At 70.5% G+C, this 56,695-nt stretch carries 52 protein-coding genes (2 of these 52 running past the window's edge); 14 read left to right on the top strand and 38 right to left on the bottom strand.

The annotated features are described in order from the left end of the window. The 4 genes in view from ACIBH1_RS18515 to ACIBH1_RS18500 are tightly spaced (at most 14 nt apart) and all read right to left on the bottom strand, a layout consistent with a single transcriptional unit that may run on beyond the window. On the bottom strand, positions 1-686 hold the 5' portion of the coding sequence (locus ACIBH1_RS18515) for an ABC transporter permease (protein ID WP_397314982.1). Its footprint begins 424 nt before the window's first position; 686 of the gene's 1,110 nt are visible here — the first part of the coding sequence; the start codon lies at positions 684-686; its stop codon lies beyond the left edge, outside the window. Beyond that, positions 683-1,561: an ABC transporter ATP-binding protein gene (locus ACIBH1_RS18510; RefSeq protein ID WP_397314981.1), complete on the bottom strand. Its 879-nt coding sequence runs from the start codon at positions 1,559-1,561 to the stop codon at positions 683-685. The genes ACIBH1_RS18515 and ACIBH1_RS18510 overlap by 4 nt, the downstream gene beginning before the upstream one ends. Before the next feature lie 14 nt (positions 1,562-1,575). Continuing rightward, positions 1,576-2,307, bottom strand: coding sequence for an ABC transporter permease (locus tag ACIBH1_RS18505; RefSeq protein WP_397314980.1), 732 nt, complete (start codon positions 2,305-2,307; stop codon positions 1,576-1,578). Further along, positions 2,304-3,218, bottom strand: coding sequence for an ABC transporter ATP-binding protein (locus tag ACIBH1_RS18500; RefSeq protein WP_397314979.1), 915 nt, complete (start codon positions 3,216-3,218; stop codon positions 2,304-2,306). Before ACIBH1_RS18500 ends, ACIBH1_RS18505 begins: the two co-directional genes overlap by 4 nt. Positions 3,219-3,320: 102 nt before the next feature. Here ACIBH1_RS18500 and ACIBH1_RS18495 point away from each other — a divergent pair, with 102 nt between their 5' ends. Beyond that, on the top strand, positions 3,321-3,911 hold the full coding sequence (locus ACIBH1_RS18495; protein WP_397314978.1) for a cob(I)yrinic acid a,c-diamide adenosyltransferase: 591 nt from the start codon (positions 3,321-3,323) through the stop codon (positions 3,909-3,911). On the opposite strand, the gene ACIBH1_RS18490 is transcribed toward ACIBH1_RS18495, so the two are convergent. The 19 genes from ACIBH1_RS18490 to rpmE form a co-directional block, all read right to left on the bottom strand. Continuing rightward, complete coding sequence (locus ACIBH1_RS18490; protein WP_397314977.1) at positions 3,908-4,291, bottom strand: DUF2550 domain-containing protein; 384 nt, start codon at positions 4,289-4,291, stop codon at positions 3,908-3,910. The genes ACIBH1_RS18495 and ACIBH1_RS18490 overlap by 4 nt on opposite strands. A 60-nt stretch (positions 4,292-4,351) precedes the next feature. Further along, on the bottom strand, positions 4,352-4,753 hold the full coding sequence (locus tag ACIBH1_RS18485) for a F0F1 ATP synthase subunit epsilon (protein ID WP_397314976.1): 402 nt from the start codon (positions 4,751-4,753) through the stop codon (positions 4,352-4,354). 60 nt (positions 4,754-4,813) lie between these two features. Continuing rightward, positions 4,814-6,247, bottom strand: coding sequence for a F0F1 ATP synthase subunit beta (gene atpD, locus ACIBH1_RS18480; RefSeq protein ID WP_397314975.1), 1,434 nt, complete (start codon positions 6,245-6,247; stop codon positions 4,814-4,816). A 2-nt stretch (positions 6,248-6,249) separates the two neighbouring features. Further along, entirely contained in the window at positions 6,250-7,152 is a 903-nt protein-coding gene (locus ACIBH1_RS18475; protein WP_397314974.1) for a F0F1 ATP synthase subunit gamma, read from the bottom strand. Positions 7,153-7,156: 4 nt separating this feature from the next. Further along, positions 7,157-8,803: a F0F1 ATP synthase subunit alpha gene (gene atpA / locus ACIBH1_RS18470; RefSeq protein ID WP_397314973.1), complete on the bottom strand. Its 1,647-nt coding sequence runs from the start codon at positions 8,801-8,803 to the stop codon at positions 7,157-7,159. Positions 8,804-8,827: 24 nt separating this feature from the next. Beyond that, positions 8,828-9,637, bottom strand: coding sequence for a F0F1 ATP synthase subunit delta (locus ACIBH1_RS18465; RefSeq protein ID WP_397314972.1), 810 nt, complete (start codon positions 9,635-9,637; stop codon positions 8,828-8,830). Further along, entirely contained in the window at positions 9,637-10,188 is a 552-nt protein-coding gene (locus tag ACIBH1_RS18460; RefSeq protein ID WP_397314971.1) for a F0F1 ATP synthase subunit B, read from the bottom strand. Before ACIBH1_RS18460 ends, ACIBH1_RS18465 begins: the two co-directional genes overlap by 1 nt. Before the next feature lie 35 nt (positions 10,189-10,223). After that, entirely contained in the window at positions 10,224-10,454 is a 231-nt protein-coding gene (gene atpE / locus ACIBH1_RS18455) for an ATP synthase F0 subunit C (RefSeq protein WP_181611748.1), read from the bottom strand. A gap of 69 nt (positions 10,455-10,523) precedes the next feature. Continuing rightward, positions 10,524-11,318, bottom strand: a complete 795-nt coding sequence (gene atpB, locus ACIBH1_RS18450; protein ID WP_397314970.1) for a F0F1 ATP synthase subunit A — start codon at positions 11,316-11,318, stop codon at positions 10,524-10,526. A gap of 49 nt (positions 11,319-11,367) precedes the next feature. Beyond that, entirely contained in the window at positions 11,368-11,583 is a 216-nt protein-coding gene (locus tag ACIBH1_RS18445; RefSeq protein WP_181611746.1) for an AtpZ/AtpI family protein, read from the bottom strand. A 66-nt stretch (positions 11,584-11,649) separates the two neighbouring features. Continuing rightward, positions 11,650-12,057: a hypothetical protein gene (locus ACIBH1_RS18440; RefSeq protein ID WP_397314969.1), complete on the bottom strand. Its 408-nt coding sequence runs from the start codon at positions 12,055-12,057 to the stop codon at positions 11,650-11,652. A gap of 133 nt (positions 12,058-12,190) precedes the next feature. Beyond that, on the bottom strand, positions 12,191-13,411 hold the full coding sequence (locus tag ACIBH1_RS18435; RefSeq protein WP_397314968.1) for a glycosyltransferase family 4 protein: 1,221 nt from the start codon (positions 13,409-13,411) through the stop codon (positions 12,191-12,193). Between the two features lie 59 nt (positions 13,412-13,470). After that, positions 13,471-14,736: a serine hydroxymethyltransferase gene (glyA, locus tag ACIBH1_RS18430; RefSeq protein WP_397314967.1), complete on the bottom strand. Its 1,266-nt coding sequence runs from the start codon at positions 14,734-14,736 to the stop codon at positions 13,471-13,473. Positions 14,737-14,762: 26 nt separating this feature from the next. Beyond that, entirely contained in the window at positions 14,763-15,140 is a 378-nt protein-coding gene (locus ACIBH1_RS18425; RefSeq protein ID WP_181611742.1) for a hypothetical protein, read from the bottom strand. Between the two features lie 250 nt (positions 15,141-15,390). After that, the gene (locus ACIBH1_RS18420) at positions 15,391-17,025 is read right to left on the bottom strand and encodes a hypothetical protein (RefSeq protein WP_397314966.1); all 1,635 of its coding nucleotides are present in this window, start codon (positions 17,023-17,025) and stop codon (positions 15,391-15,393) included. A 60-nt stretch (positions 17,026-17,085) separates the two neighbouring features. Next, entirely contained in the window at positions 17,086-17,730 is a 645-nt protein-coding gene (locus tag ACIBH1_RS18415; RefSeq protein ID WP_397314965.1) for an L-threonylcarbamoyladenylate synthase, read from the bottom strand. Between the two features lie 11 nt (positions 17,731-17,741). Continuing rightward, positions 17,742-18,596: a peptide chain release factor N(5)-glutamine methyltransferase gene (gene prmC / locus ACIBH1_RS18410; protein WP_181611739.1), complete on the bottom strand. Its 855-nt coding sequence runs from the start codon at positions 18,594-18,596 to the stop codon at positions 17,742-17,744. Then, a complete protein-coding gene (gene prfA, locus ACIBH1_RS18405; protein ID WP_397314964.1) occupies positions 18,593-19,645 on the bottom strand; it encodes a peptide chain release factor 1 in 1,053 nt (350 codons plus the stop codon). Before prfA ends, prmC begins: the two co-directional genes overlap by 4 nt. A 93-nt stretch (positions 19,646-19,738) precedes the next feature. Further along, the gene (gene rpmE / locus ACIBH1_RS18400; protein ID WP_181611737.1) at positions 19,739-19,948 is read right to left on the bottom strand and encodes a 50S ribosomal protein L31; all 210 of its coding nucleotides are present in this window, start codon (positions 19,946-19,948) and stop codon (positions 19,739-19,741) included. A gap of 267 nt (positions 19,949-20,215) precedes the next feature. Between rpmE and ACIBH1_RS18395 the strand changes: the two genes are divergently transcribed. Beyond that, positions 20,216-21,439: a hypothetical protein gene (locus ACIBH1_RS18395; RefSeq protein ID WP_397314963.1), complete on the top strand. Its 1,224-nt coding sequence runs from the start codon at positions 20,216-20,218 to the stop codon at positions 21,437-21,439. 77 nt (positions 21,440-21,516) lie between these two features. Here the strand turns inward: ACIBH1_RS18395 and ACIBH1_RS18390 are convergent, their stop codons facing one another. Both ACIBH1_RS18390 and ACIBH1_RS18385 read right to left on the bottom strand, forming a co-directional pair. Further along, the gene (locus tag ACIBH1_RS18390; RefSeq protein ID WP_397314962.1) at positions 21,517-22,176 is read right to left on the bottom strand and encodes a response regulator; all 660 of its coding nucleotides are present in this window, start codon (positions 22,174-22,176) and stop codon (positions 21,517-21,519) included. Then, the gene (locus ACIBH1_RS18385) at positions 22,164-23,408 is read right to left on the bottom strand and encodes a sensor histidine kinase (protein WP_397314961.1); all 1,245 of its coding nucleotides are present in this window, start codon (positions 23,406-23,408) and stop codon (positions 22,164-22,166) included. Before ACIBH1_RS18385 ends, ACIBH1_RS18390 begins: the two co-directional genes overlap by 13 nt. A 141-nt stretch (positions 23,409-23,549) precedes the next feature. On the opposite strand from ACIBH1_RS18385, the gene ACIBH1_RS18380 reads away from it, so the two are divergent. Beyond that, positions 23,550-24,788, top strand: coding sequence for an MFS transporter (locus tag ACIBH1_RS18380; RefSeq protein WP_397314960.1), 1,239 nt, complete (start codon positions 23,550-23,552; stop codon positions 24,786-24,788). A gap of 27 nt (positions 24,789-24,815) precedes the next feature. Here the strand turns inward: ACIBH1_RS18380 and rho are convergent, their stop codons facing one another. The 3 genes from rho to thrC all read right to left on the bottom strand — a co-directional run bounded on the left by rho (position 24,816) and on the right by thrC (position 29,369). Then, positions 24,816-26,861 carry a transcription termination factor Rho gene (rho, locus tag ACIBH1_RS18375; RefSeq protein ID WP_397314959.1) on the bottom strand — a complete coding sequence of 682 codons (2,046 nt, stop codon included), beginning with the start codon at positions 26,859-26,861 and terminating at the stop codon, positions 24,816-24,818. Between the two features lie 421 nt (positions 26,862-27,282). Further along, the gene (locus ACIBH1_RS18370; protein ID WP_397314958.1) at positions 27,283-28,260 is read right to left on the bottom strand and encodes a homoserine kinase; all 978 of its coding nucleotides are present in this window, start codon (positions 28,258-28,260) and stop codon (positions 27,283-27,285) included. A 50-nt stretch (positions 28,261-28,310) separates the two neighbouring features. Then, complete coding sequence (gene thrC / locus ACIBH1_RS18365) at positions 28,311-29,369, bottom strand: threonine synthase (RefSeq protein WP_397314957.1); 1,059 nt, start codon at positions 29,367-29,369, stop codon at positions 28,311-28,313. Between the two features lie 154 nt (positions 29,370-29,523). Between thrC and ACIBH1_RS18360 the strand changes: the two genes are divergently transcribed. Further along, positions 29,524-30,999: a glycosyltransferase gene (locus tag ACIBH1_RS18360; protein ID WP_397314956.1), complete on the top strand. Its 1,476-nt coding sequence runs from the start codon at positions 29,524-29,526 to the stop codon at positions 30,997-30,999. An 11-nt stretch (positions 31,000-31,010) separates the two neighbouring features. Here the strand turns inward: ACIBH1_RS18360 and ACIBH1_RS18355 are convergent, their stop codons facing one another. Both ACIBH1_RS18355 and ACIBH1_RS18350 read right to left on the bottom strand, forming a co-directional pair. Continuing rightward, positions 31,011-32,621: a glycosyltransferase gene (locus tag ACIBH1_RS18355; protein WP_397314955.1), complete on the bottom strand. Its 1,611-nt coding sequence runs from the start codon at positions 32,619-32,621 to the stop codon at positions 31,011-31,013. Further along, a complete protein-coding gene (locus ACIBH1_RS18350) occupies positions 32,612-33,667 on the bottom strand; it encodes a glycosyltransferase family 2 protein (protein ID WP_397314954.1) in 1,056 nt (351 codons plus the stop codon). Before ACIBH1_RS18350 ends, ACIBH1_RS18355 begins: the two co-directional genes overlap by 10 nt. 181 nt (positions 33,668-33,848) lie before the next feature. Between ACIBH1_RS18350 and ACIBH1_RS18345 the strand changes: the two genes are divergently transcribed. From ACIBH1_RS18345 to ACIBH1_RS18325, 5 genes are read left to right on the top strand one after another with little or no spacing between them, the layout of a single operon-like run. Further along, entirely contained in the window at positions 33,849-34,211 is a 363-nt protein-coding gene (locus tag ACIBH1_RS18345) for a hypothetical protein (RefSeq protein ID WP_397314953.1), read from the top strand. Further along, entirely contained in the window at positions 34,208-35,623 is a 1,416-nt protein-coding gene (locus ACIBH1_RS18340) for a glycosyltransferase (protein ID WP_397314952.1), read from the top strand. Before ACIBH1_RS18345 ends, ACIBH1_RS18340 begins: the two co-directional genes overlap by 4 nt. 37 nt (positions 35,624-35,660) lie before the next feature. Then, positions 35,661-37,622 carry a glycosyltransferase gene (locus ACIBH1_RS18335; protein ID WP_397314951.1) on the top strand — a complete coding sequence of 654 codons (1,962 nt, stop codon included), beginning with the start codon at positions 35,661-35,663 and terminating at the stop codon, positions 37,620-37,622. Next, positions 37,619-39,214, top strand: coding sequence for a glycosyltransferase (locus ACIBH1_RS18330; protein ID WP_397314950.1), 1,596 nt, complete (start codon positions 37,619-37,621; stop codon positions 39,212-39,214). The genes ACIBH1_RS18335 and ACIBH1_RS18330 overlap by 4 nt, the downstream gene beginning before the upstream one ends. Before the next feature lie 5 nt (positions 39,215-39,219). After that, entirely contained in the window at positions 39,220-41,568 is a 2,349-nt protein-coding gene (locus tag ACIBH1_RS18325; protein ID WP_397314949.1) for an FHA domain-containing protein, read from the top strand. Here the strand turns inward: ACIBH1_RS18325 and ACIBH1_RS18320 are convergent. After that, the gene (locus ACIBH1_RS18320; RefSeq protein ID WP_397314948.1) at positions 41,565-42,122 is read right to left on the bottom strand and encodes a hypothetical protein; all 558 of its coding nucleotides are present in this window, start codon (positions 42,120-42,122) and stop codon (positions 41,565-41,567) included. The genes ACIBH1_RS18325 and ACIBH1_RS18320 overlap by 4 nt on opposite strands. 32 nt (positions 42,123-42,154) lie before the next feature. Between ACIBH1_RS18320 and ACIBH1_RS18315 the strand changes: the two genes are divergently transcribed. From ACIBH1_RS18315 to ACIBH1_RS18305, 3 genes are read left to right on the top strand one after another with little or no spacing between them, the layout of a single operon-like run. Then, positions 42,155-42,835, top strand: a complete 681-nt coding sequence (locus ACIBH1_RS18315; RefSeq protein ID WP_397314947.1) for a response regulator transcription factor — start codon at positions 42,155-42,157, stop codon at positions 42,833-42,835. Next, a complete protein-coding gene (locus tag ACIBH1_RS18310) occupies positions 42,832-44,145 on the top strand; it encodes a sensor histidine kinase (protein WP_397314946.1) in 1,314 nt (437 codons plus the stop codon). The genes ACIBH1_RS18315 and ACIBH1_RS18310 overlap by 4 nt, the downstream gene beginning before the upstream one ends. A gap of 52 nt (positions 44,146-44,197) precedes the next feature. Then, positions 44,198-45,229, top strand: a complete 1,032-nt coding sequence (locus ACIBH1_RS18305) for a lytic polysaccharide monooxygenase (RefSeq protein WP_397314945.1) — start codon at positions 44,198-44,200, stop codon at positions 45,227-45,229. 112 nt (positions 45,230-45,341) lie between these two features. On the opposite strand, the gene ACIBH1_RS18300 is transcribed toward ACIBH1_RS18305, so the two are convergent. The 5 genes from ACIBH1_RS18300 to ACIBH1_RS18280 form a co-directional block, all read right to left on the bottom strand. Continuing rightward, on the bottom strand, positions 45,342-46,613 hold the full coding sequence (locus tag ACIBH1_RS18300) for a homoserine dehydrogenase (protein ID WP_397315330.1): 1,272 nt from the start codon (positions 46,611-46,613) through the stop codon (positions 45,342-45,344). A gap of 17 nt (positions 46,614-46,630) precedes the next feature. Continuing rightward, complete coding sequence (lysA, locus tag ACIBH1_RS18295; protein ID WP_397314944.1) at positions 46,631-48,013, bottom strand: diaminopimelate decarboxylase; 1,383 nt, start codon at positions 48,011-48,013, stop codon at positions 46,631-46,633. 70 nt (positions 48,014-48,083) lie between these two features. Next, a complete protein-coding gene (locus ACIBH1_RS18290; protein ID WP_397314943.1) occupies positions 48,084-48,674 on the bottom strand; it encodes an anticodon-binding protein in 591 nt (196 codons plus the stop codon). A 5-nt stretch (positions 48,675-48,679) separates the two neighbouring features. Then, positions 48,680-50,281, bottom strand: coding sequence for a tetratricopeptide repeat protein (locus ACIBH1_RS18285; protein WP_397314942.1), 1,602 nt, complete (start codon positions 50,279-50,281; stop codon positions 48,680-48,682). 167 nt (positions 50,282-50,448) lie between these two features. Continuing rightward, positions 50,449-52,284, bottom strand: coding sequence for a hypothetical protein (locus ACIBH1_RS18280; protein WP_397314941.1), 1,836 nt, complete (start codon positions 52,282-52,284; stop codon positions 50,449-50,451). A 51-nt stretch (positions 52,285-52,335) separates the two neighbouring features. Between ACIBH1_RS18280 and ACIBH1_RS18275 the strand changes: the two genes are divergently transcribed. Further along, entirely contained in the window at positions 52,336-53,970 is a 1,635-nt protein-coding gene (locus ACIBH1_RS18275) for an asparagine synthetase B family protein (RefSeq protein WP_397314940.1), read from the top strand. A gap of 237 nt (positions 53,971-54,207) precedes the next feature. Next, on the top strand, positions 54,208-55,884 hold the full coding sequence (gene treS, locus ACIBH1_RS18270) for a maltose alpha-D-glucosyltransferase (protein ID WP_397314939.1): 1,677 nt from the start codon (positions 54,208-54,210) through the stop codon (positions 55,882-55,884). On the opposite strand, the gene ACIBH1_RS18265 is transcribed toward treS, so the two are convergent. Then, on the bottom strand, positions 55,881-56,471 hold the full coding sequence (locus ACIBH1_RS18265; protein ID WP_397314937.1) for a DNA-binding response regulator: 591 nt from the start codon (positions 56,469-56,471) through the stop codon (positions 55,881-55,883). The two genes, treS and ACIBH1_RS18265, sit on opposite strands and share 4 nt — an antisense overlap. Then, positions 56,468-56,695, bottom strand: partial view of a sensor histidine kinase gene (locus ACIBH1_RS18260; protein WP_397314936.1) — the 3' portion only. The gene runs 840 nt beyond the window's last position; the window shows 228 of its 1,068 coding nt (coding positions 841-1,068); its start codon lies off the right edge, out of view; the stop codon is at positions 56,468-56,470. The genes ACIBH1_RS18265 and ACIBH1_RS18260 overlap by 4 nt, the downstream gene beginning before the upstream one ends.

Here is a 56,695-nt window from a genome sequence, read left to right as displayed (position 1 = left end):
TTCTCGGCGAAGCCTGAGGCCACCGCCGCGCCGATGCCGACGACCAGGACCACGGCCAAGTTGATCAGCCCGATCACGCCGAGCCCGACCACCTTCCCGACGAGCAGCTGCCAGGGCCGGAGCGAGGCGAGCAGGATCTCGACGATCCGGCTGCCCTTCTCCTCGACGACGCCCATCGCCACCATCGAGACCGACTGGATGACCAGGCCGAACAGCACGATGACCAGCAGGAACGCGATGCCTCTGCGCGCGTCCTCGTAGCGGGTGTCGGCGCCGACCGACTCCATGGCCAGCGGCGGCACGTTCACCCCGGCCGCGCCCAGCTTCACCTCCCGGTTGACGCTCTGCATCAGCACGCCGAGCTCGGTCTCGATCTGACCGTCCGTGAGCACCGTCGTGCCGTCGACCAGCGCGGCGTCCAGGTCGCCGTCGAGCACGGCCTTGGTGGCGGCGGCGCGGTCCTGGAAGGTCTTGAAGGTGAACTCCGCCTCGGGCAGCGCCTGCTTCAGCGGCAGCTCCTGGGAGTTGACCAGGCCGATCGTGTACTTGTCCGGTCCGTCGAAGAACTTGGGCAGGAAGGCCACCACGCCGACCACGACGGCGGTGACGATCAGGCCGATGATGAAGGACCTGGTCCTGACCGTCGTGACGATCTCGCGCCGCGCTACCAACCACACCGCGCTCATGCCACGGCCTCCTTGAAGATCTCGGTGAGAGAGGCCCGCTCGAAGCCGAAGTGCTCGACGTGGCCCGACTTGACGGCCCGGCGAAGGATCTCCTGGTCGTCGCCCCCGCTGGTGACCAGGACGTGCCGGTCGTCCTGCACGGTCAGCTCGCCGGGCAGGCCGTCGGCCCAGCCCGGCGCGGCGCCCCGCACGACGACCTTCAGGGCCCGGCCGGCCGCGGCCTGCAGGGTCTCGACGCTCCCGGTGGCGACCATGCGCCCGGCCGAGATGATGCCGACCGCGTCGCACAGCCGCTCGACGAGCTCCAGCTGGTGGCTGGAGAACAGCACGGGCACGCCGCCCCTGGCCCGCTCCTGCAGCACCGTCGAGAGGGCCTCGACCGCGATCGGGTCGAGCCCGGAGAAGGGCTCGTCGAGGATGAGCAGCTCGGGGTCGTGCACCAGGGCCACGGCGAGCTGCACGCGCTGCTGGTTGCCCAGCGACAGCGCCTCGACCGCGTCGTTCCTGCGCTCGGTCAGGGTCAGGCGCTCCAGCAGGTCGTCGGTGGCCGTGCGGGCGGCCGTGGAGCTCATTCCGTGCAGCTGGCCGAAGTACTCGATCTGCTCGGCGACGCGCATCTTCTGGTAGAGGCCGCGCTCCTCGGGCATGTAGCCGATCCGCTTGCGCGTGTCGGCGTCGAGCGGCCGGCCCTGCCAGCTCACCTGGCCGGCGTCCGAGAGCAGCACGCCCATGACGATCCGCATCGTGGTGGTCTTGCCGGCTCCGTTGGCTCCGACGAAGCCGTACAGCTCGCCGGGCCGTACCTCGAAGCCCACGCCGTCGAGCGCGACCTTGCCACCAGGGAACTGCTTGCGCAGTCCGGTTATCTCCAGCATCAGGGGAATCCTTCTCAGTTGTGCCGGGGGTCCCAGCGGAAGAACAGCTTGACGAGCAGCGCGCCGACGGCCACCCAGCCGAGCAGCGTGGCGACGTAAACCGACATTTCGCCCAAGGATGCACCGTAGTAGCCCGCCCGCATCAACTCCATCACCGGGGTGACCGGCAGGACGCGGGCGACGATCTCCAGTGCGGTGGGCATCTGCTCCAGGGGCCAGGCCAGCGGCGCGGCGAACATCAGGACGATCAGCACCGGCATCGGGGTCAGCTGCGCCATCTCGGCGCTCGGCGTGATGCCCGAGAAGGCCGCGGCCAGCAGGGCGAAGACGGCCACTCCGAGCAGGCCGCCGACGATCATCGGGACCGGATTGCTGGGCAGGGTGCCCGCGTAGCGGTCGGTCAGCACGATCAGCAGCGCGACCTGGAGGACGAAGACCGCCAGGGCGCCGAGACCGGCCCCGCCGAAGATGGCCGCCGCCGAGCTCTGGCCGCCGCGCAGCCGCTTGAGAACCAGCTCCTCACGGCGGGCGGTGAAGGTGTTGACCAGGTTCAGGAAGGCCGTGAAGATCAGCAGGATGCCCGGCATCCCGGACAGCACGAACGTCGGGTCCTCCGTCATCTGCAGATACAGGAAGCCGAACAGCAGCGGCAGGACCATCACGTTGAACAGCGCGACGTAGTTGCGGCCCAGCAGCTTCAGATCGGTCCTGGCCAGCCGTACGGCGTGCAGAGCGTCGGTCTTCACTTCGCCTCCTTGGCGACACGCAGGAAAACATCGTCGAGAGTGCCGGGGCGCACTTCCAGGCGCTCCAGGTCCACCTGGTGCTTGTCGGCCCAGTCGAGCAGCTCGCGCATCGCGGCGTGGGCGCTGCCGTACACCTTGTAGGCCGCCCTGCCGCCGGCGATCGACGGCTCCTGGCCCTCGATGGCCGGCAGCAGCTCGTGCCGGTCGGGCAGGCGGAAGCTGAGCTGGTCGCCGCTGGTGGCCACGACCTCGTCGACCGTGCCGTCGATGCGGATCACGCCTTCGTGCATGATCGCCAGCCGGTCGGCCAGGCGCTCGGCCTCCTCCAGGTAGTGGGTGGTCAGCAGGATCGTCGTCCCGGCCTCCCGCAACGAGCGCACGATCTCCCAGGTCCGCTGCCGCGCCTCGGGGTCCATACCGGTGGTCGGCTCGTCGAGGAAGAGCACCTCGGGCAGGCTCAGGATGGCCAGCGCCAGGTCCAGGCGGCGCTTCTGGCCGCCCGACAGCTGCTTCACCCTGACCTTGGCCTTGCTCGTCAGCTCCACCAGCTCGATCGGGTTGCCCGTCAGCGGCTCGCGGCCGGCGTCCTTGGCCATGCCGCGCCACAGCTCGATCGTCTCGGCCACGGTCAGGTCGCCGAGGAAACCCGCCTCCTGGAGCATGATCGACATGCGGGGGCGCAGCTGCTTGCGCTCCTTGACCGGATCGAGGCCGAGCACCCGCACGCTCCCGCCGGAGGGCTTGGAGTAGCCCGCGAGCACCTCCATCGTGGTGGTCTTGCCCGCGCCGTTGGTGCCCAGCAACGCGAACAGCTCGCCCTGCCGTACGTCGAAGGTGATGCCGCGCACGGCCTCGAAGTCGCCGTACGACTGCCGCAGGCCCGTCACGTCGATCGCTGTCGTCATGTCCATCATGCTCCTGCAGGACGGGTTGCCCCAGGTAGTCGCCGGAATCACCGGCCGGGCATGGATCTTGCGTCCGACTCGGATGACATTTGTCATTAGGGTGGGCTCATGACCCGAGCCGACAAGGACAAGCCCGTCGTCCTCTCCCGCATCTACACCCGCACCGGCGACGACGGCACCACGGGCCTGAGCGACATGAGCCGCGTGTCGAAGAACGACGTACGGCTCGCGGCCTACGCCGACGTCGAGGAGGCCAACGCGCACATCGGCATCGCCCTGGCCTTCGGCACCCTGTCCCCCGCGATCGCCGAAGTGCTCGAACGGGTGCAGAACGAACTGTTCGACGTGGGCGCCGACCTGGCCACACCGGTCGTGGAGAATCCGGAGTTCGCCCCGCTGCGGGTGGAGCCGTCCTACATCGAGTGGATCGAGGGCCGGTGCGATGCCTTCAACGCCGATCTGAAGCCGCTGCGCAGCTTCATCCTGCCCGGCGGCGACGCCGCCACCGCGCAGCTGCACCTGGCCAGGGTGACCGTACGACGGGCCGAACGCACCACCTGGGCGGCGCTGCAGACCCACGACGACGTCAACCCGCTGACCGCGAAATACCTCAACCGGCTGTCGGACCTGCTGTTCATCCTGTGCCGCGTCGCCCACGACGGCACGGAGATCCTCTGGAAGCCCGGCGGCACCCGCTAGGACACGTCGAGATAGGCGCCGGGAGGGGCCGACTCCAGCCAGGCCAGGAAGCCGGTGAGCGCGTCGTGGCTCATGGCCAGTGAGACCTCGCCCCGGTCCGACACGCAGTCGATCGCCCACAGGCCGTCGTCGAGCTGGCGGCGGCCGGAAACGACGAGGCCGCGCCTCGCGATCGCGTGACGCGGCCTCAGTCGTACACCCAGGAGCGGGGTCCAGTGGAGCTCACCGGCGACGTAGCGGGCTACTCCCCTGCGCCAGCCGTGCCCCTTGACCTGCAGGCGGCAGGGCAGCGTGCCCCTGGCCAGCATGATGGCGCGAAAGACCAGAAAGGCGGCGAGCAGCAGCACACACGAAATCGTGATCGTCAGTGCCGCCGTCATCGCCGCCCTCTCGGTTGAGTCGTCAGACCTCTTCAGTTGTCCGGCCCGGCCGAGCGAAGGTCAGCTGTCCTCGCCCGCGGCCCGGAGCCGGGCCTGGGCACGCTTGACCTCGATCGCCGCGTCGGCGTCGTCCTGGTTGGCCTCGATCGAGGCCTGGGCCCGCGTCAAGGCGTCACGCGCGGCCGCCACGTCGACCTCGGAGCCGAGCTCGGCGACCTCGGCCAGAACGGAGACCTCGTTGTCGGCCACGGAGATGAATCCACCGTGGACCGCCGCCACCAGATCGGCCTCACCCTCGCGCTTGACCTTGAGGATGCCGCCCTCGACCAGCACGCCGAGAACGGGTGCGTGTCGAGGAAGGATACCGATCTCGCCCTCGACGGTCTTGGCAATCACCATGTCGGCCTCGCCCGACCAGATCTCACGCTCCGGTGAGACGACACCTACTCGTAGCTTCGCCACTGTCGTAGGTTCCTTTCCTGATCATTGAGGTGCCGGACGGATCCGGCACCTCAGCGCAGCCTACTTGGACAGCTCGCGAGCCTTGGCCTCGGCCTGCTCGATGCCGCCGACCATGAAGAACGCCTGCTCGGGCAGGTGGTCGTACTTGCCCTCGCACAGGCCCTTGAACGAGGCGATCGTCTCGTCCAGCGGCACGAACTCACCCGGCTGGCCGGTGAACGCCTCGGCGGCGTACATCGGGTGCGACAGGAAGCGCTCGATGCGGCGGGCCCGGTTGACGGTGACCTTGTCCTCTTCGGACAGTTCGTCGATACCGAGGATCGCGATGATGTCCTGGAGCTCGCGGTACTTCTGGAGGATCCGCTTGGTCTCCTGGGCCACCGCGTAGTGCTCCTCGCCGACGATGGTCGGGTCGAGGATACGCGAGGAGGAGTCGAGCGGGTCCACCGCCGGGTAGATGCCCTTCTCGGAGATCGGACGGGACAGAACCGTCTGAGCGTCGAGGTGGGCGAAGGCGTTGTGCGGCGCCGGGTCGGTGATGTCGTCCGCGGGCACGTAGATCGCCTGCATCGAGGTGATCGAGTGGCCACGCGTCGAGGTGATGCGCTCCTGGAGCACACCCATCTCGTCGGCCAGCGTGGGCTGGTAACCCACGGCGGACGGCATACGGCCGAGGAGGGTGGAGACCTCGGAACCGGCCTGGGTGAAGCGGAAGATGTTGTCGATGAAGAGGAGCACGTCCTGCTTCTGCACATCGCGGAAGTACTCCGCCATGGTCAGGGCGGACAGCGCCACGCGCAGACGGGTGCCCGGCGGCTCGTCCATCTGGCCGAAGACGAGGGCGGTGTCCTTGAGAACGCCGGCCTCCTCCATCTCCAGCCAGAGGTCGTTGCCCTCACGGGTACGCTCGCCGACGCCCGCGAAGCACGAGGTTCCGGAGAACTTCAGCGCGACTCGGCGGATCATCTCCTGGATCAGAACGGTCTTGCCGACACCGGCGCCACCGAACAGACCGATCTTGCCACCCTTCACGTACGGGGTGAGCAGGTCGATGACCTTGATGCCGGTGGGCAGCATCTCGGTGCGCGACTCGAGCTGGTCGAAGGCCGGGCTCGGGCGGTGGATGCCCCACTTCTCGGTGACCTGGAGGGAGGCGGTCGGCACGTCGAGCGACTCGCCGAGCGCGTTCCACACGTGGCCCTTGACGACGTCGCCGACGGGCACCGAGATCGGCGCGCCGGAGTCGGTCACGGCGGCGCCGCGGACCAGGCCGTCGGTGGGCTGCATCGAGATGGCGCGGACCAGGTTGTCACCCAGGTGCTGCGCGACCTCGAGGGTCAGCTTCTTGGTCTCGTCGCCGAGGACGACTTCGACGTTCAGGGCGTTGTAGATGTCGGGCATCGCCTCGACGGGGAATTCCACGTCGACGACGGGGCCCGTGACACGCGCGACGCGGCCGGTGCCGGTCGTGGTCTCTACGGTCTCAGCAGTCATTTTCACTCTTTCCCCGCTGCGGCGTCAGCCAGCGCGTTCGCGCCACCGACGATCTCGCTGATTTCCTGGGTGATCTCGGCCTGGCGAGCCTTGTTCATCTCCTGGGTGAAGACCCGGACGAGCTCGTTGGCGTTGTCGGTCGCCGACTTCATGGCCCGGCGACGAGCGGCGTGCTCGGATGCGGCCGACTGGAGCAGCGCGCTGAAGATGCGCGACTCCACGTAGCGCGGCAGCAGCGTGTTGAGCACCTCGTCGGCCGTCGGCTCGAACTCGTAGTACGGCGGAATCGCGACGGACTCCGACGGCTCGGTCTCCTCGATCTCCAGCGGAAGCACGCGCTTGATGACGACGTTCTGCGTCAGCATCGAGACGAACTCCGTCGAGACGATGTGGATCTCGTCGATGCCGTTGTCGTCCTTGAAGGACTCGATCAGCGTTTCGGCGATCTCCTTGGCGTTGCGGTAGGAGGGGTTGTCGGAGAACCCGTCCCACTGCCCGCCCATCTCCCGCCCGCGGAAGGAGTGCCAGGTGATGCCCTTGCGGCCCACCACGAACGGCACCGTCTCCAGCCCGCGCTCGTTGAGGTGACCCCGGAGGGCCTCCGCCTCGCGCAGCAGGTTGGCGTTGAAGCCGCCGCAGAAACCGCGGTCGCTGGTGATGATGAGCACGCCGGCCTTGGAGGGGTTCTCCTTGGCCACGGTCAGCGGATGGTCGACGCTCACGGTGTTGCTGACGACGCCGGTGACGGCGCGAGTGATCTCACGCTCGTACGGCAGCGCCGCCGCCATCCGCTGCTGCGCCTTCACGATCCGCGAAGAGGCGATGAGCTCCTGGGCCTTGGTGATCTTGGCGGTCGACTTGACCGACTTGATCCGCCGCCTCAGCAGTCTGAGTTGGGCTCCCATCGGCCTAGCTCTCCGCCTTGCGGACGACCTTCTGGATCTTCTCCTGGCCGACCTCGTCCTTGTCGAGCGGAGCAACCGGCTCGTCCTGGACCAGCAGCTCACCCGACGAGGTGGTGAAGCCCTTCTTGAACTCGGTGATGGCGCCCTTGAGCGCGGTCACCGTGTCGTCGGAGAGCTCACGGGTCTCACGGATGGTGTCGAAGATGCCCTTGTGACCGCTGTTGACGTAGTCGAGGAACTCCGACTCGAAGCGACGGATGTCGCTGACCGGAACCTCGTCCAGCTCACCGGTCGTGCCCGCCCACACCGAGACGACCTCGCGCTCCAGGGAGAACGGGGAGTACTGCGGCTGCTTGAGCAGCTCGACCAGACGCTGTCCACGCTCCAGCTGAGCCTTGGAGGCGGCGTCGAGGTCGGAGGCGAAGGAGGCGAAGGCCTCCAGGTCGCGGTACTGCGACAGGGCCAGACGGAGCGTGCCCGCCACCTTGCGCATCGCCTTGGCCTGCGCGGAACCACCGACTCGGGAGACGGAGATACCGACGTTGATGGCGGGGCGCACACCGGCGTTGAACAGGTCGGTCTCGAGGAAGACCTGGCCGTCGGTGATGGAGATGACGTTGGTCGGGATGAACGCCGAGACGTCGTTGCCCTTGGTCTCGATGATCGGCAGACCCGTCATCGAACCGGCGCCCATGTCGTCGGAGAGCTTCGCGCAACGCTCCAGGAGGCGGGAGTGCAAGTAGAAGACGTCGCCGGGGAAGGCCTCACGGCCCGGCGGGCGACGCAGCAGCAGGGACACGGCGCGGTAGGCGTCGGCCTGCTTGGTCAGGTCGTCGAAGACGATCAGGACGTGCTTGCCCTGGTACATCCAGTGCTGGCCGATGGCCGAGCCGGTGTAGGGGGCGAGGTACTTGTAACCCGCGGCGTCGGAGGCCGGAGCGGCGACGATGGTGGTGTACTCCATCGCGCCCGCCTCCTCCAGGCGGCCACGGACCTGCGCGATCGTCGAGCCCTTCTGGCCGACGGCGACGTAGACGCAGCGAACCTGCTTGCTCGGGTCGCCCGACAGCCAGTTCTCGCGCTGGTTGAGGATCGTGTCCACGGCGATGGCGGTCTTGCCCGTGCCACGGTCGCCGATGATCAGCTGGCGCTGACCACGGCCGATCGCGGTCATGGCGTCGATCGCCTTGATGCCGGTGGCGAGGGACTCCTTCACCGGCTGGCGCTGCACGACCGAGGGGGCCTGCAGCTCGAGCGCGCGAAGGCCCTCGGACTCGATCGCACCCTTGCCGTCGAGCGGGTTGCCGAGGGGGTCGACCACGCGGCCGAGGAAGTTGTCGCCGACGGGCACGGACAGGACCTCGCCCGTCCGGCGGACCGTCTGGCCCTCCTCGATCTTGCTGAAGTCGCCCAGGATAACGACACCGATCTCGCGCGTGTCGAGGTTCAGCGCCAGACCACGCGTGCCGTCCTCGAACTCGAGCAGCTCGTTGGCCATCGCCGAGGGAAGGCCGGAGACGTGGGCGATACCGTCGCCACAGTCGACGACGGTCCCGATCTCCTCGCGCGCGGCGCCTTCCGGTTCGTACGCCTGGACGAAGCGCTCAAGCGCGTCCCGGATCTCATCCGGCCGGATCGTAAGCTCCGCCATCTCTCTTTCGTCTCCTCAATCGCCTTAGCCGGCCAACCGGCGGCGGACTTCTTCGATACGACCCACGATCGTGGTGTCGATGATCTCGTCGCCTACGCGGACCGAGAATCCACCGATCACTCGCGGGTCCACCTCAACGTTCAGGTGCACGTCACGACCGTAGGAGTTGCGCAGCCACGCAGCGAGACGCTGCTTCTGCGCATCGGTGAGCTCGACCGCGCTGCGCACCACCGCGACGAGTCGCTGGCGCTGCTGGGCCACGAGCTGACCGATCTCCTCCAGCCCTGTTTCCAGGCTACGCCCGCGCGGGTGCACGGCGGCCTGGGTGATGAGCCGCAGGCTGGACGGGGCGACCTTGCCGCCGAGCAGGTTCTGCAGGAGCTCCTGCTTGCCCTGGACGGGAGCGGCCTGGTCGGCCAGCGCCCGACGCAGCTCGGGGTTGGCGGCCACGATGCGGCTGAAGCGGAAGAGCTCGTCCTCCACCTCGTCGATGCGGCCCGTCGACTCGGCCTCAGCGGCCGAGGCCACCACGCTGTAACGCTCGAGCGCGGCGGTCATGTCGCTCGCCTTCGACCACTTGGCCTCGGCGGCTGCCACGGTGGTCTCCACCGCGGCGTCGCTGACCTTGCCGCCGAGCAGGGCGCGGACGGTCTGAGCCTTCTGCTCGGCCGGGCGCGCCGGGTCCGACAGCGCACGGCGCAGGCCGTGCTCGCGGTCCAGCAGGTCCACGACCGCGTCGAGGTCGTCGGCCAGCCGGCCGAGGTCGGCCGAGCCGGCGACGGCGTTGAAGCGCTCTTCGACCGTGGCCAGGGAAGCTCTGCTCAGACCGCGCATCAGCGCACCGCCGGGGCCGAGCCCTCGAGCTCGTCGAGGAAGCGGTCGATGGTGCGGCGCTGACGGGCCTCGTCCTCGAGGGACTCGCCCACGATGCGGCCGGCCAGGTCGGTCGACAGGCGGCCGATCTCGGTGCGCAGCTGGGAGAACGCCTGCTGGCGGTCCGCCTCGATCTGCGCGTGCGCCGCGTCGATGATGCGACGGGCCTCGGTCTGCGCCTCCTCACGGAGCTCGGCCTTCAGCTGCGCGGCCTGCTCGCGAGCCTCCTCACGCAGGCGCGCGGCCTCCGTGCGGGCCTCGTTCAGCTGCTCGCGGTACTGCTGCTGCAGAGCCGCGGCCTCGGCCTGTGCCTTCTCGGCCTTGAGGATGCCGCCCTCGATGGCCTCGGTGCGCTCCTGAAGGGTCTTCTGGATGCGCGGGGTGAGGACCTTGATGAGGAAGAAGGCGACGACGGCGAACGCGAAGCTGCCGATGACGAGCTCGTAGGTGTGCGGCATGAGGGGGTTGTAGGCCCCCTCCTCCGCGGCGAGGAGCTTAGCTGCCAGTGTCATGAATGCAGCCTTTCGTCAGGTTCGTCGGTGATCGGTCAGACGCCGGCGAGAATGAAGGGCGCGACCAGACCGATCAGGGCAAGGGCCTCGGTGAGAACGAAGCCGAGGAGCATGTTCTGACGGATCAGACCGTAGGCCTCGGGGTTGCGGGCGATGGCCTGCACACCCTGACCGAAGATGATGCCGACGCCGATGCCGGGGCCGATGGCGGCAAGGCCGTAACCGATGGCGGTGACGTTGCCGGAGACCTCAGCGAGAACGCTCATTGCGGTGATTCCTTTTCTGGTAGGCCGGTCGATCGTCTTTCAACCGGTCTGGACACTTATTCGGGTGGTCTAGTGCTCGGCGTGCAGTGCGCCGCCGATGTACATGGCGGCGAGCATCGCGAACAGGTACGCCTGCAGGAACTGGATCAGCAGTTCCAGGGCGGTGAACACGATCGTCATGACGACGCCGAGCACGCCCACGGCTGCGCCGAGGGGCGTGAGCTTCTCGAACAGGAACCAGAAGCCCACCATGCTGAAGAAGGCCAGGAGCATGTGGCCGGCGAACATGTTCGCGAACAGTCGCACCATGTGCGTGAACGGCGCGAGAATCATGTTCGAAGCGAACTCAAGCGGAGCAAGCAGGACGTACATGCCCTTCGGGATGCCCGGAGGGAACATCATGTTCTTGAAGTAGCCGATGCCACCCTGGTGCTTGACACCCAGGAAGATCTTGATCACGTAGACCGTGAGGGCCAGCACCGCCGGGAAGGCGATGTGGGAGGCGACCGGGAACTGGATGAAGGGGATGACTCCCATGAGGTTCCAGACCCAGATCATGAAGAACATGCTGAGCAGCAGGCCCATCCAGCGGTCGGCGTCCTTGCCCAGGAAGGGCCGGGCCACCTGGTCGCGAACGAACATGTAGCCGATCTCGCCGACGTTCTGGATGCCGCGCGGAACCAGCTTCGGCTTGGCGAAAGCGCTCCAGCAGAACACGATCACGATGATGGACGTGAGCACCGCCAGGATGACCGGCTTGGTGAGCCAGTAAATGCCGCCGATGGGAGGCAGCTCGAACAGCTCTTGCGGTGTCGGAGGCGTGAACTTGTCCGGGTCGGAGGCGAGGAGCGTCAGCGCATTCACGCGGCGTTCCCTTCGAGGTGGTAGGTGGTCACAAGGGTGTAGCCCTGAGCTAGCGACCGTACTTCCGGTAGAACAGATACACGGAGAGGACGACCCCCAGAACAACGCCTATGGGGAAGAGCGCGGACGTGCCCAGCCAACGGTCCAGCAACCAGCCGAGTCCGCCGTAGATCGCTATTCCAGAGAGAACGTAGCTGGGAGCTGACCACGCGGCGTCGGCGAAGTCGCGACCGTCGTCTTCCGGTCTGCGTTCCTGTTCGCTCATCGCGCGCCCGACGATAGCAGGGAGGAGAAGGACTAGTCATATCGGGCCCCGTCACTTTACCCGCGCTCATGACTTTCCCGCGTCGGGATCGACGTAGAGCGTCTTCGTCTTGACGAAGGCACGGACTTCCGCCGCCGTCCACACGACGGTGCAGACCACGACGGCCCAGGCGAAGGCCTTGGGGTTCCAGGCGGTGGTGTCGCCGAACGCTCGTAGCACGATCATCAGGACGACGACCTTGACCAGGTAGCTCCCCATCGCCGCCATGGCCATGACCTGCGGCGAGATGCGCGAGGCGAAGGACACGGCTACCACGCTGATGCTGAAGAAGACCCCGACCAGCAGGGTGCCGAGGATCGCGCCGAGCGCGCCCTTGCCCCCCGCCATCAGGAAGGCCACTACGACCGCGACCGCTCCCACTGCGAGAGTGGGCAGCGCGGCGCTTTTCAGAACGCGCACGTCGTTGGCCTGCATGTGGTCTCCAGAAACAGTTGTCAAGCGAGCGGTTGCTTCCCTATGGGCTTGGGAACCCCTGCTCGTGAAAGATATCACAAGCTCTGGGATGACCGCTTTTACCTGCCGTTTCTAGTTTTCGATCAAGGCCGGATCACCGCAGCGCGGTGGACTCTGCCCTGATGGGAGGCATCGGACCCGTCGGCGGGCCCCCGTCGTCCTCCTCCGGGGAGACCCGGCGTCGCCAGCGCGGACCGCGGGGCGCGTGGTGCGAACCCTTGCTCCGCCATCGGGGCGCGGCCATGAGGATGAGCACCCCCACCGCGAGCACGATGATCAGCGGGAAGAAGATGACCGGGACGCCCAGGACCGACATGCCCGTCAGGCCGAACGCGAACAGGAAGGTCCAGGCGTAGAGGATCAGCACCGAGCGGCGGTGCGAGTGGCCCAGGTCCATCAGCAGGTGATGCAGGTGGCCGCGGTCGGGCGCGAACGGCGACATGCCGCGCGAGGTGCGCCGCACGACCGCGGTGACCAGGTCGATCAGCGGCAGCACCAGCACCGACAGCGGGATCAGCAGCGGGATCAGCGCGCCGAACTTGTTGACGTCGACGATCAGCTCGGGATCGGCGGCCGACGTGACCGTGATCAGCGACGAACCCAGCACCAGGCCGAGCAGCATCGCCCCGGTGTCGCCCATGAAGATGCGCGCCGGATGGAAGTTGTGCGGCAGGAAGCCGAGACACACGCCGATGAGGATGGCCATGACGGCGGCCGTCACGTTGATGCGGTTGTCCTCGAGCACCTGGTCGAGCCGGATGGAGTAGGCCCAGGTGGCCATGGCCGAGATGCAGACGATGCCGGAGGCCAGGCCGTCGAGCCCGTCGACGAAGTTGACCGCGTTGATGATCACCACGATCACCAGGATCGTGATCACCGCGCTGGACAGGTCGTCGAGGAAGAGCGGAGGTCCCCAGTCACGCGGCAGCGGGATGTAGGTCAGCCGCATGCCGTTGTAGACCAGCACGCCGGCCGCCGCGATCTGCCCGCCCATCTTGATGAACGGGTCCATCCCCCACCAGTCGTCGAGGAACCCGGTGAAGGTGATGATGCCGCCCGCCACGATCAGCGCCACCACGGTGTTGCTGGAGGCCAGCACCGGGCCGGTGTGGGGCAGTTCGTGGGTGGTGAGCAGGGCGGCGACCAGCCCGCCGTACATCGCCAGGCCCCCGAGCCGCGGGGTCGGCGTGGTGTGGACGTCGCGGTCGCGAACCTCCGGCATGGCGCCGATGCGGATGGCGAACCTGCGGACCAACGGGACCAACAGGAAGGTCACCACCGCCGCGACAAGCGCCATGTAGAGGTATTCGCGCACGAACCCAAGTCTCCCGGATGCTCCGGCCTGCTGTGACCGGAAAAGGACACAGACTCAGCTTATAAATCGCTGGGATACGGCTGGTGGATGGCTACGATACTGGAAACCCTCGCACGTGTGACATTAGTGCTTTCCCGATTACGGACGGCCCGCGCGACGAGCGAGCCCACCTCTTTGAGCTCTTCAGGACCCATACCCTGCGTCGTCGCACAGGGCGTGCCGACCCGGATGCCCGAGGTGATCGTCGGGGGTTCCGGATCGTACGGAATCACGTTCCTGTTGAGGGTTATACCCACCTCCGCGCACCGCCGCTCAGCCTCCGCCCCGGTCACTCCCGACCCTCGCAGGTCGATCAACGCCAGATGGGTGTCGGTACCCCCGGCGACCGGTCGCATGCCTTCGGCTGCCAATGTGTCGCACAACGCCTGGGCGTTCACCACGACTTTCCTGGCATAACTCGCGAACTCCGGTTGAAGGGCCTCGCCGAAGGCCACCGCTTTCGCCGCGATGGTGTGCATCTGGGGGCCGTCCTGGACAAACGGGAAAACCGCCCGGTCAATACGTCCGGCCAGCTCAGCCGTACAGACGATGCCCCCGCCCCGCGGACCGCGCAACGCCTTGTGCGTGGTGAAGGTGACGACGTCCGCGTACGGCACGGCGGACGGGATCGCGCCCCCGGCCATCAACCCGATCGTGTGCGCCACGTCCGCCAGCAACCAGGCGCCCACCTCGTCGGCGATGCCGCGGAACACCGAGAAGTCGATCAGGCGGGGATAGGCCGTCGCGCCACACACGATGACTTTGGGACGGTGGCGGATCGCCAGGTCACGGACCTCGTCGTAGTCGATGAGCTCGCTGTCGCGCCGCACGCCGTACGAGACGACGTCGAACCAGCGGCCGGAGAAGTTCACCCGCGAACCGTGGGTCAGGTGGCCGCCGTGGGCCAGATCCATCGCCAGCATCGTGTCGCCCGGCTGCAGCAACGCGGCGTAGGCGGCCAGGTTGGCGCTGGTGCCCGAGTGGGGCTGCACGTTGGCGTGCTCGGCGTCCAGGAGCTGCCTGGCTCGCTGGATGGCCAGGTACTCCACCTTGTCGACGACCTCGCAGCCGCCGTAGTAGCGCCTGCCCGGGTAGCCCTCGGCGTACTTGTTGGTCAGCGTGGACCCCAGCGCGGCCAGCACGGCCGGGCTGGTGAAATTCTCGCTGGCGATCAGCTGGATGCCGCCGCGCACGCGGGCGAGCTCGTCCAGCAGGACCCTGGCGACGTCGGGGTCCTGGCTCTGGAGGCGACCGAAGTCGGGCCCATAGAAGGGAGTCTCTCCCACTTCATCACTTTATGCCCGGCTTCAGGTCAGGAGAAGGCACGCGGCGTCGCCGAGGCGGCGGGGATCCAGCGCGGCGTGTCGGCCGCCTGGTCGCTGATCGCCGTCAGGACCGCCTGGCGGTACAGGCGCAGCCGGGTGCGCCACTCGCCGATGTCCTCGACGTAACGGGCACCCACCGGGGCGTCCCACGTCTGAGGGCTGCGCGCCATCTGATAGGCCTTGTCGAGACTGCCCGTGAGGGTTTCCAGCATGGGCAGGACGCTCTGCCACAGGGTGACCAGGCGCTGGTAGTCGGGATTGAACTGCCAGGCCTGCGGCTGGCCTTCCAGAGCCCCGGCGGTGCCCGCCGTGGGCGGGGTCTCCCCGGGGCGCTGCGGCTGGGGGGCGGGCGGGTCGGCGTACATGCGGGATGTTCTCCTTCGGGGCGAGAGGACTTGGGAGCGGCTACGCGCCGTAGCTACAGGCGGTCGGGCCGGGGCCGTTGCTACGGGCGGTCGGCCCGTGGCCGTGGCTCCGGGCGTCGGGCCGGGGCCGTGGCTCCGGGCGGCGGGCCGGGGCCGTGGCCGTGGCTTTCGGGCGGCGGGCCGGGGCCGTGGCCGTGGCTTTCGGGCTACGAGCCGTGGCCCCCGGATGCTTCGGCTCACCGGGCGCGGGTCAGGCCGGGGCGCCCGGGTCGACCGAGCCCGGCGGGCCGTCGGGCTCGATGTCCTCCGGCGCCCACTCGCCCTTGCCCCACTCCCCCTTGGGCACCTCCACGCTCGGCATCTCCATCGGCGGGATCTCGGAGCTCTTCTCGATCAGCTCCTTCAACTCCGCCGGAGTGAGCCGGTCGGCCTCCACCGACACGACGTCGCTGCCGTCGTTGGCCCACTGCTGCACGTCGCCGTTGCTGCCACCCGCGAGCGGCCCCAGCAGCGCCGGGTCGCCACCCGTCGCGATGGGCAGCACCTGAACCGGCGACCCGGCCACCGCCGGCTCGGCCTGCCCGGGGCTCCCGTCGAGCGTCGGCGTCCCCTGCGAGTCGACCGGCGTGCCCTGAGCGGCAACCGGGGTGCCCTGGGCGGCGTCGCCCGCCGTCGGGGTGCCCTGGGCGGCGTCGCCCGCCGTCGGGGTGCCCTGGGCGGCGTCGCCCGCCGTCGGGGTGCCGTGGGCGGTGTCGCCGGTGGGTGGCGTGCTCTGCGGGCTGTCGCCGCCCGCCGTCGTGCTCTGCGTCGCGGGGCCGCCCGGATCCACCGACCCAGGAGGCCCGTCGGGCTTGATGTTCTCCGGCGCCCAGTCGCCCTTGCCCCATTCCCCCTTGGGCACCTCCACGCTCGGCATCTCCATCGGCGGGATCTCGGAGCTCTTCTCGATCAGCTCCTTCAACTCCGCCGGAGTGAGCCGATTGGCCTCCACCGACACGACGTCGCTGCCGTCGTTGGCCCACTTCTTCACGTCGCCGTCGTCGGCGGGCTGCACCTGGGGGCCCTGCTCCTGCCCCGGCATGTCGACGGGCTGGACCTGGTCCATCTTGGCCAGCAGGTCCTCGATCTCCTTGGCCGTCGGCTGGTCCACCGGGACCTGCAGCACCTTCACGCCGTCGATCTCGACGACCTGGGGCTTGCCGATGGCCAGGTCGTCGGGGTGGTCCTTGGCCGGGGTGTCGTCGCGGGTGGCCGGAGGATCGGCCGCCTGGGTGTCGGTGCCGTCCTTCGCGGTGTCCGGGCCGGGGGTCGCGTCAGGCTTCTCCTGCACCGGCTTGCCGTCGTCGGCGGGCTTGGTGGCGTCGGGCTTGTCCTCGTCGGGCTTCGACGCCTCGGGCTTGGAGTCCTCCGGCTGGGAGTCTTCCGGTTTGGAGTCTTCCGGCTTGTCCCCGGCCGGCTTCGACGCTTCCGGCTTGTCGTCGGCCGGCTTCGACGCTTCCGGTTTGTCGTCGTCAGCCGGCTTCGACGCCTCGGGCTTGTCGTCATCGGCCGGCTTGGACGCCTCCGGCTTCCCATCGTCAGCCGGCTTCGACGCCTCCGGCTTGTCGTCGGCGGGTGTGGTCGACTCGCCTCCCGAGACAGGCGTCGAGCTCCCCGTGTCCTCGCGCTTCTCCAGCAGCTCCAACCGGGCCGTCACGTCGCGCGCCATCTCGTCGCACGAGTCGGCCACCTGCCCGGGTCTCTGCCCGGCCTGCACTGCCAGCCCCGCCCCGCCGGTCAGCTGCGAGATCCTGCCCTCGATCTGGCGCATCTGCACGGCCGCGTGCCGTACCTCCGCCAGCAGCTCGCGCACCAGCTTGGGGTCCATGCCGTCGAATTTCGCCACCCACACACGGTAGGTCGGCGGCCACTGATCACACCGGCGGGATAAGCAGAAGGTATCGACTCACGCGTCGGTGGCGACGTAGCCGACGATGCCGCGCAGCTTCTCCACCGGGATGGCGCCCTTCCTGAGCAGGCGCGGGATGGCCGTGGTCAGGTCGATGATGGTCGAGGGCACGTCGTCGGCGCAGGGGCCGCCGTCGAGGTAGACGGCGACGGAGTCGCCCAGCTGCTCCTCGGCGTTGGCGGCGGTGGTGGCGGCCGGGGCGCCGGAGCGGTTGGCGCTGGAGACGGCCATGGGGCCGGTCTCCTTGAGCAGGTCGAGCGCGACCGGGTGCAGCGGCATGCGGATGGCGACGGTGCCCTTGGTGTCGCCCAGGTCCCACGACAGGGCGCGGTTGGCCTTGACGACGATGGTGAGCGGTCCCGGCCAGAAGGCGTCGATGAGGTCCTGGCCGTACGGGCCCATCTCCTCGACCAGGGCGGTGGCGGCGCGCACGGTGCCGACCAGGACGGGCGGCGGCATCTCGCGGCCGCGGCCCTTGGCGTCGAGGAGCGAGGCGACGGCCGCGTGGACGAAGGCGTCGGCGCCGATGCCGTAGACCGTGTCGGTGGGCATCACGACGAGTTCGCCACGCCGTACGGCTGCCGCGGCCTCGAGGATGCCGGCCGCCCGCTGATCGGGATCTGAACAGTCGAAAACCGCCATGACGCCTCTTCCTATCCTTGGTCCAGCCTGGCCGTGACGAACCGGTCGCGGCGCGTCAGATCCTGGCGCAGCCGCGTGTCGCGCCAGCCCTGTGATTCGGGGAAGAGCAGGTAGACCGACTGGCCCTGCTCGTCGGCGTGCTCGACCGCGACCCAGCCGCCCGGCCGCAGCAGTCGGCGCGCGGTGCTCTCGACGGCCCTGACTTCGCCCAGGCCGTCGTCGCCGGTGCCGTACAGCGCCCGCTTGGGGTCGTAGTCGCGCACCTCGGGGTCGCGCGGGATGGCGCCGGGCGGGATGTAGGGCGGGTTGGAGATGACCAGGTCGACCTTGCCGTTGAGCTCGGGCAGCGCGCTGGTGAGGTCTTCCGGGTGCAGGTGCACCCTGCCCTGGCCGAGCTCGGTGATGTTGCGCTTGGCCCAGCCGTAAGCGTCGGGGTCGATCTCCACCGCGTGCACCTCGGCGAGCGCGACCTCCTGGGCGATCGACAGGGCGATCGCGCCGGAGCCGGTGCCGAGGTCGACGACGAGGGGCTCGTTGACGTCCATCGCGCGCAGGGTCTCGATGGCCCAGCCGGCCATGACCTCGGTCTCGGGGCGCGGCACGAACACGCCGGGGCCGACGTTCAGCTCCAGGTAGCGGAAGTAGGCCTTGCCGGTGATGTGCTGCAGGGGCTCGCGCGCCTCGCGGCGCGCGATGCCCTCCCAGAAGAGCGCGTCGAAGTCGGAGTCTCCGACCGTGTGCAGCTCGCTCCGGCGCACGCCATGGACGAACGCGGCGATCTCCTCGGCGTCGGTGCGCGGCGAGGGGACGCCTGCCTCAGCCAGGCGGGCTGTGGCGTGTGCGATTTCGTCCATTAGAAATGTCATGTGTGTGCGGCGAGCTTCTCCGCCATCTCGGCGTCGATGAGGGCTTGGGTGACGGCGTTCAGCTCGCCGTCAAGCACCTGGTCGAGGTTATACGCCTTGAAGCCGACGCGGTGGTCGGAGATGCGGTTTTCCGGGAAGTTGTAGGTGCGGATGCGCTCGCTGCGGTCGACCGTGCGCACCTGTGACTTGCGCTCGGCCTGCGCCGCGGCCTCGGCTTCCTCTTGGGCGATGGCCAGCAGGCGGGCGCGCAGGATGCGCAGCGCCGACTCCTTGTTCTGGAGCTGGCTCTTTTCGTTCTGGCAGCTCACGACCACGCCCGTGGGCAGGTGGGTGATGCGCACCGCGGAGTCGGTGGTGTTGACCGACTGGCCGCCGGGGCCGGAGCTCCGGTAGACGTCGATGCGCAGGTCATTGGCGTCGATCTGGACGTCGACCTCTTCGGCCTCCGGGTAGACCAGCACGCCGGCGGCGCTGGTGTGGATGCGGCCCTGCGACTCGGTGGCCGGGACACGCTGCACCCGGTGCACGCCGCCCTCGAACTTGAGCCTGGACCACACGCCCTCGTCGCCCTTCGCCTTGATGCCGACGGTGACGTCCTTGTAGCCGCCCAGGTCGGAGTGCTGGGCCTCGATGATCTCGGTCTTCCAGCCGAGGCGCTCGGCGTACCTGAGATACATGCGCAGCAGGTCGCCCGCGAACAGCGCGGACTCCTCACCGCCCTCGCCCGCCTTGATCTCCATGATGATGTCCTTGTCATCGTTGGGATCACGCGGGATGAGCAGGTGTTTGAGGCGCTCCTCCAGCTTGGGGATGCGCTCCTCGATCTCCGCGGCCTCCTCGGCGAACGCTTCGTCCTCCGTCGCCAGCTCCTTGGCCGTGGCGAGGTCGTTGCGCGCGCTGTCGAGCTCGCGGTAGGTGCCGACGATCGGGGTCAGCTGGGCATAGCGCTTGCCCAGCGTGCGCGCCTTGTTCTGGTCGGCGTGCACGGCGGGGTCGGCGAGCTGCAGCTCCAGCTCGGAATACTCCTTGAGCAACTCGTCCAGGTTCACCGTGCTTCTCCTTGAATGGGCTTTCGCTGTGGAACCGACAAACGCCGACCCGGGGCGCGCTGTTCACGCGCGCCCGGGCCGGCGTCTGGGAAGCTAAGCCTTCTTGCCGAACCGCTTCTCGAAGCGGGCCACGCGGCCGCCGGTGTCGAGGATCTTCTGCTTGCCCGTGTAGAACGGGTGGCAGGCCGAGCACACGTCGGCGTGGATGACGCCGTTCTTGGCGGTGCTGCGGGTCGTGAAGGAGCTACCGCACGCGCAGCTGACCTGCGTCACGTGGTAGTCGGGGTGAATGTCCTTCTTCATTGCTGTCCTTTCGAGGTGCGGTCGCCGGGTCGCCAAGTGATTCGTACGGCTTTGCGCGCAGTCGCACACGGGGTGCGCGCGGGCGGGAACCGGTACCGCGACGGTTCAGCTACCAGTGTGCCAGATGGTTGAACCATCCCAGGCCACGAGGCATTCCTCGGCAGGCCGGAAGGCGGGATATGGACGTGTCACTTCCGTCACACTAGGCTCCGGTGCCCAAACCGCAACTTTTCCCCCAGGTTGACCGAGTTAAAGGAACCCCATCAGATGAACAGAAGGATGCGGTCGTTCTTCGCGACCGTGGCCGGAGCGGCGGTCCTCTCGACCGGCTTCGGGGCTTCTACCGCCGCATCGGCACAGGCCGCCCTCGCGTGCGCACTCGTGGACACCGACGTCACCAAGATCACCGTCGGTGAGAGTTACGTCCCCCTCAAGGACGACCTCAAGGTTGACTTCTCCGCCATCGTGACCGACCCGTACGGCAAGTCCACGGATGGCAAGTATCCGGTGGAGGACACCACCAAGTCATCGCCCCCGGAGAAGCTGACGGACCGCAAGTGGGTCGTCAAGCCTGTGGTCACGGCCGCCGTCGCTGAGATCTTCCGTGTCGGCGAGACCGCCAAGAGCCAGACCGTGGACCTCACCGGCCTGCCCGGGGACCTCTCCGTGTCGCAGCCCCCCGACGGCATCCCCGCGGACACCACCACCTGGTCCGTCGCCAACGTGCCCACGGGTGTGGAGCTCAAGGGCTCCTTCCTCATCAAGGCCACGGACAAGGACAAGATCGGCAAGTGGCAGATCAAGGTGACGGTCACCCGGACTGCGGGCGGCAACACCGCGGGCAACTGCGCCGAGTTCGACGTCACCGGTCAGTCCTCCGTCGCCTCCGGTACCGTCTCCCCCACGCAGGTGCAGCTCAAGAAGGGCGTCGACGTCCCGCTGAAGGTCGTGGCGGAGGTCAAGAACGCCACCAACGTCAGCGTGGAGCTCCGTCCACACGACGGCACGATGTGGATCAACGTCCCGCTCTACAAGGACGGTGACGGCTACTACCGCAACACCGCCTACCTGGCCGACGACACATCACCCGGCAACTGGTACTTCATCATCAAGGCAACCCGTAACAAGGAAGCCATCGAGGCCACCGGTCACTCGTTCACCGTGATCGCCCCGGTCGACGGTATCGCCACCAAGACCAAGTCGCGCGTCACCATCAAGGCGCCCGCCAAGGCCAAGCTCTCCAAGGCCTTCAAGCTCTCCGGTAAGGCCTACCGCGGCACCAAGGGCTACGGCAGCAAGATCCTCGAGCTCTACTTCAAGAAGAAGGGCAAGAAGAGCTTCACCTTCATGGGCTTCGTCAAGACCACCTCGACGGGCATCTGGCAGAAGAACGTGAAGCAGAAGTACGACGGCTACTGGCGCGTGATCGTGCCGGGCACGAGCAAGACCAAGAAGTCGTACGCCACGTCGAAGCTGGTCGACATCCGCTAGCGCGGAAACCGGGCGTCCGACCGCACATCGGGCGCCCGCAGGCATCGAAGAGGACGTCCCACCGCACATACGGGACGTCAGCCGAACCCCGATCGGGTGCTCGCCGTACCGAGGAACGTCAGGACGGCGAGGACCCGGCGGTGGTCGTCAGGCTCTGGGCCGAGGCGCAGTTTCCCGAAGATTCCGGAAATGTGTTTCTCCACTGCCCCCTCCGTCACCGCCAGCCGCCCCGCGATGGCCGTGTTCGACCTCCCCTCCGCCATCAGCGCCAGCACCTCCCGCTCCCGCGGCGACAGCGAGTCGAGCGCGCTGCCCCTCCTCTGCCGCCCGAGCAGCTGCGAGATCACCTCCGGGTCGACGAGGGTCCCGCCCGAGGCCACCTGGCGCACCGCGTCGAGGAACTCCGCGACCTCCGAGATCCGCTCCTTCAGCAGGTAGCCCACGCCCGGCCCGATCAGCTCGGCCGCGTAGTGCTCCTCCACGTACTGCGACAACACCAGCACGGGGAAGCCCGGCAGGATCCGGCGGATGCGCAGCGCCGCCCGCAGCCCCTCGTCGGTGAAGCCAGGCGGCATGCGCACGTCGACGATCGCGAGGTCGGGCCGCAGGTCCTGGACGGCTGCCACCAGCGCGGCCCCGTCGGACACGGCCGCGAGCGTCTCGATGCCGCCGTCGGCCAGCAGCCGGATGACTCCCTCGCGCAGCAGCACGGAGTCCTCGGCGATCACCACTCGCATGGCAGCTCCGCTCTCAGCAGGGTGGGGCCGCCCACGGGGCTGTTGACGGTCAGCAGCCCGTCGATGGTCGCCGCCCGGTCGGCCAGGCCCGCGAGCCCGCCGCCGTGCCGTACGACCGCGCCGCCGACGCCGTTGTCGAGCACTTCCACGATCACCACCTGGTCGTCGCGCGTCACCCGGACGGAGGCTTCGGTCGCGCCGGAGTGCCTGGCCAGGTTCGTCAGGGCCTCGGCGACGGTGAAGTAGGCGATGCTCTCCACCGCCGGGGGCGGCCGGTCGATGATCTCCATGGAGACGTCGACGCGGAAGGGCGCCCTGGCGGCGAGGGCGGACAGGGCGGCGTCGAGTCCTCGTTCCGTGAGGATCGCCGGGTGGATGCCCCTGGCCAGGTCGCGCAGCTCGGCGATCGCCTGGCGGGTGCCGACGTGCGCCTGGACGAGCAGCTCGCGCGCCTCCTCGGGCGCCGCGTCGAACTTGGCCTGCGCCCTGCCCAGGTCGACCGCGACGGCGAGCAGCCGCTGCTGGGCGCCGTCGTGCAGGTCGCGTTCGATCCTGCGCCGTTCGGCCTCGGCGGCGTCGATGCCGCGCTTGCGCGAGGCGCGCAGCCGTTCCTCCTCGCTGCCGCCGAGCAGCAGCGCGGCGAGCGTGCCGTGCAGCCAGGCCATGCCCTTGACGGCGTAGAGGGTGACGATCAGGGTGACGACGCCGGCGACGCTGGCCAGCACGCTCTGCGGCCAGCCGTCGGCCAGGACGAATCCCGCGAAGCTCGCCCGCTCGCCCAGCGCCATCGCCAGCGGGGCGCTGAGCAGCCCCACGGTCAGCGCCCACAGCGTCATCGAGGCGACGAACTCGACGAGGCTCAGCGGGAAGTACAGCAGCAGGTAGCCCAGGTCCTTCCAGGTCGCGGGGTCGGTGACCACCCAGCGCACCAGCCCGCGACGCGGCCGGCTGCGGTAGGGGTCGCGGATGCGCACGCCCAGCGTGAGGCCGAGCAGCCTGCGTTCGAGCATGGCCGCGCCCCGCCACAGCAGCATCGTCGCCAGTAACAGCGGCAGACCCACCCAGACCAGGACGAGGGCCAGCGAGAGCGGCACCGCCGTGACCAGCACCACGAACCAGCCGGTCCCCAGCGCCAGGCTGACCAGAAGGTACGGCACGGCGCGCCAGGTGCGGGGGTCGACTACCACCCCGATGGGACCGTTCGGGCCCCACGGCACCCGGTCTTTGAGCATGCCCCACTCCCCTTCGGCTGCCTGACCGGGCGCGATCGGCGCGGAGTGGAGCGACCCGGATTCCCGACCCTCGGTTTTACCCGTGCCGCCGGAAGCGAACACCCCTTGTCCGAATGATCCAGTTCGCCGAAGACTGAGCCGATGACTGAGCCGAGGCCCACCCTCCGCGGCAACCGCGGCTTCCGGCTCCTGCTCGCCTCCGACGCGGTCAGCCAGGCGGGCACCCAGGTGACGGTGGTCGCCGTCCCGCTCATCGCGGTGATCACACTGGGGGCGGGACCCCTGGAGACGGGGCTCCTGGGCGCGGCCCAGACCGCTGCGCCGCTGCTCATCGGCCTGCAGGCCGGGGTGTGGGCGGACCGGCTGCGACGCCGTCCGATCATGATCGGCGCCGATCTGGTGCGCGCGGCGCTCCTGCTCACCCTGCCGCTCGCCTGGTGGCTGCAGGTGCTGACGCTGTCGCACCTGCTGGTGGTGGCGCTGGGGATGAGCGCGGCGACGGTCTTCTTCGACGTCGCCTTCCGCAGCTACCTGCCGGCCGTGGTCGAACGCGAGCAGCTGGTGGCGGGCAACGGCGCGGTGGAGACCGTCGCGGGTGTCGCCCGCGTCTCGGGTCCCGGACTCGGCGGCCTGCTGGTGCAGTGGCTCGGACCGCCGGTCGCGGTCATCGTCGACACGGTCTCCTTCCTGCTGTCGGCGCTGCTGCTGCGCGCGATCGACGTCGAGGAACACCCGCAGGCGGGCCCGCGCCCGAGGATCCGCGAGGGTCTGGCGTTCCTGCTCGGCCGGCCGGTGGTGCGCGCACCGGTCTTCGCCGCCACCGTGTGCAACTTCTGGGCGCTCGGCATCGTCGCCGTGCTGCCGGTGTTCATGATCAACGAAGTGGGTGTCAGCGCCGCCGTGTTCGGCACGCTGCTCATCGCCGCGGCGGCGGGCGGCCTTGTCGGCGGCGTGCTCGCCGCTCCCCTGGCGCGCCGGGTCGGGCAGGCCCGTCTCGTGTGGGTGTCCATGGCCGCGTCGCTGCCGTTCTCGCTGCTGCTGCCGCTGACCGCGCCCGGATGGGGGCTGGCCTGGTTCGTGGCGGCCTTCTTCATGCCCAACCTCGGCGTGGCGGTGTTCAACATCGCGCAACTGAGCTATCGCCAGGCGGTCACCCCCGACCGGCTGCTGGGCCGTACGACAGCCGCCGTGCGCTTCCTCGCGTGGGGCTCCATGCCACTCGGCGCGCTCGCCGGCGGCGCCCTGGCCGAGCTGTACGGCACGGCCACGGCCATCCTGATCTGCGCGGTCGGGCAACTGCTGGCCCTGGCGCCGCTCCTGGCCTCGCCCTTGAGGGTGATGCGCGACTACCCCGGAGACGGCGAAGCGCCCCGGGCGTGAACCCGGGGCGCTTCGTCACGTGGGGCGTCAGTCGCGATCGTTGCTGACCGTGGTCTTCTGCACCTGGAGCAGGAACTCCGCGTTGGACTTGGTCTCCTTCATCTTCTCCAGGAGAAGCTCCAGCGCCTGCTGCATGTCGAGCGCGTGGAGGACCCGGCGGAGCTTCCAGACGATCTGGAGCTCCTCCTTGGCCATGAGGATCTCTTCCTTACGGGTGCCGGACGCGTCGACGTCGACGGCCGGGAAGATCCGCTTGTCGGCGAGCTGCCGGTTGAGCTTGAGCTCCATGTTGCCGGTGCCCTTGAACTCCTCGAAGATGACCTCGTCCATCTTGGATCCGGTCTCGACGAGGGCGGTCGCCAGGATGGTCAGCGAGCCGCCGTTCTCGATGTTGCGCGCGGCGCCGAAGAAACGCTTCGGCGGGTAGAGCGCGGTCGAGTCGACACCACCCGACAGGATGCGGCCGGAGGCCGGGGCCGCCAGGTTGTAGGCGCGGCCCAGACGGGTGATCGAGTCGAGCAGGACGACCACGTCGTGACCCAGCTCGACCAGGCGCTTGGCGCGCTCGATGGCCAGCTCGGCGACGGTGGTGTGGTCTTCGGCCGGACGGTCGAAGGTCGAGTGGATGACCTCGCCCTTGACCGACCGCTGCATGTCGGTGACTTCCTCGGGACGCTCGTCGACGAGGACGACCATGAGGTGGCACTCGGGGTTGTTGCGGGTGATCGCGTTGGCGATCGACTGCAGCACCATCGTCTTACCGGCCTTGGGCGGCGAGACGATCAGACCACGCTGGCCCTTGCCGATCGGCGAGACCATGTCGATGATCCTGGTGGTCAGGATGTTCGGCTCGGTCTCCAGCCGCAGGCGCTCCTGCGGGTAGAGCGGCGTGAGCTTGTTGAAGTCGGGGCGGTTGCGCGCCTGCTCCGGGTCCATGCCGTTGACGGTGTCGAGGCGGACCAGGGCGTTGAACTTCTCGCGGCGCTCGCCGTCGCGCGGCTGGCGCACGGCGCCGGTCACGACGTCGCCCTTACGCAGGCCGTTGCGGCGGATCTGGGCCAGCGACACGTAGACGTCGTTGGATCCGGGCAGGTAGCCGCTGGTGCGCACGAAGGCGTAGTTGTCGAGGATGTCGAGGATGCCCGCGATCGGGATCAGGACATCGTCGTCGCCGACGATCGGCTCGCTGCTGTCGAAGCGGTCGCGGCCCCTGCCACGGTTGCGCTCGCGCAGGCGGCCACGACGGCCACGGCCACCGCGGTCGTCGTCGTCGAAGGCCGAGCCGCCGCCCGGCTGGCGGTCGTTGCCGCCCTGCTGCTGGCGGTTGTCGCCGCCCTGGCGCTGGTCGCCGCGGTCACCGCGGTCGGCGCGCTCCTGGCGCTCGCCGCGGTCTCCACGCTCAACGCGGTCGCCACGCTCAACACGGTCGCCACGGTCGCCGCGCTCAGCGCGGTCGGTGCGGTCGCCACGCTCACCGCGGTCGGAACGCTCCTGGCGCTCGCCACGGCTGTCGCTGCGGTTGTCGGGGCGGGTGTCGCCGCGGGTCTCGGTGCGCTCGCCGCGCTCGCCACGCTCACGGCGGTTGCGGCGCTCGCGCCGGCTCTCCCGCTCACCACGGCCGTCGCCCTGGTCGGAGGAGTGGGCCGCGGGCTGCTCGACGACGGGCTCGGCGGCCGCGACCACCGGCTCGGCGGCGGCCACGACAGGCGCGACGGGCTCGGCGGCGGGCGCAGGGGCCGCCGGAGCGTCGTCGGAGGCCTTGACGCGGGAACGCTCCCTGCGGCTACGGGCGGGCCGCTCGGCCGGCTCCGCCGCGACTGCCGAGGCGACCGGCGTCTCGGCGGGCGCGGGGGCCCCTTCACCCGTCTTCTCCTGGATCGCGGCGATGAGCTGGCTCTTCCGCATCCGTCCGGTCCCGCTGATGCCGAGCTCCGCAGCCATTTTCTGCAGCTCGGGCAGCACCTTGGCGGACAGGCCGGTGCCGGAGCGACGCGCACGCGGCTTGGCCGCGGCGCGGGTGGGGGTGTCGCCGGACGCGCTTGCGTCGGAGAGGAGTTCGGTGGTGTCGCTCAACTAAAGGTCCTTCCCAGGGGTCGGGCGCCGGCTGGTGTCGCCGGTCGTCCCGGAGGTGCTGTCGATCCGGCAGGACAGACCGGGTCGGGGTGCACATCTGTGTTCTTCGGCCAGAGGCCGCCACGCTTGGGGAGGGGCTTGTCCAGACCGCCACAGGACGGTGACGGCAGGAGAAGTGCCCCCCAGATTGCTGTCGCCAGATGGATCGAACCGCGCAGACCCCGTCGTCTTCGCCTCTCGTCGAGCCAACCGGGTGTGGGCCGATCGGAAGCGACGGATTCCGGGGAGACAGCCGCGCCGCCCAAGCATGGTGCAGCGATGTACGACTGACAAGCACGCACCCACCATGGGGGCATCTGGTGCGGCTACCAGCCTAACATCACCAGCGCACACGGCTATTCCCTGAAGGTCTAAAGAGTCATCAGCGTGTCTCGGGGACCTGAACGCTCGCACCATCCGGGTCGACGTCCAAATGCTGGATGAGCCAGTCATTACCCACTTCTGGCGCGATCAAATCCTGGGTATCCGTGGTGGAAAACACCAGAATCGTGGGACCCGCGCCCGAGACGACCGCGGGCACTCCCCGCGACCTCAGCCGTTCTACCAGGTCCGCGGTCCTGCGCATCGCAGGCGCGCGGTAATTCTGGTGGAGCCGGTCTTCGGTGGCCGCCAGCAGGAGGCTGCTTTCCGGACGCTGGGTAAGCGCCGCGATCAGCAGGGCGGATCGGCCTGAATTGAAGGACGCGTCCTTGTGGGGCACGTCCTTCGGGAGCAGCCCGCGTGCCGTTTCCGTCGACAGCTTCGACGACGGAATGAGGACGACGGGCCGAATTGCCGCATCGGGCGTCAGTTTCACCATACGCGGAATGCCGGACTGGTCGCTCCACGAGACGGTCAGGCCGCCGAAGATGCAGGGGGCGACGTTGTCGGGATGCCCCTCCAGCTCGGTCGCCAGCGCGAACACGTCATCGTCGGAGAAGGAGGAGCCGTCGTTGGACGACGGCTCAGCGAATGCGCTCTCAGCGAAGCGGCTGTTCTCGGCGAAGCGCCTGTTCTCGGCGAGCGCGCGGGCGGCGTAGATGCCCGCCACGATGGCCGCCGACGACGAGCCCATCCCCCGAGCGTGCGGGATGGTGTTGCGGCAGTGCAGCCGGATGCCGGTCGGCTGGGCGACGCCCATGCGGGCGAACGTCGTGCGCATCACGCGCACGATGAGGTGCTCCTCGCCGTCACCGACCTCCCCCGCGCCCTCGCCCTCGACGACGACGGAGCTCGCCCCGTCGACGAGCTCCGCCTCGACGTGGTCGTAGTGGGCCAGCCCGAGGCCCAGGCTGTCGAAGCCGGGGCCCAGGTTGGCGGATGTCGCCGGCACGCGCACGACGACCTTGCTCACGCTCATTCGACTCCTAGCCGGGCGCCGCGGCGCTCTGGCCGCGGAGCGGACGTCTTTCAGGCCAGCGACAGGGCCGAGGCCGCCGCGTGCACGTCGATCGGGATGGTCACCGGGGAGGGTGCTCCGGAGATGGCCCAGTCGGGGTCCTTGAGACCGTTGCCGGTCACGGTGCACACGATCTTCTGTCCAGGCTCGACCTTGCCCGCGGCGTGGGCCTGCAGCAGCCCGGCGACGGAGGCGGCGGAGGCGAGCTCCACGAAGACGCCTTCCTCCTGGGCCAGGATCTTGTAGGCCGCCGCGATCTGCCGGTCGGTCACCGACTCGATGACGCCGCCGGACTCGTCGCGCGCCGCCTCGGCCAGCTGCCAGGAGGCGGGGTTGCCGATGCGGATGGCGGTGGCGATGGTGTGCGGGTGGGTCACCGGCGCGCCGTTGACGATGGGCGCCGAGCCGGAGGCCTGGAAGCCGAACATGCGCGGGGTCTTCGTCGAGACGGAGTCGCCGAAATACTCCTGGTAACCCATCCAGTACGCCGAGATGTTGCCCGCGTTGCCCACCGGGATGCAGTGGATGTCTGGCGCGTCGCCGAGCGTGTCGACGATCTCGAAGGCGGCGGTCTTCTGGCCCTGGAGCCGGAAGGGGTTGACGGAGTTGACCAGCGCGATCGGGTAGTTCTCCGACAGCTTGCGCGTCATCTCCAGGCAGTCGTCGAAGGAGCCCTCGACCTGCAGCAGGGTGGCGCCGTGGACGAGCGCCTGGGCGAGCTTGCCCATCGCGATCTTGCCGCGCGGCACGAGCACCGCGCAGGTCAGCCCGGCGCGCACGGCGTAGGCGGCCGCGGAGGCGGAGGTGTTGCCGGTGGAGGCGCAGATGACCGCCTTGGCCCCTTCTTCCACGGCCTTGCTGATGGCCATGGTCATGCCGCGGTCCTTGAAGCTGCCGGTCGGGTTGAGGCCCTCGACCTTGAGGTAGACCTCGCAGCCCGTGAGGGCGGAGACGCGGTGTGCGGGGACGAGCGGGGTGCCGCCTTCGAGGAGCGTGACGACAGGAGTTTTCGTCGTGACCGGCAGCCGGTCTCGATACTCCTCTATCAGTCCGCGCCACGCCCTGGTCATGATCGTCTCCTAGCGACACTACCTGCGGTATTGGCCACCGAGTCTAGGCCCAACCGGCCGCGAATGAGGTGTGCGGTCCACGTTATGGACATCCGCTTCTCCAGCAAACCCCCAGCAATCATCGATAAGGTCACCCTTAGGGGGTCAAATCGATATGAGAGCGCGTCCCGTGGTGCGGCAGAACGACTTCTCGCCGCTGACGCCGCCCGACCTGGGCACCTGGACACCGGCCGAGACCGTCAGCGTGATCATCCCGGCGCGCAACGCACCTCACCTGGACCTGGTGCTCGCCGCGCTGGCCGCGCAGACCTACCCGGACCATCTCATGGAGGTCCTGGTCGTCGACGACGGCGACACGGTCGCCCGCCTGCCGGAGCTGCGCCCGTCGAACACGCGCGTCGTGCGCCCGGAGTCGGGCTGGGGCATCTCCAACGCGGTCAACACGGGCGTACGGCACGCCGAGGGCGAGATCATCCAGCGCCTCGACGCCGACATGGTCGTCGCCCGCCCGCACATCGAGGCGCTCGCCCGCTGGCACACGCTCGCCGGCTACCTGGTGACGATCGGCCGCAAGCTCTTCGTCGACCCCAAGGCGCCCACCGCCGAGGAGGTGCGCGACGCGCGCGACCTGGGTGAGCTGTTCGACCTGGAGCAGGCCGTGCCGAGCTCGACCGAGGCGACGATCGCCAAGACCGACGGCCTGCGCAAGAGCCGCAATCCGTATCACGTGTGCACGGGGCCGACCCTCTCCCTCAAGCGCGACGTCTTCGACGAGGTGGGCGGACTCGACCCGAACGTGCTGCGCGGCGAGGACACCGAGTTCGCCTACCGGCTGGCCATGCACGGTGTGGTGTTCATCCCCGACGAGCAGGCGCTCGCCGTACACCTGGGGTTGCCCGCCCAGCACGTCGACCGCGACCGCGCGGTCCGCGCGGTGGAGCCCTTCCTCGCCCAGCGCATCCCGCTCCGCCGCGACCTGCGCAAGGACCGGGGGCGCAGCTACCTGGTGCCCTACGTGGAGATCGTCTACGACGTCGCCGGCGCCGAGCCCTCGACCGTCCGGGAGGCGGTCTCGGCGGCGCTGGACGGCAAGCTGCACGACGTCGTGGTGACGCTGGTCGGGCCGTGGGCGACGCTCTCCGACGAGCGCCATCCCGTGCTCGACGACCCGGCGTTCGACCTGCGTCACCTGCGCGACCTGTACGCCAACGACCAGCGGGTGCGGCTCATCGGCGAGGCCTCGCGCACGCCCGCGCCGATCCCGTTCCGCTACAGTGGCCCGCTGGACGTGCCGCTGCACCGGGTCACGCTGGAGCGGATGATCGAGACGGTGCAGGAGGACCTGACGGGGGTGCTCGTCGTGGACCTGCCCGACGGGCGCACCGCCCGCCTGGAGCGCACCTCGGCACTGGGCCGGCTGCGCTACCTGGGCGGCCCGGTCGACTGGCGGGTCGAGCAGACGCACGGGGTGCGGCACGTGGAGCCCGCCCGCTACTGGCCGCCTCCCAAGCAGGCGGCCACACCGGCGCACAAGCCCGCCGAAACCCCGAAGCCCGCCGAAACCCCGCCACCCGCCGAGCCCGGCCCGGGCCTGTTCGGCAAGCTGCGGTCGGCGCTGCACCGCACCTAGCCCCCGAGGGGCTACGGCAGGCGGTTCTTCACGACCTGCTTGATGGACGAGGCCACCTTCCGCCAGCTGCGCCGCCGCAGCGTGCCCAGTTGCCGCCGCAGCGCCCCCACCTCACGGCGCAGCTCCACGGAGGCACGCCGCCAGCTCGACGCCTCGGTGCGCCACTTGTCGACCTGGCCGCGCAGCCGCGCGATCTCGGCCGTCAGCTTCGCGATCTCGGCGGCGTGCTTGGCGGCCTCGCGCTGCGCTTCCAGCCGGGCGCGGTAGGCGCTGCGCCGTCCGGGCGTCTGCCGGGGTTCGCGGCCGAACCCGTAGCTCTCCCCGTCGGCCCAGCCCACGCCGGACACCTCGTCGACGGCGTCGTCGAGCGGCTCCCCCGGCCGGGCCACGATGGCCGCGCGGGCGAAGGCGGAGGCCTGCTCCAGCCGGGCGCTGACCTGGGGGTCCTCCGACAGCAGCACGTTGACCAGCCCGTAGCCCTCGTCGCCGGCCAGGTCGAGCAGCCGGGCGACGGTGTCGGCGCCGGGCACCCATCCGGCGGGCAGGCGCAGGACGTACGGCACGGCGGGATCGTGGGCGGCCTCCTCGACCAGCCGGACACGACCGTCGTGGGCGTAGTGCCCGCGCAGCAGCACCAGGTCCAGGCGGGGATCCCTGAGCGGCGCCCGCCGTTCCTGCTCCAGCGAGTCCCACGGCCCGACCAGCATGACCGACACGTCGGCGATCGTCCCGGCCAGCAGCGCGTCGACGGTCGCGCGGGTCTCCTCGTAGGACCCGGCAGGCACCACCGCCGCGACGTAGGGCACCTTCCACTGCCGGGTCGGGTGCGAGCGCAGCCACCGGTAGGTGGGGATGCGGTCGGCCACGAACGCGTGGCTCACCCGGTCGATGGGCGCCTTGTCGCGCATGCGCATGGTGGGCCCGAGATGGTAGGCGCGGGCGTCCGTCGCGGGCACGAACACGGCCCCCGCCTGGGCGAGGCGGTATCCCATCTCGGTGTCCTGGCCGAGGATGAGCTCCTCGTCCATCGGCCCGGCGGCGGCCACGAGCGCCGCGTTGACCGAGGTCGCCCCGCCGACGTGCAGGCTGAAGGGCCGCTGGGTGCCGCCGACCAGCCCGTCGGTGCGTTCCAGCAGGTCGACGATCCACCCGTGCGGTTCCGCCGGCTCGAAGGCGGCCTCCAGGTCGTCAGGGAGCTCGGCCGGCACCGGGGCGGAGGTGAAGCGGATCATGCTGGTGACCGAGAGGTACGGCGCGGCGTGGTGCCAGCGCATGTGCGCCTCCAGGGCGCCGGGCAGCAGCAGCACGTCGGAGTCGAGCCAGTGGATGACGTCGCCCGAGGCGACCGCCAGTCCCGCGTTGCGGGCGGTGGCGCGGCCGGGCTGCGGGCAGTGCACCGGCTTGACCCAGGACGGCACCTCCAGCGGGGGCGAGCTGCCGTTGTCGACGACGATGACCTCGGTCAGGGCGGCCGGGTAGGTCTGCCTGCGCAGGGCCTCCAGCACCAGGTCGAGCTTGTCCTGCCCGCCGTACGCCGGGATGATCACGCTCACCCGCAGCGTCGGCGCCCAGTCGCCCGACGGGGGACGCAGAGCGCGGTAGTCGTTGCCTCTCACGCGCATGAGCGCTCCATCAGCGTGCTCGGGCGGAAGCCGTGCCACTGGCTGGTCTGCACGCGCAGGAAGTGCGCCAGCGGCAACTGCCAGGTGTGCTGCGTTCCTGCGCTGCGGCGCAGCATGTAGCCGAGCCCGTGGGTGCGGTAGATCCGCGCGCCCGCGCCGGTCGCGGCCGCGAGGAACTGCTTGTCGACGGCGCGGGGAAGCGCCGGGAAGCCGCCGATCTCCCGCAGCCGCTCCGCGGCCAGGCAGATGGTGCCGCCCGCGACGTGGTCGGACCAGACCTCGCTCGGGTAGTCGGCGCCGCTGGCGAAGCGGGTGCGTCTCACGGTCACGTTCAGAGGCTCCAGGTAGAAGAACTCGCCCGTGGTCCCCACCACGTCCGCTCCGTTCGTGTTCATGGCTCGCAGCAGGTCGGCCAGATGTTCGGGCCCGTACCAGTCGTCGTCGTCCCATTTGGCGACATAGGTGCCCGTCGCTCGCTCGACGGCCTGGTTGAGCACCTCCCCGAAGGGCGTCTCACGGTCGGCCTCGATCCATGAGACGGGCAGCGGGCACCGCTCGGCCGCCTGCCGTACGGACTCGAAGGGCACGCCGTGCAGCCCGAGCACGATCTCGGCCTCGACGTGCCGCTGCGCGGCCATCTGCTCGAGCGCCGAGGCGACCAGCCACGGGCGCATGGTGGCCATCACGATGCTGACCGACGGCCCGGCGGGCGGCGGCATGACGGCGCGGCGCAGCCGTACGCTGTGCTCCTCGCGGCGCAGGTCGGCCACGCACCGGGCGGTGCCGTCGGGCACGCACTCCAGCCAGGCCCGGTCCGTCAGGACGGCGGCCAGATCGGCGGGCACCCAGGAGGGCGCGTCCTGGGCGCTGAGCGGCACGCCCGAGGCGGCCAGCCGCGCCAGGCCGTCGAGAGGCGCCGGCGCCTGCGGCCACTCGATCTCCAGACCGCGCAGGGCGCGCACGTCCTCGTCGGAGGGGCGCCAGACTCCGCCGGTCCAGCGCACCTCGGCCATCCCCTTCTCAGGGGTGCGCACGAAACCGCCCATGGACTCCTCATCGCGTAGGTCGCGCCTACTTTACGATGACTTGACCGAGTTGCGAGGCTTGCGTGCAAAGTAAGCACAGGACTCTCTCAGGGATTTCTGAGGTAAGACACCGTTTGAGTTGCATATGGTGGAAATATCCATCAGCCATCTCACGCTGTGTAACCAGAAAGGCTCTGTGCGGATGCCCTCCCCCCGCGCCCTGGCCGCGATCGCCGCTGGAGCCGCCGCCCTAGCCGCGGTGGCCGCGCTCACCGACCTGCTCTCGTACGGCGAGGCCGCGATCCTGCTGGGTGTGGCCTACCTGGTCATGATCGCCCGGCGCGTGGACGGCAAGGCACACCGCATCGAGCTGCGCGTCAAGCGCCACGAGGCGGCCCTGCAGAAGGTCGAGCAGCAGGTGGCCGCGCTGGCCGCCAAGCTCGACGACGGCTCCGCGCAGCGTCAGGAGGACCTCGCCGCCATCCTGGCCTCGCTGGGCGAGGACAGGGTCAACGCCATGGCGCAGGCCGAGGAGCTGCGCAACCTGCTGAAGGCGGCTCGATGATCCGCGGCAACGACTACGGGGTGCTCAGCGTTCCCGAGCTCGGCGCCTGGACGCCGGAACTGACCGTGACGGTCGTCATCCCCGCCCGCGACTGCCAGGCCGACCTGGACCGCACCCTCGCCGCCGTGCACCGGCAGACCTATCCGCGCCACCTGGTCGAGGTGATCGTCGCCGACGACGGGAGCTCGCCGGCGCTGACCGGTGACGCCCGGTTCGTCCGGCCGGGCGAAGGCTGGGGACGCGGCGCGGCGCGGCAGGCCGGGGCACGGGCCGCGACCGGCCAGGTGATCCACTGGCTCGACGCCGACGTGGTCCTGGCCGACGACCACCTCGAAGCCCACATGCGCTGGCACCACGCGCTCGACTACGCCGTCGTCATCGGCGACCTGGTGTTCCTCACCCCCGAGGAGACCCGCAGCGCCTACACCGTCAAGAAGCTCGAGGAGACGCGGCGGCTGAAGGACGCCGGTTCCAGCGCCTACCTGCTGCACACCGGCGCCACGACCTCGGTACGGCGCAGCCTGCTGGAGGCCGCGGGCGGCGTCGACATCACGCTGAACATGGCCGAGGACACCGAGCTGGGGTACCGGCTGGCCCAGGCGGGCGCGGTGTTCGTCGCCGACGAGCAGGCGCGCGCCTGGCACCACGGGCCCTCCACGGTGATGAACCGGGAGAAGGAGGTGCACCGGCACAACTGGTCCTTCCTGGGCGATCTCATCCCCGACCTGCGCTGGCTGCGCAACCATCCCCGGCGGCAGTGGCTGGTGCCGTACGTGCGGGTCGTGGTGCCCGCGGGCGGCTACGAGGAGACCAGGACCACCGTGGACTCGGCGCTGGCGCAGTCGCTGCCCGACATCGCGGTCACCATCGTCGGACCCTGGGACACGCTGACCGGGGAGCGGCGGGCGAGCCTCGACGATCCGCGGCTCGACCTGCGGCTGACTCGCAACCTGTACGCGCACGAGCCCCGCGTCGACTTCGCCACCCGGGCCCCGCTGTCGGCGGCTCCCGCTCCCTACCTGCTGACCGTGCCCGCCGGGTGGGCGCTCGGCGGTGAGACCGTCGCGCGGCTGATCAAGCAGGATCTCGGGCTGGTCAGCGTGGCCCTGGCCGAGGGGCCGGACGGCGTGGTGGCAGCGCGGCTGGAGCGCACCGCCGCCTTCTCGCGCGCCCGCCTCCACGAGGGCGACGCCGACGACCTGGTGCACGAGATGGCCGGATCGATCTGGGTGGGCGGCGCGGAGTGCGGCTTCAGCGACGTCGCCGAGCCGCTCGGCGGCGACGCGGCCAAGTGGCGGGCCGTGGCCGCCGACCGAGGCAAGGAGATCGAGCGGTTGAAGGCCGAGATCGAGGAGCTCACCGCCGCCAAGAGCCGCCGCGGCCTGCTGCGCGCCCTCCGGAGCGCCGGATGAGCGCCCGCCGCCGGGCGCGGGCAACGGGGTGCCCCGCATGACGCCCGCCGATCTCATCGCGAGCATGCCGAAGGCCCGTGTCTTCCACGTCGGGCTCGAGGCCGTGCCCGGAGGCGTCGACCTCGACCACGAGCTGCTCGACCTGGACGTGGCAGCCGCCCCCGAGGTGCTCGTGCTCGCCGGCGCCCCCGCAGACCTGCGTCGCGCCGCCACCCTGCACAAGCTGCTCCCCGACACCGGCAGGGTGGTCGTGGCGATCCTCGACAGCCCGCCCTCGCACCCGGCGCCGGTGCCCACGCCGACCCCGGCCCACCGCTGGCGGGCTCTCACCGACCTGCGCGTGCACCAGCCCCGCCCCCGCCTGTGGCTGGTGGAGGCGTCCTTCTCCAAGCCGACCCCGGCCGGGCGCGTGGTGACCGCCGTCGCCCGCGCCTTCGCCGGTCACCGCCTCGACGTGATCGCCGCCCCCGCCGCCGCGCTGGCCGGGGTGGGCGCGGCCGACTGGCGGCCGGGCGACCCGAACGCCACGCCCGTCGAGCCCGCGGGACCGGTGCCGGACCGCGTCGGCGCGCCGGGCGGCGACATGGTGCTGCGCACCGTGGACAGCTTCGACACCGACTTCTTCGACGCCGGCTTCGCGGGCGACGAGGAGCCGATCGACAGGCCCACCACCGCCGCGGCGACCTGGGAGAGCCTGGGCAGGCCGGGCGGCACGGAGCTGGCCGAGGTGCTGACGGACCCGACCATGATCCCGCCGGTGGACGAGCGCCTGGTCAACCCGATGGGCTTCGTCACCACGCCGTCGAAGGGCATGGGCGTGCTGGCCGAGGTCGAGGGCCGCTGGACGGTGCTGCTCGACGGCCGGCCCGTGGCGGTCTTCGCCGAGTCGGGCGGGGTGACCGACGCCGACGTCGCCCGGCTGCGGCCGTTGCGCGGGGTGGAGGTCGACTGGCATCACGGCGGCTCCGCCGTACCTCCGGCCCGCAGCCCGCACACCGGGCCGCTCGCGGCGGTCCGGGTGGTCGCCGGGCTGGCGGCGGCGGGCGTGCCGCTGGTGGCCGAGGAGGTGCCGCGCTGGGCGGGCGGGCTGGGCGAGCCGCTGACCGCCCTGCTGACCAGCCCGTACGGCACCGCCAACAGCCCGTACGGCGCCGCCAAGAGCCCTGACGGCACCTCCAAGAGCCCGTACGGCGCGGAGGTCCTGGCCGACGAGCTGCGGCGTGAAGAGCACAGCGTCCGGCTGCGACGCGAGGCGCTGCGTACCCACGGCGTGGCGGCCCGCTGGGAGCAGCTCGGCGCCCCCGCTCCCACGCCCCCGCTCACCTCCGTGCTCCTGTGCACCCGCCGCGCCGAGATGGTCGGCTTCGCGCTGGAGCAGGTCGCCCGCCAGCGCGGGGTCCAGCTGGAGGTGATCCTCGCCCTGCACGGCGTCTCCCAGGAGCACCCGTCGGTGGTCGAGGCGCTCAAGCGGTTCGACCATCCCATCACCGTCTTCGAGAGCGAGGCGATCTTCGGCGAGGTCCTCAACGAGGCCGCCGCCCGTGCCTCCGGGTCGTTCCTGCTGAAGATGGACGACGACGACTGGTACGGCCCCGACTTCCTGTCCGACCTGCTGCTCGCGCACGCCTACTCGGGCGCGCAGGTGGTCGGCACGGTGCCGGAGTTCGTCTACCTGTCGTCGATCGACGTGACCGTGCACCGCAACCAGGTCACCGAGCAGATCACCAGCTTCGTCGCGGGCGGCACGATCCTGGTCGAGCGTTCGGCCTTCCAGGCGATCGGCGGCTTCCGCCCGCTGCGCCGCTCGGTCGACACCCAGTTCCAGGAGGCCCTGCAGGCGGCGGGCGGCCAGATCTACCGCACCCACGGCCTGGGTTACATCCTGCGCCGCGGACCGGCGGCCAACCACACCTGGCAGGAGCCCATCGGCACCTTCCTGCAACGCAACCGGAGACAGTGGCGCGGATTCCGGCCCTGCGAGCTGATGGAGCTGACGTGAGGATCAGGCACAACGACTACGGGCGGCCCCCGGCCCCGGCGCGGCAGGAGCTGTCGGTGACCGTGGTCATCCCGGCGCACGGCTGCCAGGCGACGCTCGACCTCACGCTGGCCGCCCTGTCGGCGCAGACCTACCCGGCCGGCCTGATGGACGTCGTCGTCGTGGACGACGGCAGCCCGGTGCCGCTGACGGCGCCGAAGGTCATCAGGGCCCCGGAGGGCGGCTGGGGCAGGGCCTGGGCGGTGCAGGCCGGGGTGGAGGCCGCCACGGGCGACGTGGTGCTGGTCCTGGACGCCGACATGGTGCCGGTGCCCGAGCACGTGGCCATGCACATGCGCTGGCACCACCTGGCCGACTACCTGGTGGTGCTGGGCTGGATCGACTTCACCTCCTCGCCGCCGCCCTCGCCGGAGGATCTGCTGCGCAAGCCGTACGAGGAGTTCTTCGACCTGGCCGGGCAGCGGCACGACTGGGCCGAGGCGATCATCGAGGCGCACGACGGCCTGCGGACGGCGCCGAACTCGCTGGCCGGGCACGTGCACGTGGGGGCGACGGCCTCCTACCGTCGCGCCTTCCTGCTGGAGGCCGGGGGTCTCGACACCTCGCTGGTGCTGGCGGAGGACACCGAGCTGGGCTACCGGCTGACGCAGGCGGGGGCGGTGTTCGTGCCGGATCCCGAAGCGCGAGCCTGGCATCTCGGGCTGCCGACCGCGATGCGTGACTATCCCGCCATGAAGCGGCACAACGACCCGTATGTCGCCGATCGCGTGCCGTACCGCAGGTATCTGCGCACCGACCGCGGGCGGCAGTGGCTGGTGCCGTACGTGGACGCGGTCGTGGTGGCCGAGGGGTACGAGGACACCCGCGCGGCCGTGGACGCGCTGCTCGCCTCCGACCTGCCCGACGTGCGGGTCACCGTGGTCGGGGCTTGGGACACGCTGGCCGCCGGCCGCCGCTCCCCGCTGAACGAGCCGCTGCTGGACCTGCGGCTGCTGCACGCGGCCTTCGAGCACGACTCCCGGGTACGGCTGGCGACGGGCTTCGAGCCTGCCGCGCCGTTCGTCCTGCGCTGCCCGCCCGGCTGGATGGCGGGACACGGCACCGTGTCCGGCCTGGTCCAGCACCTGGAGGCGAGGGACGGCGGCCTGATCAACCTGGCGCTGGAGGAGGACGAGCACGGCGTGACGGCGGTCAGGCTGGAGCGCACGGCCGCGTTCGCCCGCGCCCGCCGGGTCGGCTCGCCGGACGAGGCGCTCGACGACGTGGTGCACGAGCTGTTCGGCGTCGAGTGGCTCGACGGCCGGCAGTACGGCTTCGCCAGGCGGCCCGCGACCTATCCGCGCCGCGTGCCCCAGCCGGAACCGGTCGACAAGGAGGTGCTGCGGCTGCGCAAGCGCATCGCGGCGCTCCAGGCGGAGACGCAGCAGCTGCGCCGCGAGGCCGCCAAGGGCGCCCGCGACGCCGAACGCTGGAAGGGCAAGGCGGAGGCCTGGCGACGGGAGGCGGTCAAGCGTGACCGGACGGTCCTGCGGCGGGCGGTCCGGAAAATCGGACTCACCTCTTTCGTTCGGCGACCGGGCGCGACATCCTGATCCGAATGACGGGGATTGTCGTGCGCACCCCGGCCGGGCGGTTCGAGCTGAGGCCGGGGCAGCACGTGACCATTGGGCGAGAGGGCGACATCGCGATCGTCGATGCGCGGATCTCCCGCCACCACGCGGAGCTCTTCTGCCACCAGGGCATCTGGGTCTTACGCGACCTGGGCAGCCGCAACGGCACCTACCTCGGGGCGCGCCGCATCTTCGACCTGGAGATCACCGCCCCCGCCTCGGTCCGGCTGGGCGGCGCCGAGCACGGGCCGCTGCTGGAGCTGACGCCCGAGACGGCCGCGGCCGTGCCGCCGCAGGCCCCCGTCCCTCCTGCCCCGCCGCCCCCGCGCCTGCCCGAGGTTCCCGCCACGATGGTCGGCCAGCCGACCATGCCGCCCGCCGCGGGAGCGTCGGGGCTCGGCAAGCCGCTGGTCGTGCTGCCCCTGGGCCCGGTGCTGGCCATCGGCCGCTCCCCCGACAACAACCTGCCGCTGGAAGACGACCTGCTCGTCTCGCGCAAGCACGCTTTGATCGAGCGCACCCAGCAGGGTGTCCTCGTCCGTGACCTGGGCGCGCGCAACGGCACCTACGTCAACGGCCACCGGGTGACGCAGAGCTGGCTCACTCCGGGCGACCTGGTCTCCGTCGGCCACCACCAGCTGCTCTACCTGGGCGACCGCATCGCGGTCCACGTCGACACCGGGGCCGTCTCGCTCCAGGCGCAGGAGCTGACCGTGCGGGCGGGCAAGGCGGTCCTGCTCGACGGCGTCAGCCTGCACCTGGAGGCGCGCAGCCTGATGGCGGTGGTCGGGCCGTCGGGCGCGGGTAAGTCGACGCTCCTGGGCGCCCTGACCGGCTTCCGTCCCGCCACCTCGGGGCGGGTGGTCTACGAGGGCCGCGACCTGTACGCCAACTACGACGACCTGCGCCACCGCATCGGGCTGGTGCCGCAGGACGACATCCTGCACAAGGAGCTGACGGTCGAGCGGGCGCTCGGCTACGCGGCGGCGCTGCGTTTCCCGCAGGACGTGTCGGCGGCCGAGCGCCGCAGCCGCATCGAGGAGGTGCTGGGCCAGCTCGGCCTGGTCGAGCGGCGCAAGCTGCGCATCGACCGGCTGTCCGGAGGCCAGCGCAAGCGCACCAGCGTGGCGCTGGAACTGCTGACCAAGCCGTCGCTGCTCTTCCTCGACGAGCCCACCTCCGGCCTGGACCCCTCGCTCGACAAGGAGGTCATGGGCACGCTGCGGGCCCTGGCCGACGACGGGCGCACGGTCGTGGTGGTCACCCACAGCGTGCTGCATCTGGGCTTCTGCGACCGGGTGCTGGTGTTGTGCCGGGGCGGCAAGGTCGGCTACTTCGGGCCTCCCGGCGAGCTGCTGCCGTTCTTCGGCGTGCAGGAGTACGCCGAGGTCTTCCGCATGGTCTCCGAGGAGCCGGAGGTGTGGGCGGCGCGGTTCCGCCAGTCGGCCTACTACCGTCGCTACAGCGCCGTCGGCGGCGGCTCCGCCGTACCGCAGACCCGCCAGCCGGGTGCGCCGCCTCCCAAGCAGAGCCCCGGACGGCAGTTCACCATCCTGGCCAGGCGCATGGCCTCGGTCATCCGCTCCGACCGGCTCGCGGCGATGTCCATGATCGGGCTGCCGATCGCGCTGGCCCTCATGACGCGCGTCGTCGAGGGTTCCGACGGCCTGGGGCCTCCGGCGAAGGGCCGTTCGGAGGAGGCGGGCACGCTGCTGATCATCCTGATCTTCGGCGCCGCGCTCATGGGCCTCATCGGGGCGATCAGGGAGATCGTCAAGGAGGGGCCGATCTACCGCCGCGAGCGGGCGGTGGGCCTGTCGCCGATCGCCTACCTGCTGTCGAAGGCGTTCGTGCTCGGCGCCGTCAACCTCGTGCAGGCCGCGCTGTTCGTCTGGCTCAGCCTGCTGGGCCGCGCGGGCCCGTCGGACCCGCTGCTGCTCGGGCCCGTCGAGCTGGTGTTCGTGGTCGCCCTGGTGGCCTTCTCGTGCTCGCTGATGGGGCTGGTGGTCAGCGCGCTGGTGTCGACCAACGAGCAGGCGATGATGGCGATGGTGGTGCTGATCATGGCGCAGTTCATCTTCATCGGGAAGCTGATCGAGGTGGTCGGCAGGTCGGGCCTGGAGCAGCTGGCCTGGCTGGTGCCCAGCCGGTGGGGGTACGCCGCCGCGGCGGCCACGGTCGACCTGCAGAGCATGGACGTGTCGCCGATGCGCGACGGCCTGTGGGACCACGAGGTGGGCACGTGGCTGCGCTCGGTGGCCGTGCTGCTGCTGATGTCGCTGGTCTTCGCGTCTCTCGTACGGCTCGCGCTGCGCAGGCACGAGCGGCGCGGCTAGTACTCCCAGAGATCGGTGCGGCGTTCCCTGCCGATGCAGAAGATCGCCGAGCCGTGGGCGCCCTGGACCAGGTCCACGCGGATCCAGTCGGCCGTCTCGGCCACCTTGGCGGTGTAGCCGCTCTTCGGGGTGGCCGAGACGAGCCGGCAGCCCTCGTCGCCGACGGTGAAGGTGACCTCGCCGCCCTTGGCTGTGACCACCCGCACGTTGCCCGCGACCTGCGGGGACGGGCTGGGAGCCCTGGTCGCGGAGGGCTTGCGCGACGGAGTGGGCCGCGCGCGAGTCGGCGTCCTGCTGGGCGAGGGCCCGGCTGAGGTGGGCGCGGAGGTGGGCGCGGAGGTGGGGGTGAGCCTGGCCGATGTGGACTTCGTGGCGGTGGCCGAGGCAGGGAGCGGCACGGCCTCGGGGCCCGAGACGGTGCGCGCCGCGACGGGCTCGATCACCACGTCCGACAGCTCCCCGCGCAACACGCCGCGCACCCCGAACCACGCGATCGAGATCGCCACAGCGGTAGCCAGCGCCCATAGCGCGACATACTTCATGGCTCGCCGCATGCGTTGCATTATGTACCGTAATCTGGACCGCCATGGCGACGGTTCTGGTGGTCGAGGACGACGAGTTCGTGAGGTCGGCGCTGATCCACGAGCTCGCCCGGCGGCGGCACGCCGTCCGCAGCGCCGGGTGCGCGCTCGACGCCCTGCGGGAGATCTCGCAGAACCCGCCCGACGCCGTCATCCTCGATCTGGGCCTGCCCGATCTCGACGGCGCCGAGGCGCTGCGCATGGTGCGCGGCATCTCCGACGTGCCGGTCATCGTGGCCACCGCCCGCGACGAGGAGTCGGAGATCGTCAGGCTGCTGGAGATCGGCGCCGACGACTACCTGGTCAAGCCGTTCTCGGGCGATCATCTGGCCGCCCGTCTCGACGCCGTGCTGCGCAGGGCCAGGTCGGCCACGCTCCGGCCGCGGCTGCTCGACGCGGGCGGGCTCCGGCTGGACCTGGACAGGCGCGCCGCCACGCTCGACGGTGTGCCGCTGTCGCTGACCAGGCGCGAGTTCGACCTGCTGGCCTATTTGGCCGCCCGCGCCGACCGGGTGGTGCCGCGGCGCGAGCTGCTGACGGAGGTGTGGCAGCAGTCCTACGGCGACGACCAGACGATCGACGTGCACCTGTCGTGGCTGCGGCGCAAGCTCGGCGAGAGCGCGGCCGTTCCCCGATACCTGCACACCGTGCGCGGGGTGGGCGTCATGTTGTCAGCGCCGCGATGAGAGGCACGCTGGCCGTCCTGATGGTCGCGGTCACCTCCATGGTGGCGCTGGCCTTCCTGGTGCCGCTCGCCCTCATCGTCAAGGAGACCGCGCAGAGCAGGGCTCTGGCCGACGCCGAGCGCCAGGTCTCGGCGCTGGTCCCGGTGCTGGCCGTCACCACCGAGGCCGCCGATCTGGAGCTGGCGATGGCGCGCACGGAGGCGGGCAGGCGCGGTGACCTGGTCGTCCACGTCGTCGAGCGGCCCGCGCGGGCCGTCGGCGGCACCGGCCGGGCGCCGGCCGCCGAGGTGGCCAGAGCGGCCGAGCAGACGGCGGCCAGCACCCTCGAACGGGCCGACGGCCACATCCTGCTGCGCCCGGTCGCGCTCGACCACGCGCGCAGCGCGGTGATCGAGGTGTTCGTCCCCGCGGGCGAGCTCAACCGGGGCGTGATCGGCTCGTGGGCGGTGCTGACCGGGGTGGCCCTGGTGCTGGTGCTCGGTTCGGTGCTGGTCGGCGACCGGCTGGGCGCCCGCGTGGTGCGCGCCACCCGCCGGCTCGGCCGGGCCGCCACCGCCCTGGGCAGGGGCGAGCTGAACGAGCGCATCCACCCCGAGGGGCCTCCGGAGCTGGTCGCGGCGGCCACGGCCTTCAACGCCATGGCCAACCAGGTCAGCCATCTCCTGGCGGCGGAACGTGAACTGGCGGCCGACCTGTCGCACCGCCTGCGCACCCCGCTGACCGCACTCCGGCTGAGCCTGGACCATCTCGGGCCGGGCGCGGAGCAGAGCCGCCTGGCCCTGGGCAGGCTGGAGGGCGAGGTCGACCAGATCATCGCCGCGGCGCGCAGGCCGTCCAGGGCGCCCGCCGAGGGCTGCGACGCGGCCGAAGTGCTGCGCGAGCGGCTGACGTTCTGGTCGGCGCTGGCCGAGGACCAGGGCAGGCCCTGGGACCTGGTGGGAGCCACCCTGCCGGTGCGCGTGCCGGTGGCCGCCGCCGACCTCGGTGCCGCCGTCGACGCGCTGCTCGGCAACGTCTTCCGTCACACCGCCGAGGGCACGGCGTTCACGGTCACCCTGCACGAGGGCACGGGTACGGGCACCGTGGGCATCCTCGTGGCCGACGCCGGAAGCGGCATCCCCGACCCGGAGACGGCGTTGACGCGCGGCGCGAGCGGGGCGGGATCCACGGGGCTGGGCCTCGACATCGCCCGCCGCCTGGCCGAGTCGACCGGCGGATCGTTGCGGCTCGACACCTCCTCGCTGGGCGGGGCCCAGGTGCAGGTCTGGCTGCGCACCGGTCCCGTCAAGAAGCCCATAAGCCGTCCTTAACGGCCACTTAAGCAGCATATTTCGGCATCGGAGGTGGTCCAGGGTTGGCTCCATGCAGATCAACCGCAAGGCGATCGTCGCCACCAGTCTCGCCGCCCCCACCGTGCTCGTGCTCACGCTCGTTCCCGGCGCGGCGAACGCGCACGGCACCATGAACAACCCGCCCAGCCGCACGATGGTCTGCTACACCGAGGGCCCGGAGAACCCGAAGACGGCCGCCTGCAAGGCCGCCGTCGCGCTGGGCGGCACGCAGCCGCTCTACGACTGGAACGAGGTCAACATCGCCGCCGCCGCGGGCCGCCACCGCGAGCTCATCCCCGACGGCCAGCTGTGCAGCGCGGGCCGCGCCAAGTACCGCGGCTTCGACCAGGCGCGCGCCGACTGGCCCGCCACCAGCCTGACCAGCGGCGCCGCCCACACCTTCCAGTTCCGCGCCACCGCGCCGCACGCCGGCGGGTTCGAGCTGTACATCACCAGGGACGGCTACGACCCGGCCAAGCCGCTGAAGTGGTCGGACCTGGAGAGCACGCCGTTCCTCAAGAAGGCCAACCCGGCGCTCTCCAACGGCGCCTACGTCCTGGACGCCAAGCTGCCGGTCAAGTCCGGCCGCCACCTGATCTACGCGATCTGGCAGCGCAGCGACAGCCCCGAGGCCTTCTACTCCTGCAGCGACGTGGTCTTCGGCGGCTCCAACCCGACCCCGGCGCCCACCGTGGCCCCGACTGCGACCGCGACGCCCAAGCCCACCCCCACGGTCACCCCGACCTCGAAGCCGACGTCCACCCCCACGCCCGCTCCCACCTCCACCGGGGGGCCGATCTCCGTGTCGGCCATCTCGGCGGGTGTCGGCGTGAGCCCGGCCAAGGTCGCGACCGGCGGCTCGGTCACCGTGACCGCCGTCTGCGGCGGCTCCCAGGTCGCCTCGATCGCCTCCAGCGCCTTCAAGCCGGTGCGGGCCGACGCCCCGGTGCCCACCGTCGCCTGGGCGCCGGTGCTCAAGGCCGCCCGCGCCGGCACCTACCCGGTGGTCGTGCGCTGCAAGGACGGCGGCTCCGCCCGGACCAGCCTCACCGTCACGGGCTGACCTCCCAAGCCGTACGGCACGGGCCCGCGTGGGCACGCCAGGCCCCTGCCGTACAGCGAAGAGCCCGCCCCCCAGGCCACGGGAGGCGGGCTCTTCCATGTCTCGCGACGGGTCAGTCGCCCTCGACCCGCATGACGCTGGCCACGGCCCGCACGATGTCGAGCTCGCGCAGCCCCGCCATGGTGGCGGTCAGCGCCGCGTCGGTGGCCTGGTGGGTGACGATGACGAGCTGGGCGTCGTCACCGTGGCCCTCCTGGCGCACGGTCTGGATCGAGACGTCGTGCTGGGCGAACTCCTCGGCCACCCGGGCCAGGACGCCCGGCTTGTCGGCCACGTCGAGCGCCACGTGGCAGCGCGTCACGGTCTCGCCCATGACGTGCACCGGCAGGTCGGCGTAGGTGGACTCGTCGGGCCCGCGGGTGCCGGCCCGGCGGTTGCGCGCCACGGCGACGATGTCGCCGAGCACCGCGGAGGCGGTCGGCGCGCCTCCGGCGCCCTTGCCGTAGAACATGAGCTGCCCGGCCGACTCGGCCTCGACGAACACGGCGTTGTAGGCCTCGCGCACCCCGGCCAGCGGGTGCGTGCGCGGGATCATCGCCGGGTGCACGCGCACGCCGATCGAGCGGCCGTCGTCGGACTTGGCGCAGATGGCCAGCAGCTTGATGACGTAGCCCATCGCCTTGGCGGAGGCGACGTCGGTCGCGGTGATCTCGGTGATGCCCTCGCGGTGCACCTCGGCGGCGGTCACCCGGCTGTGGAAGGCCAGCGACGCCAGGATCGCGGCCTTGGCGGCGGCGTCGAAGCCCTCGACGTCGGCGGTCGGGTCGGCCTCGGCGTAGCCCAGCGACTGGGCCTCCTCCAGCGCGTCGGTGAAGGAGGCGCCGGTGGAGTCCATCTTGTCGAGGATGTAGTTGGTGGTGCCGTTGACGATGCCCAGCACCCGCTTGACGTGGTCGCCGGCCAGCGATTCGCGCAGCGGGCGCAGCAGCGGGATCGCGCCGGCGACGCTGGCCTCGTAGTACAGGTCGCCGTTGCCCTGGCGCGCCGCCTCGAACAACGTCGCGCCGTCCTCGGCGAGCAGCGCCTTGTTGGCGGTGACGACGGACTTGCCGCTCGACAGCGCCGTGACGATGAGGGAGCGCGCGGGCTCGATGCCGCCGATCACCTCGACGACGATGTCGACGTCGTCGCGGGCGACCAGGCTCTCGCCGTCGGTGGTGACCAGCGCGGGGTCGACCTCGACGTCGCGCTTGCGCCCGAGCTTGCGTACGGCGACGCCGGCCAGCTCCAGCGGAGCCCCGATGCGGGCGGCCAGGTCGTCGGCCTGCTCGCGCATCAGCTTGATCACCTGCGAGCCGACCACACCACAGCCCAGCAGGGCCACTTTCAACGGTTTGTCGCTCACAGCTGCCCCCTCAACAGGTCGTCCTCGGTCTCACCCTGCACGATGACGCGGGACTGGCCGTTGCGCACGGCGACCACGGCGGGCTTGGGCAGGTAGTTGTAGTTGCTGGCCAGCGACCGGCAGTAGGCGCCGGTGGCGGCGACCGCCAGCAGGTCGCCAGGTGCCAGGTCGCCCGGCAGGTAGTGGTCGCGCACGATGATGTCGCCGCTCTCGCAGTGCTTGCCGACCACCCGGCTGAGCATCGGCTGGGCGCCGGACTCGCGGCTGGCCAGCACGGTGGTGTATTCGGCGCCGTACAGCGCGGTGCGCACGTTGTCGCTCATGCCGCCGTCGACGCTGACGTAGGTGCGCAGGCCCTCGACGTCCTTGACGGTGCCGACCGTGTAGAGGCTGATGCCTCCGGGGCCGACGATGCCGCGGCCGGGCTCGACGGTCAGCTTCGGCACCGGCAGCCCGGCGTCGGTGCAGACCTTCGCCACGATCTCGCGCAGGGAGTCGGCGATCTCCTTGACGTCGGGCGCGACCTCGTCGGGGGTGTAGGCGATGCCGTACCCGCCGCCCAGGTCGAGCTCCGGCAGGACCACGCCGTGCTCTTCCTTGATCGCCACCAGCAGCGTGCTCAGGCGGCGTGCGGCCACCTCGAACCCGGCGGTGTCGACGATCTGCGACCCGATGTGGGAGTGCAGGCCGACCAGGTTGAGCTGCGGCAGCGCCAGGATCCTGCGGACGGCCTCGGCCGCCGCGCCGGTGTTCAGCGACAGGCCGAACTTCTGGTCGTCGTGGGCGGTGGCGATGAACTCGTGGGTGTGCGCCTCGACGCCGGTGGTCACCCGGATCATGACGTCGGGGCGCTTGCCGTGCTTGTCGGCCAGGTAGCCCAGGCGGGCGATCTCCTCGTAGGAGTCGACCACGATGTGCCCGACGCCGACCTCCAGGGCGCGGGTCAGCTCGGCCTCGGACTTGTTGTTGCCGTGCATCGTGATGCGCTCGGGCGGGAAGCCGACGGCCAGCGCCACGGCGAGCTCGCCGCCGCTGGCCACGTCGAGGCTCAGTCCCTCGGCGTCGAGCCAGCGCACCATCTCCTTGCACAGGAACGCCTTGCCGGCGTAGTGCACCTCGGAGCCGGCGAAGGCGGAGGCGTAGTCGCGCATGCGCGAGCGCACGTCGTCCTCGTCGAGGACGTAGAGCGGCGTGCCGTACTGCTCGGCCAGGTCGCGGACGTCGACGCCGCCGATCGTGAGCGCGCCGTCGGTCCGACCGGACGTTCGCGGCCAGATCTCGGGGTGGATCCGGTTGAGGTCGGCGGGCGCCAGCGGCGGGCGCTCCTGAGGCAGCATCTCGGCGTGCCTGTCCCCGGCGGGGTGGACGAATCGGCTCACCCGAACGAGGCTATCGGACCGGTGGAAGCAGGTGGACATCGTGCCCACCAGTCGAGACGGAGATTTTCCTTCAGACCTGCTTTGTCGCAGGAAGTACTTTCTGTACGGCTTGCGCCAGCCACATACGCGCCGTATGAAGCTCGCTGGGCTCTTCGTCACCCTTGGGGTGCGCCGGGGCGTTCTCGTGCGCATCGTGATAGGCGGTCGCGAGCCTCACCAGATACGCCGGCCATCCGGGATCGCGGCTCGCCCTCCTGCCGGGCAGCTCGGCCAGCACCCGCAGGACCCCGCGGTCCCAGGGGCCGTCGAGCAGCCGCGGCACGAACGGCTCGGACGGCACCCCCAGGTCGCGCGCCCACCGCTGCGCGTTCGCGGCCCGCGCGGCGGCGTAGCGCACCACGAATCCGGGGTTGTCCCAGGTGCGCGGCAGGTCGGGCCAGCCCTGGTCCTCGATGTGCTCGAAGGCGCCGTTCAGCAGCTCGCCCGGGACCTCGACGACGATCCTGATCAGCCCGCCCGGCAGCACGCGCGCGCCGGGCACGCGCGCCGCGAGCTCGTGCGGGTCGAGCCCGCGCCTGAGCGCCGCGGCCGACACGTACGCCGCCTCGTGCACCCACGTCCCCTCCGGGGTGGGCGGCTCGCCAAGGATGTCGAACTCCACCCTCCCTATGGTGTACCGCTCACCAGGCGCAACATCTCGCGGGCGCCCTGGTAGTCGGGATCCAGGGCCAGGGCCTGCTCGTAGCACTGCCTGGCCTCCTGCCGTTGCCCGGGACCGCGCAGGATCGCGTCGCCGAGGAAGCGCCACGCCTGGGGCGTCGGCCGGATCGCGATCGAGCGCCTGAACTGGGCGATCGCCAGCTCGTAACGGCCTGTCATGTAGTAGGAGTCACCCAGCCCGAGCCTGCCGTACTCCAGGTCGGGCTCGATCGCCAGCGCCGCCTGGAACTGCCCGATCGCCTCCTCGTAGCGGCTCTCGCGGAACAGCTCCGTCGCCCTGGCCAGGTGGGCGCCCGCCGTGGAGACCGGGCGCGCCGCCAGCGGGAGCAACTGGAGCACCCTGGCGTGCAGCTCTGGGTCCTGCTCCTTGAGGTCGTCGCGCAGGATCGCCGCCTGCTCGGGGCCCAGACCCATGATCATGGCGGCCATGATGTGCTCCTGGACCTCTCCGGGCGGCACCGACGGGTCGATGGTCAGCGAGCCGCCCTCGTAGTGGGCACGCAGCTCGCGTTCGGCCCGCGGGGCGGGCGGCTGCTCCAGCAGGAGGGCCCACGCGCGTGCTTCGGGATCGGCCGCGATCGAGCCCATCCGCACCATGGCGCGCAGCAGGTCGTTGCGCTCCCTGCCGGTGCGGGTCTCGAGCCTGGCCTTCAGCTCGGCCTTGGCCTCGGGCCAGCGCCGCAGTTCGAGCAGGGTCCCTGCCAGGTCGGTCAGGGTCACGTCGCGCTGGTCGCCGGCGTCGAGCATGTCGCGTAACAACACCAGCCGGGGCTCCCAGTCGCGCACGTCGCCGAGCAGGTCGACGAGGTGGTCGAGCTCCTCGTGGGAGCCTTCCGGCAGGCCGCGCAGCCGCTGGATCCACCGGGCCGCCTCCGCCGCCCGGTCGGGCCGCGACAACGCCCCGACCATGCCGATGCGCAGCACCACGAGGTCGTCGTCGGAGACGGCGAAGGCCATCGAGGGGATCGGCCCCCCGGACATCACCTGCTTGGCCAGCTGCAGGCAGGCGATGTGGGTGACCACGGGATGGGCGATCCGCCTGCCGCATCCGGCGTCGGCCTTGCCGACCTCCTCGGCCGCCTGTTTGAGCGCGCCGACGTCGACACCCTGGCGGATCTTCTGCGGCGTGAAGGTCGCGAGCTCGGCGGCCAGGGCCGACAGGGCGGCGGGCAGCGGCCTGCCCAGCTCGCGGTAGGCGGCGGAGGCGCGCTCGAAGTGGGCGGGCCGCGGATCGCTGGTCGGGGGCGAGGAGTAGGCGATCAGGAAGTGTCCCGCGGCTTCGGCGGCGAGGTGGCCGAGCGAGATGAGGACGTGGCCGATCCACTCCACCTCGCGGCGGCCCGCGGCGATCTCGGAGCGGGCGAAGTCGAGCAGGAAGGGCCAGGAGTGATCGAGGTCGGCCCGCCGCCTGCCGAGGAAGTCGGCGAGGTTCTCGGGGGAATGGACCGCCCGGGCGTCCCGGATGACCTCATCAACCTCTTTGCCCCGATTTTTCGTGTTATTCGGCAGGCTGCAGACCCACTCCGCTCCGATCACCGCGAAAGGCACCGAACAACACCCCCACGCCAGAATCCCGCTCAAGAGATTATCGAGGCGAGGTCCCGGAAAAAGCGAAGGCCCGGCGCCGATTTCCCCCGTTGGCGCCGAGCTCGCTGGTAAGAGTGTCTCGCGGTTTTCGTGGCGATGGTGTCCGCGAAATGTCCCGAAATCGAGACTCAGATGAGCGCGTGAGGCTCCGCGGAACCGTATTCGACCAGCTGAGCGGCCCCCAGCAGCCACCGGTCCTCGTCGCGCACCCGCACGTAGCCGAACCGGTCGGCCGAGAACACCCTGACCCCGTCGGTCCGGCACTGGCGCATCAGCACCTCGTCCCAGCCCTCCGTCAGGTCCGCGATGCCCAGCTCCCTCAGCGGGCCGCGGCGGGCCAGCAGGGTGGCGCCGTTGACCTCGGGCAGGTAGGAGTACTCCGCCTCCGGCTGCTTGAGCAGGGTGGCCTGGGCGGCCCGCAGGTGGGCGTAGTAGGCGGCCTTGCCCACGATGTCGGCGGTGGTGAACAGGAACGCCCTGGTCAGGTCGGACAGGTAGTGCTTGCCGTACACGTCGCGCGGGTCCATCACGGCGACCAGGTCGGCCTCGCACAGGTCGAGACCCCGGTCGAGCATGGCGCCGGTCGACAGCGCCGGGTCGAGCGGGCGGAAGACGACGTCCACGCCGGGCAGCGCCTCGCGGGCCCGCGCCTCGAGCTCGGCCGGGGCGAACAGCACGAGCTGCACCACCCCCGCCTGCTTGGCGATCTGGGCCAGCGCGGGCTCGGCCAGGTCGGCGGAAGGCAGCACCTGCATGACCGAGATGTCGAGCGTCGCCCGGTGGCTGGGCAGGCCGATGGCCTCCAGCAGGGCGTCGACGTGCCCGGTCATCGTGCCGCCCGCGTAGGCGCGGCGCAGGGCGGCGTGGGCGCGGCGCGAGTCGGGCTCGGGACCGATGGAGGTGCCGCACGCGGCGATCTCGGCCGCGCGCCACTGCGGGGTGCCCGGCGGCACCGAGACCGCCGACGGCCAGCGGTAGGAGGTGAGCTGGTCGGGATAGGACAGCTCCTCGGGCAGGAGCTGCTCCAGCGTGAGCACGCGGTCGATGCGGCCGCCCGGCAGCGGCAGCGGGTTGTGCACCCGGGGCTGGATGCCGAAGGGCAGCTGCGGCCAGCCGGAGGCGGACTCGACCGTGAAGCGGTGGTCGAACAGCTCGGCCGCGGCGGAGTAGTCGGCGATGCTGCCCTTGGTGTGCCAGAAGACCGTGCGGATGCCGCGCTCGGCGCACCAGCCCAGCAGGGCGCGCAGGCCGTCGCCCGGCGCGCCGACGATCTCCGCGGCCCAAGGCCCCTCGGCGACGGACTCGACGACGAGCAGATGCGGCGTCTCCAGCGGGAGCACTCGGGCGAAGTCACGCGGGGTGAAGCCGGTGGTCTGGCGCCACTCGTAGCGCAGCAGCGCCTCGGCGTGCGGGTCGGCGATCACCGCGGCGGTCAGGTGCGGCCGGGTGTTGGGACCGGTCGGGATGCGGAAGGGCTTGAGACGGAAGGAGGCGCCGTCGACCGTCCGGGTCGAGGAGACGGCCTGGAAGGAGGGCCTGTCGTCGGCCGAGGCGATCGGGAGCGGCTTGCGCTTGGGCGCCGCCGGGCGCTTGACCGCCTTGGCCGCGCCCTTCAGCCCCTTGGCGAGCCGTACCGGGTTGCTCTTGCCCGACTTGAGCGCATCTCCTATGCGGTTCCACCGGGCGACCTTCATCGAGGAGAGCTTCCACTGCGCGACCTCGGCCTGGTAGCGCTGCTCGGCGACCTCCTTGCGGAGTTTCTCCCCGGCCTCGCGCTCCTTGTTCAGCCGCTCCTCGGCCTCCTCCAGCCGTACGGCCAGGGCGCGCGCCTCCTCGGCGCTGCGCTCGGCCTCGGCCAGCCTGGCCTGTGCCGCGTCAAGCAGGCGCGCCAGCTCGGCGGCGTGTTCCGCTTGGGAAATGGCCTCCCGCAGGGCCCGGCGAGTGCTCTCCAGCTCCGTGCTCACGGTTCCGAAGGATACTCTTTGCACATTGGTGGCTCGAAGGGATGACATCCGGTGCAGTTCAATGTGCGGCCCTACGTCTGCGGCGCCCTCGGCCGGTTCGACGGCGCGCTGCTCGACCGGCTGACCGCGGCAGGACCGCGGGTCAAGCCCGCGCTGCGCACCGATGAGGCCGCCCTGTTCAGCAGCGTTCCGCTGCCGCCCTACCACCGGGCCGGTGAAGACTTCGCGTTCGCGTGGGGTGAGCGGCGGCCGTACGGCGCGGCGGAGTGGATCTCGGTCGCCGAGACCTACGAGACGCCCGGTCTGATCGGTTCGCCGGAAAAGCTGGTGCTCCATGCCGGCGCGCTCGGCCTGGTCGACCTCTACTACGTGCGACACGCCGACGCCGTCTACTTCTCCTCCCTCATCGAGCCCCTGCTGCAGATCGCCGGCGTGGAGATCGACTGGGAGGCCTGGGCCTCGATCATCCAGGTGACCTTCCCCCTCGGCGAGGCCACGCCGTATTCACGGATCAAGCGCCTGCCCGGCTCCAGCGCCATCACCCTCACCAGCGGCAGGTTCGGCATCGAGCGCAGGCTGCCGCGCTGGCTGCGCCAGGAGCCCTACGAGGCCTGGACCAGCGCCGGCGAGCTGCTGGAGATCCTTCACGAGGTCTACAAGGACTACGACGGCCGCCCGCTGCTGGTGCCGGTCTCCGGCGGCTACGACTCCCGCCTGCTGGCCAGCGTCGCCGTGGCGCGCGGCGCCGACGTGGAGTCGTGGACGACCAGCCCCGACGACGGCACCGACACCGACATCGCCTTCGCCAGGTCCATCACCCGCGAGCTGGGCATCCCCCACCGCGTCGTCACCCAGGACCCCTCCGCCTACCCCGCCGACGCGCTGGAGGTGGCGCGCAGGCTCGAGTGGCTCACCCCGCACCACGCCTGGTACGCCCCCTTCGCCAAGGAGGTGCACCAGTCGGGCCGCGTCCTCATCGACGGCCTGGCCGGCGGCCCGCTGCTGAAGAACTTCATGGTCAGCGGCTCGGCCCTGCAGGCGCGCACCCAGGCCGAACGCAGCGCCGCGCTGCTCGACTCGCTGTCGCTGGGCGCGCCGTCGATGCCGTTCCTGAGCGAGGCGGCAGCTCAGTGGGCGGGCGACTCGGTCAGGCGCTCCTTCGAGGAGTCCACCTCGATGTTCCACGGCCACCGCGCGGAGCTGCCGCTGTCGGTGCTGCACACGCGCACCGTGCGGGGCATCGCCCGCAGCGCGGTCAACCTGGTCGGCCCAGAGGCGTCCTTCGCGGCGCCGTTCATCCACCCGGCCTTCTTCGACGCCGCCCTGTCGGTGGGTGTGGCCCGCAAGGACGGCGGCAGGTTCTATCGCGAGCTGCTGCACGCCTCCAACCCGAGGGTGGCGGCGCTGCCCTCGACGAACGTGGTCAAGCAGCCGCTCAGGAGGGTGCCGCTGCGCTCGACCGCCGCGCCCGCCCGCGCCTACTCCCACGCCCATCTGACCCGGCTCCAGCGGGTGGTGCCCGGCCTGCTCTCCGACGAGCTGCACGCGGTCATCGCCGCAGGACCCGACGCGCTGACCCGTTTCCGCGGCTGGAACGACAGGTTCTGGGTGCGTGGTCTCACGCTCTTCGGCGCCTGGCTGGGCGACTTCGGGTTCGAGTCGCTTGACGGCCCATGGGAACAGTAGGTAACCAGAAGATTACAGACTGATCTCGAGGGTATGACGTAAGCAAGTCGAGATCCGGGTTCCGGATACCCCTGGGCCTGGTAGTGTTCGGCCCGTAAGCGCCGCGAACATCCGGGCAATCCCCGGAAAGGGCATGGAGTGCGCAGGGATGACGACTCCAGCGGCGCGGTCACCACATAACTGATGCCGGGGAACCGGTGACTTCGTCCTGCCCACATCTCCTTCTGTGAGCGTCATATGACCAACCCATCCGTCGGTGAGTCCTTCAAGTGGGAGGACCCCAGCTGGTACAAGCGGGCGGTGTTCTACGAGGTGCTGGTCCGGGGGTTCAAGGACTCCAACGGAGACGGAACCGGCGACCTCAAGGGTCTCGCCAGCAAGCTCGACTACCTGCAGTGGCTCGGAGTCGACTGCCTGTGGTTGCTGCCGTTGTACGAGTCGCCGCTTCGTGACGGCGGCTACGACATCTCCGACTACATGAAGATCCTGCCCGAGTTCGGCGACCTGGCCGACTTCGTGCAGCTCATCGAGTCGGCGCATTCACGCGGCTTGCGCATCATCACCGACCTGGTGATGAACCACACCAGCGACAAGCACCCGTGGTTCCAGGCCTCGCGCCACGATCCCGAGGGGCCCTACGGCGACTTCTACGTGTGGGCCGACGAGCCCGCCGGCTACCCGGACGCGCCGATCATCTTCATCGGGGCGGAGGAGTCCAACTGGACCTACGACCCGGTGCGCAAGCAGTACTACTGGCATCGTTTCTTCCACCACCAGCCGGATCTCAACTACGACAACCCGGCGGTGCAGGAGGCGATGCTGGAAGTGCTGCGCTTCTGGCTCGACCTGGGCATCGACGGCTTCCGGCTCGACGCCGTGCCGTACCTGTTCGAGCGGGAGGGCACCTCCTGCAGCGGCCTGCCCGAGACCCACGCCTACCTTCGCAAGGTGCGCGCCGAGGTCGACAGGCTCTACCCGGACCGGGTGCTGCTCGCGGAGGCCAACGGCTGGCCGGAGGACGTGGTCGAGTACTTCGGCGACCCGACCGTGGGAGGCGACGAATGCCACATGGCCTTCCACTTCCCGCTCATGCCGCGCATCTACATGGCGGTCAAGAAGCAGTCGCGCGAGCCGATCTCGGAGATCATGTCTCGCACGCCGAAGCTTCCCGACACCGCCCAGTGGGGCATCTTCCTGCGCAACCACGACGAGCTCACCCTGGAGACCGTCACCGAGGAAGAGCGCGACTACATGCACGCCGAGTACGCCAAGGACCCGCGCATGCGGGCCTACCTGGGCATCCGGCGCCGCCTGGCCCCGCTGCTCGACAACGACCGCGACCTGATCGAGCTCTTCCACGCCCTGCTGTTCTCCCTGCCCGGCTCGCCCGTCATGTACTACGGCGACGAGATCGGCATGGGTGACAACATCTGGCTGGAGGACCGCGACGCGGTGCGCACGCCGATGCAGTGGAGCCCCGACCGCAACGCGGGCTTCTCGACCGCGGACCCGGGACGGCTCTACCTGCCCGCGGTCATGGACCCGATCTACGGCTACCAGGCGGTCAACGTGGAGGCGCAGGAGCGCAGTGAGGGCTCCATGCTGCACTTCACCCGCCGCATGCTGCAGATCCGCAAGCAGCACCCGGTCTTCGGAACGGGCGCCTACACGGAGATGTGGTCGTCGAACTCGTCGGTGCTCACCTTCGTGCGGGAGGAGGGCGACGACCTGATGCTGTGCGTGAACAACCTGGCGAAGTTCCCGCAGCCGGTCGAGCTCGACCTGCGCCGCTTCGAGGGCATGACGCCCGTCGAGGCGCGCGGAGGCGTGCACTTCCCGAAGATCGGCTCGCTGCCGTACCTTCTCACCCTGCCGGGTCACGGGTTCTACTGGTTCGCGCTGAAGGACCTCTAGATCCAGCCTTGCTCCCAGGCATGCTGCGCCGCGGCATGCCTGGACGAGACGCCTATCTTGGCCATCGCCGACGACAGGTAGTTGCGCACCGTGCCCGGCGCCAGATGCACCTGCTCGGAGATCCACGCGATCGACTCACCCGACCTGGCCGCCCGCAGGACCTCGAGCTCGCGCGCGGTCAGCGGGCAGTCGTTCTCGGTCAGCGCGGAGGCGGCGATGTCGGGATCGACGTAGCGCCTGCCCGCGTGCACCTCGCGGATGATCTCCGCCAGCCGCGAGGCCGGGGTGGTCTTCGGCACGAACGCCCGCACCCCGGTGGACAACGCCCGGCGCAACACACCCGGCCGCGCGTGCCGGGTCACGAGCACCACGGGCGCGTCGATCTGCTCGGCGGCCACCAGCCCGTCGCCCGGCGGCATCTCCAGGTCGAGCACCGCGACGTCGGGCCTGGTGCGTGCGGCCGCCGCCACCGCGCCGGTGCTCGTCTCCTCCTCTGCCACGATCTCCAGGTCGCCCTCGAGCCCCAGCAGCGCCACCAGCGCGCCCCTGATCAGCGCCTCGTCGTCGGCGATCAGCACCCGGATCATGCCGGCACCACAGCCCGCACCGTGAAACTCCCCTGCTCGTTGCCCCAGCTCAACTGCCCGCCCGCCGCCTCCACCCGCTCGGCCAGGGCGGCCAGGCCGCTCCCCGGTGCGGACGGCTCCTCGGCGCCGTCGTTCGTCACCGTCAGCGTCCCACGCCCCTCCTGTACGGCCAGCACCACGCTCGCCCTCGACGCCTGGGAGTGCCTGAGGATGTTGGTCGTGGC

The sequence above is a fragment of the Nonomuraea sp. NPDC050663 genome, from assembly GCF_044456985.1.
Lineage (GTDB): Bacteria > Actinomycetota > Actinomycetes > Streptosporangiales > Streptosporangiaceae > Nonomuraea.
Note: the sequence above shows the minus strand (reverse complement) of the source record. Positions and strands in the feature narration are given on the sequence as shown.

Coding starts and splice junctions, on each gene's coding strand:
- ACIBH1_RS18510 (WP_397314981.1), bottom strand. CDS start 1,561: ATGCTGGAGATAACCGGACTGCGCAAGCAGTTCCCTGGTGGCAAGGTC.
- ACIBH1_RS18500 (WP_397314979.1), bottom strand. CDS start 3,218: ATGGACATGACGACAGCGATCGACGTGACGGGCCTGCGGCAGTCGTAC.
- ACIBH1_RS18495 (WP_397314978.1), top strand. CDS start 3,321: ATGACCCGAGCCGACAAGGACAAGCCCGTCGTCCTCTCCCGCATCTAC.
- ACIBH1_RS18490 (WP_397314977.1), bottom strand. CDS start 4,291: ATGACGGCGGCACTGACGATCACGATTTCGTGTGTGCTGCTGCTCGCC.
- atpD (WP_397314975.1), bottom strand. CDS start 6,247: ATGACTGCTGAGACCGTAGAGACCACGACCGGCACCGGCCGCGTCGCG.
- ACIBH1_RS18475 (WP_397314974.1), bottom strand. CDS start 7,152: ATGGGAGCCCAACTCAGACTGCTGAGGCGGCGGATCAAGTCGGTCAAG.
- atpA (WP_397314973.1), bottom strand. CDS start 8,803: ATGGCGGAGCTTACGATCCGGCCGGATGAGATCCGGGACGCGCTTGAG.
- ACIBH1_RS18465 (WP_397314972.1), bottom strand. CDS start 9,637: ATGCGCGGTCTGAGCAGAGCTTCCCTGGCCACGGTCGAAGAGCGCTTC.
- ACIBH1_RS18460 (WP_397314971.1), bottom strand. CDS start 10,188: ATGACACTGGCAGCTAAGCTCCTCGCCGCGGAGGAGGGGGCCTACAAC.
- atpE (WP_181611748.1), bottom strand. CDS start 10,454: ATGAGCGTTCTCGCTGAGGTCTCCGGCAACGTCACCGCCATCGGTTAC.
- ACIBH1_RS18445 (WP_181611746.1), bottom strand. CDS start 11,583: ATGAGCGAACAGGAACGCAGACCGGAAGACGACGGTCGCGACTTCGCC.
- ACIBH1_RS18440 (WP_397314969.1), bottom strand. CDS start 12,057: ATGCAGGCCAACGACGTGCGCGTTCTGAAAAGCGCCGCGCTGCCCACT.
- ACIBH1_RS18425 (WP_181611742.1), bottom strand. CDS start 15,140: ATGTACGCCGACCCGCCCGCCCCCCAGCCGCAGCGCCCCGGGGAGACC.
- ACIBH1_RS18415 (WP_397314965.1), bottom strand. CDS start 17,730: ATGGCGGTTTTCGACTGTTCAGATCCCGATCAGCGGGCGGCCGGCATC.
- prmC (WP_181611739.1), bottom strand. CDS start 18,596: ATGACATTTCTAATGGACGAAATCGCACACGCCACAGCCCGCCTGGCT.
- rpmE (WP_181611737.1), bottom strand. CDS start 19,948: ATGAAGAAGGACATTCACCCCGACTACCACGTGACGCAGGTCAGCTGC.
- ACIBH1_RS18395 (WP_397314963.1), top strand. CDS start 20,216: ATGAACAGAAGGATGCGGTCGTTCTTCGCGACCGTGGCCGGAGCGGCG.
- ACIBH1_RS18390 (WP_397314962.1), bottom strand. CDS start 22,176: ATGCGAGTGGTGATCGCCGAGGACTCCGTGCTGCTGCGCGAGGGAGTC.
- ACIBH1_RS18385 (WP_397314961.1), bottom strand. CDS start 23,408: ATGCTCAAAGACCGGGTGCCGTGGGGCCCGAACGGTCCCATCGGGGTG.
- ACIBH1_RS18380 (WP_397314960.1), top strand. CDS start 23,550: ATGACTGAGCCGAGGCCCACCCTCCGCGGCAACCGCGGCTTCCGGCTC.
- ACIBH1_RS18370 (WP_397314958.1), bottom strand. CDS start 28,260: ATGAGCGTGAGCAAGGTCGTCGTGCGCGTGCCGGCGACATCCGCCAAC.
- thrC (WP_397314957.1), bottom strand. CDS start 29,369: ATGACCAGGGCGTGGCGCGGACTGATAGAGGAGTATCGAGACCGGCTG.
- ACIBH1_RS18360 (WP_397314956.1), top strand. CDS start 29,524: ATGAGAGCGCGTCCCGTGGTGCGGCAGAACGACTTCTCGCCGCTGACG.
- ACIBH1_RS18355 (WP_397314955.1), bottom strand. CDS start 32,621: ATGCGCGTGAGAGGCAACGACTACCGCGCTCTGCGTCCCCCGTCGGGC.
- ACIBH1_RS18350 (WP_397314954.1), bottom strand. CDS start 33,667: ATGGGCGGTTTCGTGCGCACCCCTGAGAAGGGGATGGCCGAGGTGCGC.
- ACIBH1_RS18345 (WP_397314953.1), top strand. CDS start 33,849: ATGCCCTCCCCCCGCGCCCTGGCCGCGATCGCCGCTGGAGCCGCCGCC.
- ACIBH1_RS18340 (WP_397314952.1), top strand. CDS start 34,208: ATGATCCGCGGCAACGACTACGGGGTGCTCAGCGTTCCCGAGCTCGGC.
- ACIBH1_RS18335 (WP_397314951.1), top strand. CDS start 35,661: ATGACGCCCGCCGATCTCATCGCGAGCATGCCGAAGGCCCGTGTCTTC.
- ACIBH1_RS18325 (WP_397314949.1), top strand. CDS start 39,220: ATGACGGGGATTGTCGTGCGCACCCCGGCCGGGCGGTTCGAGCTGAGG.
- ACIBH1_RS18320 (WP_397314948.1), bottom strand. CDS start 42,122: ATGCGGCGAGCCATGAAGTATGTCGCGCTATGGGCGCTGGCTACCGCT.
- ACIBH1_RS18315 (WP_397314947.1), top strand. CDS start 42,155: ATGGCGACGGTTCTGGTGGTCGAGGACGACGAGTTCGTGAGGTCGGCG.
- ACIBH1_RS18310 (WP_397314946.1), top strand. CDS start 42,832: ATGAGAGGCACGCTGGCCGTCCTGATGGTCGCGGTCACCTCCATGGTG.
- ACIBH1_RS18305 (WP_397314945.1), top strand. CDS start 44,198: ATGCAGATCAACCGCAAGGCGATCGTCGCCACCAGTCTCGCCGCCCCC.
- treS (WP_397314939.1), top strand. CDS start 54,208: ATGACCAACCCATCCGTCGGTGAGTCCTTCAAGTGGGAGGACCCCAGC.
- ACIBH1_RS18265 (WP_397314937.1), bottom strand. CDS start 56,471: ATGATCCGGGTGCTGATCGCCGACGACGAGGCGCTGATCAGGGGCGCG.